Genomic DNA, 56,419 nt, shown 5'->3' with positions numbered 1-56,419 from the left:
GAGGTCGTTGTGACGATCGGGGTCGAGGTCCGTGACGTCGACCTGTTGTCTGCGGCCTATGGCCGGGTCATGGCGGCGTCGCCAACTTCAGCGGAGGACATCGAATTTCGACTGACTCCCGACGCGAAGCTGATCGCCTGGCTGGACACCGAATCCGTCAAGGATGCGCGCGTCCGTGCCCAGGGCGCGGCCGCGGCCAATAGTATAGTCCTGGGCCGTATCCTGACCATCGATCCGACGGGGAGGGCCTGCGAGGCCGATATCCTGGCGCCCGCGCCGCAGATCGATATCGATGGCGATGGGGAAGAGGTCGTGGTCACAGGCATCCGGCGCTTGAGACGGGCTGACACCGACGTTGATTCTATCACCGCCGAGGACATCGGGAGCTTTCCCGACAAGAGTGTCGGCGAAGCCCTGCAGCGGGTGAGCGGAGTGACGATCAATCGTTTCGCAGCGGAACAGATCGAAGCGAACGCCCTGAAGAACCCCTTTCTTCAGACGCCACCCCTGGTGCGCAAAACTGCAACCGCCTGTGTCGTCTTCGGCCTGAACTGACGGCTTGATCCGGCCATAGTGCGGTGCAATATGAAGCCCGGCGCCTTTCCGCGCCGGGTTTTGTTTTGAGATGCGTTATGTCGTTCGAACAGGATGAACCGTCCCCCGGCGGCCCGAAGCTGAACCTGCCTTATCAGCAGACCGTTCTGGTGCTGCAGGGCGGAGGCGCGCTGGGGTCCTACCAGGCTGGCGCCTATGAGGTGCTGCACGCGGAAGGCGTCGAGCCCGACTGGATCGCCGGCATTTCGATCGGCGCCATCAATGCTGCCATCATCGCCGGCAACGCGCCGCAGGACCGGATCGGCCGGCTGCGCGAATTCTGGGACGAGATGAGCACCGACATTCCGGGCGCCGGCATGGCGGGCATGCTGCCGGGCGACCCGACTGGTCTGTCGTTTCGCCAGTTCAGCGGGTTCCTGAGCCTTACGGCCGGAGTGAAGGCGATGTTCCGGCCGTGGTTCATGCTGCCCTGGTTCAACCGGCCGGGCACGCCCGAGGCGACCAGCTTCTATGACACCCGGCCGCTGCGCGATACCTTGCTGCGCCACGTCGATTTCGACCGCATCAACAGCGGCAAGGTCCGCCTCAGCCTGGGCGCGGTCAATGTCAGCAGCGGCAATTTCGCCTATTTCGACACCCAGGACCCCGGCCGCAGGATCGGACCAGAGCACGTCATGGCTTCGGCAGCGCTGCCACCGGGATTCCCGGCGGTGGAAATCGACGGCGAGGCCTACTGGGATGGCGGCCTGGTGTCCAACACACCCCTGTCCTACGTGCTCGACTCGGGGCTGGCCAAGGATACTCTGGTATTCCAGGTCGACCTGTTCAGCGCCCAGGGGCCCTTGCCGCAAACCCTGGACGAGGTCCAGGAACGCATCAAGGACATCACCTATTCGTCACGCACGCGGATGAATACCGATGCCTTCCTCGAAAAATACCGCCTGCGCCATGCCATCCGCGCCCTGGCTGAACACCTGCCGGAGGCCGAGCGCGAGCGGCTGTGCGGCGGGGCACTGCCGTCCGACATCTATAATGGCCGTGTCAGTCTGGTACACATCATCAACCGCGCCAACCGTCACGAGATCCAGTCCAAGGATTTCGACTTCTGGCGGCCATCGGTCCGCGACCGCTGGCGCGACGGCATGGAGGACGCCCGCGCGGCCATGCAGGCCAAGGCCTGGCGCAGTTTCTCGGACCCCGATACCGGCCTGGCGGTCTATGATTATATGCGGCCGGACAAGAGGCCTCCTGGGTAAAGGCTTCTGGCCTAGGATTTGCCAATAAGACGGCGTACAGTGTTCGAACAAAACGGACTGAGGAATCGCCGGAAATGAAACGCACATGGGTGGCATGGCTGGGGGCCTTGGCTCTGATCGGCGCCGCGCCCGTGCTGGCCCAGTCGACAGAGATGACCTTCGCCCAGACCCAGCAGGCGGCGAATCGCGGTGATGTCCGCGCCCAGTACCGTCTGGGTGTGATGTACGACAGCGGCCAGGGCGCCGCCGCCGATCAGAGCAAGGCCTTCGAGTGGTTCCAGCGCGCTGCCATGCAGGGCATGGCCGAGGCGCAGTACAATGTCGCCGTTATGTATGACGAAGGCCAGGGTGTGTCCCAAAGCTATGTCCTGGCCGCCAACTGGTACAATGCCGCGGCCGAACAGGGCGTGGTCGAGGCCCAGTACAATCTGGGTATGATGTACGCCCAGGGCCAGGGCCAGGTTCAGGATGACGCCACCGCCGCCTACTGGCTCTACAAGGCCGCCAACCAGGGCTACGCGCCGGCGCAGTACAATATCGGCCTGGCCTATCTCAACGGCGCCGGAGTCGCGCCGGACCCGCTGACGGCCTGCCACTGGTTCCTGACGGCGGCGAAACAGGGCGACAGTGACTCGCAGATGGAAATCGCCAAATGCTATGAGAATGGCCGTGGCGGGTCGCGCGACCTGGTCAAGGCCTATGCCTGGGCGCTGGTGGCGGCCCAGGCCGGCCAGGACGGCGCGGCAGCGTATCTTGAAACCCTGGGCGCCGGCGTCAACGACAACCAGAAGAATATCGCCATCAATATGGCCAGCAGTCTGGTAAACCCGGCATCATGACGGCGCCAAATATCCAGAACGCGTCGCATCAGTTCAATTTCATGCGGAATTGAACGGAATATGTGACATTCTTGTTGCGGTTGCGAGCGAAACTACCCCTGCGACCGTTCGACCACTGGCAGAAACTGACGCGCGCCGTCATATCCTCCCCGAAGTTACGGGAGTTTCGCTATGCAACGGGTGCTGGCAGGTTTGATTTTGGCTCTAGGCCTGGGTTTTGGGAGTTTGGCGGCGGGCGCGGTATCGGCGCAGCCGGTAGCGGGGCGCGACGACGCGCAGCGCACGGCCGAAACCATGGATATCGACGTCCTAACGGCGCAGGCGCAGGCTGGTGACGCCAAGGCGCAACTGCGCCTGGCCGACAACTTCTTCGCCGGCAACGGTGTCGATCAGAACTATGGCAAGGCGTTGTTGTGGTACGAAAAGGCAGCCCGCCAAGGCAATGCCGTCGCCCAGACCGAACTGGGCGTGTTGTATTGCAAAGGGCTGGGTGTCGCACTGGATTACGACAAGGCCCTGTACTGGACGCGCATGGCCGCCGACCAGAACTATGCCGGGGCGCAATACAATCTGGGCGTCGCCTATGATTACGGCCTGGGCGTGTCGCCCGACATCACGACGGCTTTCGGCTGGTATCTGAAGGCGGCGGAGCAGGGCTATGACATTGCGCAGTTCAATGTCGGCACCATGTACGAAAACGGCGAAGGCACCGAACAAAGCAACGCCCAGGCGCTGATCTGGTACAACAAGGCCGCCGGCCAGGGCTATGCTCCGGGCCAGTATAATCTGGGTGTCCTGTACCTGGACGGCAAGGGCGTCGAGGTCGATGCGGCGCGCGGCCTGATCCTGGTGGAGCAAGCGGCCAAGCAGGGCTTCGCCCTGGCTCAGGAGCGGATGGCCGGCGCCTACTATGCCGGTCTCGGCGTGCCGGTCGACAAGGTCAAGGCCTATGCCTGGGCGCTGCTGGCTGCCTATGGTGGTGATCGCGATGCCGAAAAGCTGCTGGCCCAGATGGATGCCGATGAAGACCTTAGCGAGACCCAGTATGCCGAGGCGTCGAAACTGGCCGAAAGCCTGCTGCCGCCGGCCGTTTGACGATTTTCGGTGAAAAATCGACTCAGGACGCTTGCCAAGGCCTGAGGCCGTGGCTATACACGCCACCTCCGCAAGAAGATGGGCGCTTAGCTCAGCGGGAGAGCACTACCTTGACATGGTAGGGGTCACAGGTTCAATCCCTGTAGCGCCCACCATCTTCTCAAAAGGGCCCGGTTCACGCCGGGCTTTTTTTGTGCCTGCGCCGTGTGACGGGCGTGAAAGAAACCCCTCAAATTTCCGTCGGCTTTTGCCGCTACGACCGCCGGGATAGCGGAGGCGGTATGCACAAGTTTCTCACCCTGTCTTTCCTGATTGCCGGTACCTTGGCGGGTTCCCCGGCCTGGCCACAGATGATGGGCGGCGGCGGTATGGGCGGTCCGCCTCCCGGCGGCGGACGTCCCGGGGGCGGCCAGCGGCCGGATGGTGCGCCGCCCATGCGTCCGGGGCCGCCTCAGATTGCCACGGCGCAGAAGCTGAACGGCTTGCTGAGCCTGACCGGGGAAAGCCTGAGCGTGAACGGCAAGGCCCTGGCGGCGATCAAGCCCGACCAGTCGGTTGTCCTGTTGACCCAGGCGTCCGAACTTCACCTGTCCGGGTCGAATCTGACCAGCGACCTCCCTGTAACCTCCCTGCCGGAGGCGCAATCCGCCGGCCTGGGAGCCGCGGTTCTGGTCCTGTCGCAGTCGCGGGCTGACATCTCCGGCGGCTCGGTGACCACGCGCCAGGCCGGTGTGCCGGCGGTCTATGTCGCCGATCCTGGTTCGTCAGTACAACTGACCGCGACGCGTCTGGCGACCCATAATTCCTATGCTTCCGGCGTCGTGGTGGCCGGCGGCGAGCTGACGACGCAGGATGCCGAACTGACCACGGCTTCGGACAATGCGCCGGCACTCGACCTGCGTTTTGGCGCTGTGCATCTGGCCGGCGGGCGGCTGACCGCGGCCGGTCCGCTGTCGCCGGCGATCGCCGTGGCGGGTGAGGTCGAAGCGACGGGCGTCGTCCTGGTGTCGCAACGCGAGGCCGCGATCGAGGTGAAGGGCGCCCATCGCCTGCGCCTGACCGATGCCCAACTGACCGGCGGCGCGGACGGCGTGCGTGTCGTCGCCGGCCAGACCATGCCGGCCTTGGCGCCGCGCGGTCTGCCGCAGGAGGGGATGTCAGGCGGGCCTCCGCCGGGCGGTTATGGTCCTGCCCGCCAGGACACCGGCGGGAAACGGTCGCCGATGGGCCCCAGGCGGGACGGGCCGCCGCCCCAGGCCGAACTGGCTTTTTCCGGCGGGGCGATTTCGGCCAGGCTGGCGGTGTTTAGCGTCACCGGCGCCCAGGTTGAGATTGTCCTGAACAACGTGGCCCTCGACAGCGGTTCAGGGCAATTGGCGAAGGTGACTGCGCTCAGCCTGAGCGATCAGGGTCTGACCCTGGGCCATTTGCGCATCACAGCATCTGGCCAAAGCCTGAACGGCGATATCGTCACCGATGCCGTCAGTTCGGCGGTGCTGGATCTGAAGGACTGCTCGCGCTTCAGCGGCAGGACCACGGCCAATGTCGATGTCAGTTTGGATGCCGGATCGACCTGGACCCTGACCGGCGACGGCAGGGTTGGAAAGCTGACCCTGGCCGGCGACCCGGCCGCCAGCCTGATCGGCAATGGCCACAGTCTGGCCTACGACCCGGCACGCAATCCGGATTTCGGGGGGCAGACCTATGAGCTGAAAGGCGGTGGGCAACTGCTGCCCGCGAAAGCCTATTAGGCCGCGATCAGGCGCTCGACTTCGGTTACAATTTCACGCAGGTGGACGGGTTTTTCGAGGACCTTGGCGTTGGGGGACGCCTTCTGGGCGTTCAGCGCCACGGCGGCAAAGCCGGTGATGAACATGATCTTCAAATCCGGCTGGACCAGGGCCGCCTTCTTGGCGACTTCGATACCGTCGGCGCCGGGCATGACGATGTCGGTCAGCAGCAGATCGTAGGGGCCGTGGTCCAGGGCCTCGATGGCCGAGTCGCCGTCGGCGCACGACACCACTTCGTAACCGGCCCGTTGCAGGGCGCGCGACAGGAAGCTGCGGACGGAATCTTCGTCTTCGGCGAGCAGTATCTTTTTCATGCGACCTCTATGCGTCCCCTGCGCCATGATGGAGCCCGGACCGGAGGCTACACCGGGACGGGATGGAATTCATCAAGATTGGCGGGGTTAAGTAAATTTGGGATGAAGACGTGACAGGAATGTCCTACTAGACATTTAACATGGATGAAGCGGTCCCCACCCCCTGGCACATTGTGCACACCCCGGACAAGGCTGTGGACGTGGTACGCCCGCATGTCGCGGTCGCGCCCCTGGTCTACAGCCTGCCGCACAGCGGTCGGTACTATCCCGACAGTTTCGTCGCTCAGGCGCGGCAGAAGGGTAGCGCGCTGCGCTCCAGCGAGGACGCCTATGTCGACGACATGGTCGGTCTGTCGCCCGACCTGGGCGTCTATGGTTTGGCCTGCCGCTATGCCCGTGCCTTCTGCGACGTCAACCGCTCCCCTCTGGAACTGGATGCGCGGCTGATCCGCGGTGAACTGCCCAAGGCGGCCCTGGCCCTGAGCGCGCGGGTCAAGGCGGGGTTCGGGGTCATCGCCCGGCGCTTAAGCGCCGACCAGGAGATTTACCGTTCACCGTTGGACATGGCCGAGGTCAACCGGCGGCTCGATATGATCCACGGCCCTTATCACGAAACCCTCCAGGACCTGCTGGTCGAGGCCGGTCGCCTGGGCCGGCCGGTAGTGCTGGTGGACTGGCATTCCATGCCCAGTTCGGCCCTGTCGTCTCTGACCGGGCCCAAGCCGGACATCGTGCTGGGCAACCGGCATGGCGATTCCTGCGGCGACTGGCTGGTACGCAAGGTGAGGGACGTGCTGGAGGGGGCGGGTCTGCGGGTGGGGCTGAACAAGCCGTTCGCCGGCGGCTACATCGTAGAAAGCTATGGGCGGCCACAGGCGGGTATCGAGGCTTTGCAGATAGAGATCAACCGCACCATCTATATGAACGAGGCCAGTCTGGAGCCGCATGGCGGACTGGAAAAGTTGCAGGGCGTATTCCGGACTCTGACACGGACCCTTGCCCAGACTCCGTCAAAGTAGCAACTCACCGCCAGAGTCTCTCCGCTGAAAATTATTGAAAGTCTTTGAAATCGATTACAATTTCCACGAAAAAAAAGGCCGCGCTAAACAGCGCGGCCAAGTCTACAGGGAGGAAACGCCCAGGAAGGGCATCGATGCCGAAGCACCGAACATCCTCAGAATAGGTTGCGGTGCAAAATAAAGCAAGTCAAAAAAAGAAATCATATGATCACGTATCGTTACAATTCCGGGAAAGAACAGGAATTTTTCGTGACGGTACATCAGGTCATCTTCGATTGAGAATTGTGCAACGCAGCATTTTTGTCAGAATTTTGCGCAGGCGCGGTATCGAACTCGCGCGGTGTCGTCGGATAGGGATGCTCCTCCAGCAGTTCGCGCAGGCGCCGGATTCCCCGCGCCGACTGTGAACGCGACTGGCGCCAGCCCAGCAGTATAATGGCACCGACACTGGCCAAAATCAGGGGCACGGGCCCGAACAGCCAGGCGGCTGATGCCAGCGCGAAATAGTAGCCCCGTACGCCTTGCGAAAAGCTCGACATGGCCGGTTCGACGATATTGGTAATGGCGGCGGCGAATTCACGTCCGGTACGTTCGTCCATGCGGTCGGGCAGGGAACCCAGGGCCGCGGCGGTATAGTTCATCTGGCGGGTGGCCCAGATGAAGTCGAGCAGGCCGCGCACCAGGCATATGACAATCAGGCCCAGCTTCATCTGAAACAGCAGCACGGTTGAAACGTCGAAGCCCAGGTTCTTGGCCGTAGTCAGGGGGACCTGTCCGCTGAACAGCACCCCGCCGACGGCGGCGATCAGCAGGAGGTTGGCCGAGGAAAAGTTGGCGGCGGAATTGACCGCGTGGGCCATCAGGTTGGAATCGAACAGCTTGATCTCACGTAAGGTCGCTTCGCGCATCCAGGCGGACCGTACAATACTCAGGTCCTTGACGATAAAGCCGGATTTCTTGGAAATTTTCTGAAGGAAGGGCTCGTAGCCCAGCCAGCAGAAGAAAAAGACCAGCAGGGCGAAACTATCGAGCGGATTGTCGCTGATGGCGTGGAGAAGGGCTTTCAGGGCGGACATGGTGCTCTCGTTATATGGTCGCGATTCATGCATAGGGTGAGTCGCCTGCCCGTTTGTAACGGACTGTTACGCAAAATGTGACGCCGCCCGCATTTTCATGCTTTCTTCGCTTGTGCGAAAGAAACCAAGCCCTTATGAAAGCGCAACTTTTCGCTTTCCTCCCCTGTGAGTACAATGAATATCGACAAAATTTCCGTGGGTCCGAATGCGCCCTGGGACATCCATGCCGTCATCGAGATTCCGGCTGGCGGCATGCCGGTAAAGTACGAGATGGACAAGGATTCGGGCGCCCTGTTCGTCGACCGCTTCCTCTACACCTCGATGTTCTATCCCGGTAATTACGGTTTCATCCCCCACACCCTGGCCGATGACGGCGATCCCTGCGATATCCTGGTGGTCGGCCCGACCCCGGTCTATCCCGGTGTGGTCATCCGTTCGCGTCCGATCGGCGCTCTGGTCATGGAAGACGAAGCCGGCCGCGACGAAAAAATCCTGGCCGTGCCGGTCGACAAGCTGCACCCCTACTATGCCAATGTCGCCAGCTACCGTCAGATGCCGCCGATCCTGATCGAACAGATCACCCACTTCTTCGCCCACTACAAGGACCTGGAGAAGAACAAGTCGACCAAGGTCATCGGCTGGGTCGAACCCGATGCCGCGGCGCAGCTGATCCGTGACGGCCAGGAACGCCTGGCCCAAAAGATCGGATAGGTTCGGTTCACCTTATCTTGATGGAAAACCCGGTCCCTGCGGCCGGGTTTTTTGTTGTCTTCGGCGCCGGGTAGGTCTTTATTGCGTTTTCCGGACTAGAGGCCGGACAAGAGGGTTGAGCCATGGGACTTTTCGACGATGCCTTGGGTGCGCTGCAGGGCGGTGATGCCGGTGACCTGCTGAATCAGGCGGCTGGCGCTTTCGGCAATGGCGGTCTGCAGGACGTGGTCGCCAAGTTCCAGCAGAACGGTGCGGGTGAGTTAGTCCAGTCCTGGATCAGCAGCGGCGCCAACCTGCCGGTGTCTGCCGATCAGCTCCAGGCGGTTCTTGGCTCCGACGTAGTCCAGCAGCTGGCCGGTCAGTTCGGTATCGATGCCAAGCAACTTCCGGCCATGTTGCCAGAAGTCATCAACCGTCTGACGCCGAATGGCCAGCTTCCCGATAATCTGGGTGAAGTTCTTGGCAAGGACGGTCTGGGCGGCATGATCGGCGGCTTTTTGAAAACGTGACAGGTTTTTGCAAAGCCTTAGATCTGTAAGCGCTTACATCGTGTAAAAGCCACGTACGGGCGCGATTTTTGCCATAATTGCGCCTTAATTGGGCTAACGACGGTTCGCAAGCGCTATAAAATTTCCATAAAGATGAAATAAAATTCGTTCTGATAGCGGTATCACGAGAATTTATTCAATAAATTTGAAATTTTTAACAGAATTTCGCGCGGCGGGAGCTTTTCCCCTTAATATTACAAACAGATGACAGTTTCCTGCAAAAAAGCGGTAACGGGTTATCGTCCCCCTTTGGTCACAATCCTGGCTATAATTACAGACTTACAAGACCCAGCGTAGCGTTAAAGTCTCGGGATGGCGTGTGTGTGTTTGCCGCTTTGCTGAGACGCATTGAGTTTGAGTTCGTTTTCACCCCATGCCCAAAAAGAGAATAATGGCTAATTCCTCCCCGAATGTGGCCTCTCGTCTGTATGCTTTGGCGGTCGCCCGCGACACAGCCAATCTCGTTGACGGTGATGCCGCCCTGGCGCTGGCCCGCGCCTCGACCCGTACCCTGATGGCCCTCTCGCCCCAGGCGGCGCTGCTAATGCGCAGCTTCGCCCAGGAAGAAATCGACCGGCTGTCGATGGAGTGCACGGAAGAGGCACAAGGCACGATCGCCCTGATCCAGGATGCGATCAATATGGCGTGACGCCGTATTGCCGCCCGCAATGAAAAAAGGCGCCCTGTGAAGGGCGCCTTTCTTTTTTAGTCGACCGTCTTATCCTCGGTCTCGGCGGCGGGGCCGTTCTTCTTGATGGATTCGATGGCGTTCTTGGCGGAAGCCTTGGACGAATAGCCTTCGGTCCAGAAAATCGTCTCGCTGTTATAGACGAAGTAAGCGACGAACTCGCCGGCCTTGTTCTTGCGGATCTCAAACTTGTGGGCCATGGCTGTGCTCCCTGTTGCGTGAAACGGACACATGACTTCGCGCCGTTAGGGAGCTAAGTCAAGGGCTTACCGCGCCTGTTTCAGGCCGAGATACCATAACAACCCGAGGAAGGCGCCCTTGACGAAGGGCAGGGCCACCAGGGTCAGGGCGCCGATCGAACCGATCAGGACAGGAATGGTCACCTGGGGGTTTGTCCACACGATCGGAAAGAAGAAGGCCGGGGCGACGATGACGTGGCCGATCAGCAGCATGGTCAGATAGGCCGGGCCGTCATCGGTCGGATAGAGGCTGAGCGGTGTATCACAGGACGGGCAGGTGTCGACTACCTTGAGATAGCCGCGAAACGCCGAGGCCTGGCCGCAGCACGGGCACCTGCGGCCGAGGCCGCGCAGCAGGGCTGTTCCCAGTTTGACGCCGTTGCGGGCCATGACATCCGTCCTCAATTCGTTGGTAAGGCGAATATAAGCGCGGGCGCGCAAGACTTCCATGTGTTATGCTGACGCAGGCCGGACATGCGAAATTTTCGACCGACCGACAAAAGCACTTGCCAAACCATATAAAGATATCTTTATATGGTTATATGAGTGACGCGCCCCATCCCGTGACCGATTTCGACAGTCTGCTCGACGCCTTGAAGGCGGCGGGTGAGGCGACGCGTCTGCGCCTGTTGCGGCTGCTGGCGCGCGAAGAACTGTCGGTGATGGAACTGGTCTCCATCCTTGACCAGAGCCAGCCGCGTATTTCCCGCCACCTCAAGCTTATGGCCGAAGCCGGTCTGATCGAGCGCTTTCCAGACGGCGCCTGGGTGTTCTATCGCCTGTCGTCGGCCCCGGCCATCCGGCCGCTGGTCGACACTATCCTGAAGCTGATGGGCGAGACGCATGCCGGCGACCTGCGTCAGTTGGAAGCCGTGCGCGGTGCGCGCCGGGCCTCTGCCGAAACTTATTTCGAAACCATTGCCCCGCAGTGGGATGAGATCCGCAGCCACTATGTCGATGACGCAGAGGTCGAGGCCGTCGTGCTCGACCTGGCCGGGCAACAGCCGTATCAGAATCTGGTCGACCTGGGCACGGGCTCGGGCCGCATGCTGACCTTGCTGGCCGGCCGGGCGAAGACGGCGACAGGTGTCGACCTGTCGCAGCATATGCTGAACCTGGCGCGTTCCCGCACCCATGAGGCCGGGCTTAAGTCGGTCGAGTTCCGGCACGGTGATATCAGCGATACCCGCCTGCCGGCGGGTTGCGCCGACCTGGTGATCGTCCATCAGGTTCTGCACTTCCTCAGCGACCCGCGCCAGGCGGTGGCCGAGGCGGGGCGGCTGCTGAAACCGGGCGGGCGGTTGCTGATCGTCGATTTCGCCCATCATGATCTTGAAATTATGCGGGAAAAATACAATCACCGCCGTCTCGGTGTTGCCGAAGGTGACATGGCCGCCTGGTTGGGCGCCGCCGGACTGACGCCCGCCACCATCCAGCATATGAAACCCGAAACGCCCGGCGGCCTGACCGTCACCATCTGGACTGCCTTGAAATGAGCCCCGCCCTGAATCCTAGTCTTGGCCACAAACTCGCCCCCATTGCCCGATCGCTCAGCCAGGGTGGGGGCAACCTGAAGGTCTCATTCGAATTCTTTCCGCCCAAGACGGAAGAGATGGAACAGACCCTGTGGGCCTCGATCGCGCGCCTCGCGCCGCTGGAACCCGGCTTTGTCTCGGTGACCTACGGCGCCGGCGGTTCGACGCGCGAGCGCACCCACCGCACGGTCAAGCGCATCCTCGACGAGACCGCGCTGAAACCGGCCGCGCACCTGACCTGTGTCGAGGCTTCGCGCGACGAGGTCGATGAGGTCATCCGCGAATACTGGGGTGCCGGGGTACGCCATATCGTGGCCCTGCGCGGCGATCCGCCGTCGGGCTGGGGTGACTATACCCCGCGCCCGGACGGCTACCAGAACGCCACCGAACTGACCGCGGCGATCAAGCGTATAGGCGATTTCGAGGTCAGCATCGGCGTCTATCCCGAAAAACACCCGCAATCGCCCAGCCTGGACTTCGATCTCGACGTGCTGCGCGCCAAGGTCGATGCCGGCGCCACCCGCGGCATCAGCCAGTTCTTTTTCGAGCCGGAAACCTATCTGCGCTACCGCGACGCCGTCTTCGATGCCGGAATCGACATCGAACTGACGCCTGGCATCATGCCGGTGACCAACTTCAAGGGCCTGCGCCGCATGGCGGCGGCCTGCGAAGCCCAGGTGCCGGATTGGCTGGAAGAACTGTTTGCCGGACTGGATGATGACGCGGAGACGCGGAAGTTACTGGCGTCGGCGGTAGCGGTTGAGCTATGTCTCGAGCTGGAACGCGAGGGAGTCGAGAACTTCCATTTCTACACTTTAAATCGCGCTGACCTTGTTTTTGCCATATGTCGCATACTTGGATTAAAAGCTTTAGCCTTGTGAAGGTCGACTCATTATGAAACCGGTATTTTTCTCTCTTGCTGCTCTCGGTCTGATCTTTGCTTCGCCGGCCCTGGCCGATGGGGACGCGTCGTGGAGCGCACCGCATGAACCGTATCGCATCGTCGACAACATCTGGTATGTCGGCACCGAAGGCGTTGGGGTCTACCTGATCACCACGGACGAGGGCCATTTCCTGGTCGATGCCGCGACCGAAGAGGGGGCTGCCGTCGTCGAGGACAATATCAAAAAGCTTGGCTTCGACCTGAAGGACATCAAGTACATCGTTGAGACCCATGCCCATTACGACCATGTCGGCGGGCTGGCCAAGCTGAAGGCCGATACCGGCGCGGAACTGGTGGCCAGCGTCGCCGACCGGAGCGCGCTGGAAGCCGGTAACCATGAAGGCGACAACACCAACGGGCCCGCCACCTTCCCGGCGGTCAAGGTCGACCGCATCGTCGGCGAAGGCGGCACGATCACCCTGGCCGATACGACCCTGATGGCGCGCATGACGCCTGGCCACACCAAGGGCGCCACCACCTGGACCCTGACCGCCCTCGACAGCGGCCAGCCGCGGCGCGTGGCCTTTGCCAGTTCGGTCACCGTGGCCGGCAATGTCCTGGTGGATAACGTGGCCTATCCCCATATCGTTCGCGACTATCGCATCACCTTCGATCGCCTGGACACCATTCCGGTCGATATCTTCCTCCCCAGCCATCCGGTCTTCGCCGATCTGGAAGCCAAGTATCAGAAGCAGAAGACGATCAAATATCCGGAAGACAAGGCCCAGCCCTTTGTCGATCCGACCGAGTTCCCGAAGTTTGTCGCCCAGTCCAGAGCCGATTTCGAAGCCGAACTGGCCAGGCAAGAAGCTGCAAAGAAGTAGATCATGACCACTCGAGCTGACCGTATTGCCGTCCTGAAACAGGCGGCCAAGGAACGCATCCTGATCCTGGACGGATCGTGGGGCGTGATGATCCAGCGCCGTGGCCTGGACGAGGCCGATTTCCGCGCTGACCGATTCGCGGCGCATGAAGGCCAGCTCAAGGGCAATAACGATATCCTGTGCATCACCCGGCCGGACATTATCGCCGATCTGCACCATCAGTATTTCGCCGCCGGCGCCGATATTTCCGAGACCAATACCTTCTCGGCGACGACCATTGCCCAGGACGATTACCGCCTTGGACTGCAGGACTGTATCGACATCAACCTGGAAGGGGCGCGAATTGCCCGCAAGGTTGCCGACGAATGGACGGCCAAGGAACCGCATAAGCCGCGCTTTGTCGCCGGCTCGATCGGGCCACTGAACAAGATGCTCAGCATGTCGTCCGACGTGAATGACCCGGGCGCGCGTCTGGTGACCTTCGACGAGGTCTATCAGGCCTATCGCGAGCAGGTTCAGGCGCTGTATGAAGGCGGGGTCGATCTCTACCTGATCGAAACCATCACCGACACGCTGAACTGCAAGGCGGCGATCAAGGCCATTCTCGACCTCGAAGAGGAAGGCCAGGAGACGCTGCCGATCTGGATTTCCGGCACCATCACAGACCGGTCGGGCCGGACCCTGTCGGGCCAGACGGCCGAAGCCTTCTGGAACAGCGTCAAGCACGCCAAGCCGTTTGCGGTAGGCTTCAACTGCGCCCTGGGCGCCGACCTGATGCGGCCGCATATCGCCGAAATGGCGCGCGTAGCCGACTGCCTGGTGGCGGCCTATCCCAATGCCGGCCTGCCCAACGCCATGGGTCAGTATGACGAGCAGCCGCATGAAACGGCGCATGAACTGCACGAATGGGCCAAGGACGGCATCGTCAACATCTTGGGCGGGTGCTGCGGCACGACGCCGGACCATATCCAGCATGTCGCCGATGAGGTGAAGGGCGTCACCCCGCGCCAGATTCCGGAACGTCCCAAGGCGCTGCGCCTGGCCGGGCTGGAGCCGTTTGAATTGGCATGATGCGCGGTCTTACCTGGCTTGTAGCCGCTGGACTGTCCCTGGTACACCCCGCCTTGGCGGATGGCAAGATGCTGACCTATACCGTGGGGGATATTGACTACGAACGGGAACTGACTGAGTTCGGAGGAGATCCGGTCAGGGTGCATGTCTTTGTAACCGAAGACAGGGCCGAAGTCATGGGCGATGCTGAGCCGTGTAAGCATGGGCTTTGGCGGGCGGCGGAATTATCGTCAGCCGAGGGTGTGCGGAAAGTCGTCTATGGTACGGTATCGCCGGATGGCAAGACCGGGAAAATCTTGACGGTTGACCGCGAAGGCGAAGTGCTGCGCATGAGTTTTGAAGGGTTGGACGAACCTCCATTGATTGTTGCTGCACCGGTGTGGCCGGTCATCTTCTACGACCTTGATCTGGCTGACCTGAATGCCGTTCTGGCCGGCATGCCGACTCTCGGACAGAGTTTCGACTTCGGTGTAGCCTTGGTCTGGCCAGAACTCGGCTCGGACTTGCTCCAGTCTCGGGGCACGGCGAGTGCGCGTTTCGACGGTGAGAGCAAATGGCAAGGGCGTACCGCTTATCACTATGACGTTTCCGGTGCTTTGACGGGAGAACTCTGGATCGATAAGGCCCAGGCCCATATTCTGGAGGCGAGGTTCGATCAGTCGAATTACCCGGAATTCAGGGACTTCCACCTTGTGTTGGAGACAGAGAGGCTCGATGGCGAGGAAGCTTGGCAAACCTTGAAGACGCGGAATTGGGGTAATTGCCCTGCCAAATGAGTTTGGCGTGATCCTGCCGAAATTCGGCAGCCGTTTGCTGTAGCCAAGGCTTCGCACCTGCGATAGCGTGCGGTTTCGATTGCAACAAAGGGGCTGGACATGACGACACGACGGCAGATTTTGGCGCGGTTTACAGCAGTGGCGGGCTTCGCCGGCGGTTATGCGGCGCTCCATGCGTTGGGATTGACGGGCAGCGAGGCCTGGGCCGGTATGCCCGACCTGAAACCCGGTTCCGGCACAGGTGTGCGCGTGGCGATCATCGGCGCCGGCCCCGCGGGATTGGCGGCGGCCTATGAGCTGGGCAAGGCCGGTTATCACTGCACCATCCTGGAAGCGCGCGACCGCGCCGGTGGCCGCAACTGGACGGTTCGCCGTGGTACGGAGATCGTCTACACCAACGGTACGAAACAGGTCTGCGATTTCGACGACGGCCAGTATTTCAACGCCGGTCCGGCGCGCATCCCGGCGCACCATCAGGCGACGCTCGGCTATTGCCGCGAATTCGGTGTGACCATGGAGACCGAGGTCAACTGGTCCGGTCGCGCCCGCATCCAGGCCGATCGGCTCAACGGCGGCAAGGCGATCGAGATGCGCCAGGCCATTTTCGACTATCGCGGCCATATGGCGGAACTGCTGGCCAAGGTCGGTAACCAGGGCGCTTTGGACCACGCTTTCACCGGCGACGACAAGGATCGGCTGATGGAAGGCCTGTCGACCTGGGGCCACCTGAGCGAACAGCTGACCTATCAGGGCGCCGATCCGGCGGGCTATGAGGTCGAACCGGCCGCGGGCGGGCAATCGCCCAGGCCGCGACCGCCCCTGCCGCTGAACGTGGTCGGCGATCCGTTCGTCCAGGCGGTGTCGACCTTTGCCGACGCAGCCGACTTCCAGGCGACCATGCAGCAGCCGGTCGGCGGTATGGACCGGATTCCGGCGGCTTTCGAGGCGCGGCTGGGCAATGTCATCCGCAAGGGCTGCGAGGTGAAGCGCATCCGCAAGACCAGCAAAAAGGGTAAGCAAGGCGTCGATATCTTCTATTTCGACAAGGTCACCGGCCAGGCCGATGTGCTGTCGGCGGATTATTGCATCTGTACGGTACCTTTGCCGGTGCTCGCCGGATTCGAGAGCGATTTCGCCAAGCCGGTCAAGGCGGCCATTGAGAAGAACAAGGGCATTGCCGTCGGCGGCTACAAGATCGCCTTCCAGTCGCCGCGTTTCTGGGAGGCCAATGACCATATCTATGGTGGCCTGAGCTTTACCGACCGCGATACCTTCGCGACCTGGTATCCGTCCGACCGGTTCCATTCGCCGGAAGGCGTGATCATCGCCGGCTATGCTTTCAACGGCCGCATGGGCGAGCGGAGCCTGCCGGACCAGATCGCCTATGCCCGTGAGACGGTGGACCGGCTGCATCCCGGCATGGGCGGGACGATGAAACACCCGGCCATCGTCAACTGGCACCAGATTCCCCATTCGCAGGGGTTGGCGGCCTTTCTGTCGGATACCGACCGTGCCGCCTATGACTTGCTGTCGCAGCCGGACGGTCCCATCTATTTTGCCGGTGACCATTTGAGCTTCGTCAGTTCGTGGCAGCAGGGCGCCTTCTGTTCCGCCCACCGCGTCGTCAATATGATCGCCGAGCGCCAGCGCGCGCTTACGGCCTGAGGAGACTAAGATGCTGAAATATATACCCTTGCTGGCCCTGGCGCCGATCCTGTCGGGCTGTCTGATCTACAGCGATGGCGAAGGTGAGATGAAGGTCACCCGCCTGAAAGACGTCGAGGTGGCGCCGGCCGTTGACGTCAAGCGCACCTATGCCGGGGCCTTCCCGATCGCCCAGTCGATCGTCGTGCCGCCGGGCTATTCGACGGTCTATCTGTCGGGCATGGTGCCGGGCCCCGTGGCGGGTACGACCGATCAGTTCGGCAATACCGAGGTCCAGACCGAATCGGTGCTGAAGAAGATCGAGGCGGCCCTGCAGGCGGAAGGCCTGGGCTTTGGCGATGTCGTTAATATGAAGGTCTATCTGGTCGGCGATCCGGCCCTGGGCGGCAAGATGGATTTCGGCGGCATGATGAAGAGCTATACGCGCTATTTCGGCACCGAAACCCAGCCGAACAAGCCGACCCGGACCACGGTTCAGGTGGCGGGGTTGGCCAATGCAGCGTTTCTGGTGGAAATCGAGGTCGTAGCGGTGAAGAAGGCGGAGTAGTCGGGGAAAACGCTGATTGAAGCCGTCGCGTCCTTGGCCTATGACGCCTCAAACCCTGCTTTCCGGCGCACCTATGAAACCCACCATCCTTTTCGGCGGCACCAGCCGCGAACGTCTCGTCTCCGTCGCCTCGGCACAGGCCCTGGCCAATGCCCTGCCCGAAGCCGACCTGTGGTTCTGGGACCATGACGGCACGGTCAATGTCACCTCGCCGGCGGCGCTGCACGCCCACGACCGGCCGTTCGAGCTGCCCTTCCGCGCCGACGGCATCCTGATGGGGGATATGGCCCGGGCGCTGGACCTGGCGGCGCATGAAGACCGCGTCCTGGTTCTGGGGCTTCACGGTGGCTCGGCCGAAAACGGTGAGTTCCAGGTACTGGCCGAAGCGCGCGGCGTGCCGTTTACCGGCTCTGGCTCGGCCGCGTCGCACCTGGCCTTCGACAAGACTGCTGCCAAGCGCTTTGCCGGTTTGGCCGGGGTGCATTCGCCGTCATCGGTGTCGCTTGACGAGATCGACGAAGCCTTCTCGCACTATGGCAAGCTCATCGCCAAGCCGGCCCAGGACGGCTCGTCCTTCGGCCTGATCTATGTCAATTCGTCCCAGGACCTAGCGGCGGTGCGGCGTGAAGCCAAGACCATCGCCTATGTCATCGAACCCTTCATAACCGGCCCGGAAGCCACCTGCGGCGTTCTGGAACAATCGGATGGCTCGCTGATCGCCCTGCCGCCGGTCGAGATCGTGCCGGCCGACGGCGCCTTTGATTACAAGAGCAAGTACCTGGCGGCCGCCACCCAGGAAATCTGCCCGGCCCGGTTCGCGCCCGAGATCATGGCGCAGCTCCAGGATCTGGCGATCAAGGCGCACAAGGCGATGTCGTGCCGCGGCTATTCGCGTTCGGACTTCATCATCTCGGACCACGGGCCGGTCTATCTCGAAACCAACACCTTGCCGGGCCTGACCAAGGCGTCGCTCTATCCCAAATCGCTGAAGGCGCAGGGGATCACGTTTATCGATTTCCTCACAGGCCAGATCGAACTGGCGGTAAAACGGGTGGGGCGCTGATGGGCGCCTGGTCACACGGTCCGTTCGACAATGACGATGCCGTCGACTTCATGATGGAGCTGGAAAATGCGCCGTCATGGGAAACGGTGCGCGCCATTTTCGATGCCGTGCTGGCCCATGACACCTATATCGAACTTCCCGAGGGCGCCCGGGCCTATGCCGCCGCCGCCCTGGTGACGGTCGCCACCGGCAAGAGCGACGTCTCCGCCCAGGACATCTACATGACCATCGACGCCATGGGGCCGCCGCCCGACGGCCTGGTCGCCGTGGCCAAGAAGGCCTTGCGCCAGATCACCCGCGGTGATTCCGAAATCCGTGAACTCTATCTTGACAGCGGCAGCTACACCGAATGGCTGGACACCGTTGCCGCCGTCGATGCCGCGCTTAATCCGTAAAGATCCATGACCCCCACCTTTATCAATATCGGCGAACGCACCAATGTCACCGGCTCGGCGAAGTTCCGCAAGCTGGTCGTCGAAGGCGACTATGCCGCCGCGCTGGATGTCGCCCGCCAGCAGGTCGAGGCCGGCGCCGCCATCATCGATGTCAATATGGACGAAGGCCTGCTCGATTCGGTGGTGGCCATGCGCACCTTCCTGAACCTGCTGGCCGCCGAGCCCGACATCGCCCGCGTGCCGGTAATGATCGACTCGTCGAAGTGGGAGGTCATCGAGGCCGGCCTGAAATGCGTCCAGGGCAAGGCCATCGTCAACTCGATCTCGATGAAGGAGGGCGAGGACAAGTTCCGTGCCGAAGCCACCAAATGCCTGCGCTACGGCGCCGCCGTGGTGGTCATGGCTTTCGACGAGGTCGGCCAGGCCGATACCGCCGCGCGCAAGATCGAAATCTGCAGCCGGGCCTACCGTATCCTGGTCGATGAGGTCGGTTTCCCGCCGGAAGACATCATCTTCGACCCCAACATATTTGCCGTGGCGACCGGGATCGACGAACACAATAACTATGCCGTCGACTTCATCGAAGCGACGCGGGCGATCAAGCAGGCTCTGCCCTATGCCCGCATCTCGGGCGGGGTGTCGAACGTCTCGTTTTCGTTCCGCGGCAACGAACCGGTGCGCCGCGCTATCCACAGCGTCTTCCTGTACTATGCCATCCAGGCGGGCATGGACATGGGCATCGTCAATGCCGGTGACCTGCCGGTCTATGACAATATCGACGCCGAGCTGCGCCAGGCGGTCGAGGACGTCATCCTGAACCGGCCTCAACGCCACAACATCTCCAACACCGAATACCTCGTTGAGATCGCCCCCAAATACAAAGGCGAAAAGGGCCAGGTCCAGGTTGCGAACCTGGCCTGGCGTGAAGGTTCGGTCGAGGAGCGGTTGAAACACGCACTGGTCCACGGCATTACCGAATTCATCGATGCCGATACCGAAGAAGCCCGCCAACAGGCCGTCCGGCCGCTGCACGTCATCGAAGGGCCGCTGATGTCCGGGATGAACGTGGTCGGCGACCTGTTCGGTTCGGGCAAGATGTTCCTGCCCCAGGTGGTGAAATCCGCCCGGGTGATGAAACAGTCGGTGGCTTACCTGATGCCCTATATGGAGGCCGAAAAGGAAGCCCACGTGGCGGCGGGCGGCGCCTACCAGGCGGCGGGCAAGATTCTGATGGCGACCGTCAAGGGCGACGTGCACGATATCGGCAAGAACATTGTCGGCGTCGTGCTCCAGTGCAACAATTACGAGGTGATCGACCTGGGGGTCATGGTGCCGGCCGACCGCATCCTGGCAGCGGCGCGCGAGCACAAGGTCGATATGATCGGCCTGTCGGGTTTGATCACCCCCAGCCTCGACGAGATGGTGTTTGTTGCGCGCGAAATGCAGCGCACCGGCTTCGACATTCCTTTGCTGATCGGCGGGGCGACGACCTCCAAGACCCATACGGCGGTAAAGATCGAGCCGGGCTACAGCAACAACCAGGTCGTCTATGTCCTGGACGCTTCGCGCGCCGTCGGTGTGGTGTCGAACCTGCTGGGGGAGGAACGCGACAGGTTCGTTGCCGACACCAAGGCCGACTACGACAAGGTGCGCCTGGCCTATGGCCGTAATGACAACCGCCCGCGCTCCAGTCTGACCGAGGCCCGCGAGAACAGGTTCAAAATCGACTTCACAGCCGAACCGCCGGTCAAGCCGGCCTTCATCGGGTTGAAGACTTTTTCGCCTTATGATCTTTCGGATCTGCGCGACCATATCGACTGGACGCCCTTCTTCGCCACCTGGGAACTGGCGGGTAAGTTCCCCTACATCCTGGATGACGAAGTGGTCGGCCACGCCGCCCTGCCGCTGTACCAGGACGCGCTGAAGATGCTGGACCAGATCATCACCGAGCAATGGTTCGAAGCGCGCGGGGTGGTCGGTTTCTGGCCGGCCAATGCCGTCGATGACGATATCGAAGTCTATGGCGACGAAGGCCGCACCGAGGTCATTGCCCGGCTGCACACCCTGCGCCAGCAGATGAAGAAGACGCGCGCAGACCAGAGCAACCTGGCCCTGGCGGACTTTGTCGCGCCCAAGGGTACGCCCGACTGGATCGGCGGCTTCGCCGTCACCGCCGGTCATGGCGAGATGGAAATCGCGCGCAAGTTCAAGGCTGCCGGCGACGATTACAACGCCATCCTGGCCACCGCCCTGGCCGACCGTCTGGCCGAGGCCTTTGCCGAGGCGCTGCACAAGAAGGTGCGGCGCGAACTGTGGGCCTATGCCGCCGACGAAGACCTGGGTATCGACGAGCTGATCGCGGAAAAGTACAAGGGCATACGCCCGGCACCGGGCTATCCGGCCCAACCCGATCATACCGAAAAGTGGACGTTATTCGACCTGCTGGACGCGCGGTCTCGAACGGGGATGGAACTAACCGAAAGCCTGGCCATGACTCCGCCGGCTTCGGTGTCGGGGCTGTATTTCGCCCATCCGAAGTCGCACTATTTCGGCGTGGGCAAGATCGAAAAGGACCAGGTCGAAGACTATGCCCGCCGCAAGGGCTGGGCGGTGGATGAGGCTGAGCGGTGGTTGTCTCCGATCCTGAATTACGTCCCCTGAGCCTACTGTGAGCGGCTGCAAATGCCCGTCTTGCTGCGCTCCGGTGCTCACGTACTCAAGTACGCTCCGCTCCGGTGCTCGCAAGCCAGGCATTTTCGCCGGCTCACAGCGGCTCAGTCGGCCCAGTGAGTGCAATAATCAAATTGACGAAATTTGATTATTGGCGCATTCTGTGGCCATGAACACGCGCACTGTCACCGCCCACATTCCCGTCGAACTGGCTGAGCAGGTGGACGCTTATGCGTCCAAGCTGGAACGTCCGCGTGGCTGGATCGTCAAACAGGCGTTGCAGGATTGGATCAGCCTGGAAGAGCGTCGGCACCAAATGATGTTGGAAGGATTCAAGGATATCGCGGAAGGCCGAGTCCACGATCAAGAAGAGATCGAAGCCTGGGCTGCCGGATTGGAATGAAACGCGTTCAGTGGTCGTCGGCTGCTCGACGGGATATCTTTCGCCTTTATGACTTTCTGCGCGACGTCAATCCGCGTGCCGCGGCACGTATCATCCAACGTTTGACAGAAGCTACGAGAAACCTCACGGCTTTTCCTGAACAAGGCCGCCCAGTCGATAATTATGTTTCGCAAGACGTGCGATCTTTGATCGTCGGAGACTATGAAATTCGCTACGAGGTCGAAGATCACCGAATTTATATAGTTCGCATCTGGCACGGTCGCGAAGACCGTTGACTACCTCTTTGCCAGCAGACGGGCGTCGGCGGCTTCGATGGCTTCCGGGCGGCCGAACAGGTAGCCCTGGGCCTCCTCGCAGCCTTCCAGCTTCAGCAGGTCCAGCTGGTTCTTGGTTTCCACCCCTTCGGCCAGGACCTTGATCTCCAGGCTGCGGCCCAGCGCGACGATGGCGCGGATAATGGTTCGGGCCTGTGGATTGGTCTCGCTGTCCTTCAGGAACGACCGGTCGATCTTGATCTTGTCGAAGCGGAACGCATTCAGCGTATCCAGCGACGAATAGCCGGTGCCGAAATCGTCGATGGCGATGGTCACGCCCAGAGCCTTCAACTGCCGCAGGATGTGCAGGGCGCGCGTCCGGTCGGCGATGATCATGGATTCGGTAATTTCCAACTCCAGCCGCCGCGGCGACAGACCGGTGCGGAACAGCACTTGGCGCACGAACGCCACCCAGTCGGGATCGGTCAGCTGGGCGGGCGACAGGTTGACGGCGATCTTGATATCGCCCTCCCACTTGGCTGCGTCTTCACAGGCCTGGGCCAGGACCCATTTACCGATCTCGATGATCGCGCCGCATTCCTCGGCGATCGAAATGAATTCCACCGGCGGCACCAGGCCGCGCGTCGGATGCTGCCAGCGAACCAGGGCTTCGTAACCGACTATGGTGTTGTCATTCAGTGAGCGCTGGACCTGGTACAGCAGGCGCAGTTCGTCGTTCTCGACGGCGGTCCACAGATCGCGGGCGGTGTTACGGCGAACCCGGGCGATCTCGTCCATGCTGGATTCGTAATAGCAGATCTTTTCGGCCAGGCCGGACTTGGCGCGGTACATGGCCAGGTCGGCATTGTTGAGCAGGATGTCGCGGCTGTCGCCGTCCTGCGGGAAGATAGCAACGCCCAGACTGGCGCCCGGCTTGACCTCGAAACCGTCGATGAGCATCGGCTCATGGAGCGCCACCGTCAGCCGCTCCAGGAAGGCCTCCAGATCGCGGGCGTCGTCATGGCGCATGGCGGCCACGAACTCGTCGCCGCCGACGCGGGCAATGGCTTCCTGACCGTAGACGATCGACTTCAGTCGGGCGCCCAGGATGCGCAGCACTTCGTCGCCGGTAGCGTGGCCGTTCTGGTCGTTGATTTCCTTGAAACCGTCCAGATCGATACCGATCACCGCGACCTGTTCGCCGCGGGCATTGGCGACGGCAAGATCCTTGTCCAGCAGGTCCAGGACGTGGGCGCGGTTGGGCAGGCCGGTCAGGGCGTCGTGGCGCGCCATGTAGGTAATGCGGGCTTCGTCGCGTTTGCGGGCGGTGATGTCGCGGGTAACCTTGGAAAAGCCGATGTGTTTGCCGCTGTCGTCGAACATCGGTGTGATGATCAGGTCGACCCATAAGGTGGTGCCGTCCTTGCGGACACGCTCGCCCTCAGGGTCGTGATAGCTGCCGTTGTGCAGGGCCAGTTCCAGGATATGGCGCGGTTCGCCGGCCTTCTGCTCCTGAGGCGTGTAGAAGATCGAGAAGTTGCGACCGATGATTTCCTCGGCGCTATAACCTTTGATCTCCTCCGCGGCGCGGTTCCAGTCGGTGACATTGCCGTCCGGGTCCAGCATGCAGATGGCGTAATCCTTCACACTTTCGACCATCAGCCGGTAGCGGTTTTCGTTGCTGGTACGGACCTTGTCGAGCTTCTGACCGAACAGAGCGGCCAGCAGGCTGCCCAGCAGGACGCTGAAGGCGGACACCGCGATCAGGGTCGACATGTGGGTCGGCGACAGTTGCACGCCCGAGGTGACGCGGGTGGGATCGGCAACGATGGTCACCGCGCCCATGGCGGTGAAATGCAGCGAGGCTATGGCCAGGACCAGCAGGCCGGTGGCGCCGGCGATGTGTTTGCGGCTGTTGCCGCGTGACGCGAACGCGACGGCGGCGGACGCCAGGCCCGCGCCCAATACGATGGCGGCCGTGACGAGGTCCGGCGCCCACTGGATGCGCGCGGGAACCTCCATGGCGGCCATGCCGACGAAGTGCATCGCAGCGATGCCGCCACCGGCAATGGCGCCGCCGGCCCATTCGGCACGGGAGAACGGCTTGTAAACGGCCAGCGCCAGGCCACCGCCGGTTATGGCCACGGCAATGAAGAGCGAAATGAGGGTGAGGGTGACATCGAAGCCCAGCGGAACACCGGGATTATAGGCCAGCATGGCGATAAAATGGGTGGCCCAGACGCCGAAACCGGTCGCTACGCCCGCCAGGCTCAGCCACTTGATCCGTTGCGACGCCTCGGCGCGCTGCGACCAGTGCAGCAGATGGATTGCCGCAAAACTGGAGGTCAGGCACATGATGACGGCCAGCAGAACCAGGCCGTAGTCATGCTGGTCGCGGAGGCAAAACAGGGTGCGGAACATGGATCACTCGAAAGGGGATATCGGCCGAGGATACGGCAAAAACTCATACAATCCCGTTAACTTCCCTGGGCATAACCTCTGGAAATCCTTTGCAATCCAGCCTTGCCCTGCAAAAGGGCCTGGGCCTCGCCCGATAGGGAGATGACGTCCCACTTGCGGTTGAGCGCGTCCTGTACGACCGGCAGCACTTTCGGCATCGGACTGGCATACTTGCCGACATAGTCCGGTTCCTTCGGCTGGTACTTGCCGATGTAGTCCTGCAGTTGTGGGCGATGAATCGCCGCGCCGTGGGTAAAGACAGGTCCGCTCATGGTGGCCGCTCGTGGTTGAACTCTCTCCTGGTGTAAACAGAAGTTAAGAGTACCGCGTGCGGCTGAACAAGAGGTTGTTAAGTAAGCTTAACGCTGGGTTACCGGCTTTCGGGTTTGGTCTCGGAAACCTTCGGCAGCGCCTGGGACTGGCTGGCGCGGCGGGCCAGGGTGTTGGTGGCGATCGGCGCGTCCGGATCGTCATGGTTCACCGTTTCTGCGGTCAGAACCGGCTTGGGCAGCTCGTCATAGTCGTGCGGTCCGCCCGAAGTCATGACCAGTTCGATGGCGTCTAGTTCGGAGTCCGTGGCCATTTCGGCGAACAGGTTGGGATGGCCCGACAGGCGCACGGCGGCGTGTTCGCAGTCGCCCGGCAACTGCCAGGTCGCATGGGCGCCGGCAGCCTTTTGAAGGTCCGAGGCGCGCGCGCCCTTCCAGCCGTCGTAACCGAGCAGGCGGGCCTTTTCCGCCTGGGCGTGGCCGGCGGGAGTCTCGCCCTTGCCGGAGAGGGTCAGGGCCGCCTCATAGGCGCGGAGATAGGACCGGCCGATGGTCTGAAGGGTTTCGTCGACCGGCAGGATCGGATCGACCTGTTTCGCCAAATCCATATTTCCGGAAAGTATGCCATGACACCAGGCGACCCGCTGATAGTCGTCCGTGGGGGCATCCTCGATGACCGGCGAATGGATCGAGCCGTCGGCGTTGAAGCCGGTTTCGATGACGGTATTCACCGGAGCGGTTTTGACCACCTTAGCCGCGACGGTTCTCTTGCGCTTGGGCTTGGCGTCGGCGGGCGCCACGGCGGCGCTGAGGGCGAACAGGCTGGCGGTCAGGCTGAGGATGGTCGCGGTCAAAAGGCGCAAGGACGAAAACTCCGGTTACGGTCGTAAAAATCTCTATACAGCAACCAAGGCAAAAAATCGGCGTCATTTTTTGCGAGGATGCTGTGTTACAAAAACTTTAGGACATCCTTTGCCTAAATTCGGCTATACTCACCCCTTAAGGGAGCGGTTATGTCGTTTTGGAAAAGTTTGGCGCAGAAGGCGATCCGCCACTTCGATGCCGCCGAGTGTACGGAATGTCCCAAGGGGGCGCCTGGCGCCGACCCGGCCTTCGCCACGGCGGTCACGGCGCTGGGCGCCAAGCTGGCCATGGCCGACGGACTGGCCCAGGATGTCGAGCAGGCCGCCTTTCTTAACGTCTTTCAGCCCGATGCCGGTGCGCGCCGCGATGTGCTGCGCCTGTATGACCTGGCGCGCCAGACCAGCCTGGGTTTTGAATCCTACGCCCGCCGACTGGCCAAGCGTTATCACAACTGCCCGCAGATCCTGGAGGATGTGCTGGAAGGCCTGTTCCATATCGCCGTGGCCGACGGCCATCTGAGCCATCCGGAAGAGACCTATCTCGAAACCGTCGCCGACCTGTTCGGCCTGTCGCGGACGACCTACCGCAAGGTCCGCGCCGGCTATGTTGAGCCGGACGAGCATGATCCCTACTATATTCTGGGGCTGACGCCGCAGGCGACAGACGACGAGATTCGTGTGGCGCGCCGCCGCCAGTTGACCGAATATCATCCGGATACCCTGCGCGCCCGTGGTCTGCCGGCCGATTTCGAGCCGCTGTATACGCGCAAGGCGGCCCTCATTAACCACGCTTATGACCAGATCAGCCGTGAACGGGCGCTCATGTAACTGCTGTAACGAGATCGTGAATGTTGGCAAATTGTCAGCCATGCTTAAAAAAATCTTAAAAACTGGTGTGGCAGACTTGCCAGAGGTTGACGGCGGGCAATTTCGTGCCAATCTGTACAATGCGGGACGCGATGTGTCCCTGCGTGTGAGGTGTTAGTTTCCATGTCCGACCAAGACACAAACTTTGCGGCTTTCTCGCGGACCTATCGGCCCTGGGGTCAGATGCGTCGCAAGAACCTTATCTCGCGCATCCTGTACGGCATGGTGATGACCCTGGTCGGTCTCGCCGTCCTGGCCGGGCTGGCGGTTCTGGTGGTGTTTGCCGGCATGGTCGTGGTCGCCGGTGTCGTGGCCTTTGCCCTGATGGCGGTTGCCGCCGTGTTCACGCGCAAGCCCTCCAAGGTGTTCGTCCGCGCTGAGCAACCGCGCGCCGATGGCGTCATGGAAGCGCGCAAAAAAGGCTCGACCTGGACGGTTTACTAAGTCTATGCAGGGTTTATGGCCCTGATCGAACTGCCTTCTCCCAATTTCAATGAACGCAAGACGCCGCCCGACATGGTGGTGCTGCACTATACCGGCATGCGCACGGCGCACGAGGCGCTGGACCGGCTGTGCGATCCGTTGGCTCAGGTGTCCGCGCATTACGTTGTCGATGAAGACGGCAGCGTCTACCGGCTGGTCGCCGAGGAGCGCCGGGCGTGGCATGCCGGGGTGTCGTTCTGGAAAGGCGCCACCGACATCAACGGCGTGTCGATCGGTATCGAGATCGTCAATCCCGGTCATGAGTTCGGCTATCGCGACTTTCCCGCCGCCCAGGTCGATGCGGTCATCGGGCTGCTCGACAATATCCGTACCCGTTGGGACATCCCGGATTCGCGCATTCTGGGGCATTCCGATGTCGCGCCGTCGCGCAAGGAAGATCCGGGCGAACGCTTCCCATGGCAGACCCTGGCCGACCATGGCCACGGCCTCTGGGTTGAGCCGGCGCTTCCGCCCGAAGGCGTGATGGGACCGCCCTTGACCGTGGGCGATACCGGACCGGGCGTGTTCGCCCTGCAGGGGGCGCTCAGCAAACTGGGCTACAACATCCTGCCCGGTGGCCCCTATGACGACGAAACCGCGACGATCGTGAGCGCCTTCCAGCGTCACTGGGCGCCGGACCGCATCGGCAGCGCGACGGAAGGCAAGGCGGATGCGCTCACCCGGGTGCGGCTGATGGCCCTGCTGCGGCACATAACCCTGATGGAGGCCTGAGATGTCGGACACCCCGGAAACGGAAACCAAGCTGCCCTATTTCTTTGCCGGCTTCATGGGGTTCGCCGGCACGATCATGCTGGCCCTGGGGTCGCATCCGCCGGCCCAGGGCAACCTGGCGATCGGCGGGCAGTTCCTGCTGTTCCATGCCGCAGCGGTCATGGCGGTGGCCAACCAGCGTGCATTCAGCGGGATCTATAAACGCGCTGCCCTGGCTTTGCTGCTGATCGGGCCTGTGGTGTTCGCCGCCGAGATTGCCGTCCACTCCGCCCTGGGCATGCAGGTGCCGCTGATGGCGCCGCTGGGCGGTGGCGCGACGATCCTGGGCTGGCTATGCGTGGCCATCGGCGCCATCCGGGCTGTGAAGTAGGGTGTTGATTTCCCGGCCGTTCTGGCGCACACAGGCGCCGGGCCAGATGACCGGGCGGTCGCGGAATTTCCCTACAAAGGGTGTTCCGAGGAAAGTCCGGGCTCCACGGTAATATGACGGCGGGTAACGCCCGCCAAGGGTGACCTTAGGGATAGCGCCACAGAAAGCAAACCGCCCCTCGAAGCCCGTAAGGGCGAAGTGGGGCAAGGGTGAAAGGGTGCGGTAAGAGCGCACCGCGCGGCCGGTAACGGAAGCGGCATGGCAAGCCCCGTCAGGAGCAAGACCAAATAGGAACGGCGCGCTGTCGGCAACGGCAGCAGGGCATTACCGCCCCGGACCGTTCGGGTAGGTTGCGCGAGCCGTCCGGCAACGGACGGCCAAGAGGAATGATCGCCACAACGGCAACGTTGTACAGAACCCGGCTTACAGGTCATCTGGCCCATTTTTTAGGCACGCATCCTCCGCGACGTCCTGAGCGCCAACGGCTGTACAACCGGGGCTGCTCCAATTAAGATGCCTGTCTTATCTTTTGGGGGCGTAAGTGAAATTCAATTGGTTATTTAAGCTCGCAATTTTGCCGCTGGTGTTAGCTGCGAGCGGTTGCGGAAAAGTTGGAAAAGATGGCGATCCTATGTCTGTGTCGGCCAAGGACAAAATTGCCAACGTCGTTCTAACAGAAGCTCTGGATCGGGGTAAACGAGGCCGCCTGAGTCAACCCATTCGCGTCATTAAAGACAGCAGTGCCGGGCAGGTTGAAGAGCCCTTGTTGATCTTGTCGTGGGATAATAGCACGCTCGCCGGAGTCGATTGGGACAGGATGAGTTCCGACGTTTTGTTGGACAGGGCGAATATTCAGTTCTTGAGCGCCAATGGGATGAAACCGTTCTACGACTACTGCTTCTTGGAAGACGGCAATCATGCTGAGGTCGCAACAGAATTTTGCACCAAAACCATGATTGCCGCCATGAAGCAGGCTAATTTCAAACGACCGGAAACTAGCTTGATAAATTAGGTGACCGGGCAGTTCTTCTTGGTTTGAAGGTCGCGCAGTTGCGCTTTGCGTTCTGCAGCACTCTTGAGCGCGGAATTCTTTTCAATGGTGTTGCCGATACCATAGTCACCCAAAAATCCTGCGACGGACTTCCAGTCAATCTCTGAGCCTTGTGCGACCTGAAGTTCGAAACCTTCAACCTTCGCAATTTCAATGCCAATCTGCTTGCAGTCCAGAGCTTCTGCTTCCGCCGGAACAAGGCTCTGCATGCGACCGTATCTCTTCGTTGCACAGCCTGAAACGCTAACAGCAGCAATCAAAGCAACGGCAGTGATTGCATACAACTTTCTGATCTTCATAGATAACCCCCTTATGGTTAAGGGGCGTAGTTAGAACATGAAACGCGCTTAGCCGCAAGGCACCGGCGCAAGGGGAGGTTCCTCAGTGATTCTAACTCAGTAGAATCCTATCCCACGACTGTCGGAGTCTGCCGAAGACTTATGCTTTCAGGTCTAGGGTCGCTGGCAAGCGAGGAGAAGCGGCATATCCGAGTAAGGCCTGAAATCGAAAACCCCCGGGCCGCTGGATGTGGCGTTGCGCGCCTTTGTCGACCGGGCTGTCTTGCGCGGCCGGAGCGACGAGTCGAGTGAAAATCCCAATTCCGAAATCGACGAAATCCGCTGCTCGCTGCCGTAACTTGCCGATTGTATTCGCTTTTCAGACCTACACCGCGACCCTGCGCCGGCTGATGTTACCGCCGCAACGACCGGTCTTGACGGGGCCGTAAGCGCGGCGCAGTCTCCCCGGCTCGGGAGGCGCGTATGGATGCAGTAAAAAAGGTCGGGCTCTGGGACATCGTCCTCTATGCTGTCGCGATGAATTTCGGCATCCGCTGGCTGGCCACGGGCGCCGCCACGGGACCGGTCGCCATTCCCATCTGGATCGTTGCCGCCGTTTTCTTTCTCGTGCCGCTGTCTCTGGCGACCATGGCGCTGTCGGAAAAATATCCCGGTGAAGGCGCCATCTATGCCTGGACGCGCGAGACCATGGGACCGTTTGCCGGATTCCTGTGTGGCTGGATCTACTGGGCCTGCAACCTGCCGTTCTTCGCTTCGCTGATCGTCTTTACCATCAACCTGGCTGCCGGTGTCATTGGCGGCGATGTCGCGGCGGCCTTGCGCCATCCGTTCGGTGCCCTGGCGGCAACGGCGGCGATCGTCCTCATTATCGCCTGGACTCATGCGCGCGGCATCGGCACCGGCAAGTGGATTTCCAGCGTCGGCGCCGTGGTGTCGATCGTCCTGGCCCTGTTTATTATCGGCGCCGGATTCCGCCTGGCAGGCGTTCAGGGTTCGGCCACCGATTTCGCCACCGCCGACTACCTGCCGAAGCTGGACGCCAATGCCGCCGTACTGTGGGCGACCATGGTCTTCGCCTATGGCGGGGCGGAAGGCGTCGCCCTGTTGCGCAATGAGGCCAAGGGCGGGGCGCGGACGATCGTCACCGCCCTGATCATGGTCGGGGTCGGATTGACCGTCGCCTATGTCCTGGGGACGACCGGCATGCTGATGATCCTGCCGCAGGCCGAAGCCTCGGCGCTGGGTGGGTTGCCCGACGCCCTGGGCGTGGCGGCGCAGAAGCTGGGCGTGGCCCATCTGTCGCCGTGGCTGGTCGGCGGGCTGGCGATCGTCATCCTGGGCGGTCTGAACGCCTGGTTCGGCGTGGCGGCGCGGCTGCCCTTCGCCGTCGGTATCGACAATATGCTGCCGGCCGTGATGGGCAAGCGGGACCCCAAGACCGGCGCACCCTATGTCGCCATCTGGCTGCAGGCCGTCCTGGTCATCATCATCACCGCCCTGACGCAGGTGGGTGTCGATTCGCTGAACAAGCTCTATGGCCTGATCCAGGCCATGTCCACCCTGACCTATACCTTGCCGTTCCTGTTTCTGTTCGCGGCCTGGTGGAAGGCTGACCCGCGGCCGTGGGCGCGGTGGACCGCGGTCTTCGGCTTCCTGGTGGCGCTGAGCGGTGTCCTCTGCAGCCTGGTGCCGGGGGCGGGGACGACTGTGGCCGACGTCCTGAAGCTGGCCGGGTCGGGCGCCATCCTGGTGGTGTCGGGCTGCATCCTCTATCTCGTTTATGTCCTGCGAAGGAAGGCGTCATGAGCCACGACACCGCCCCCAAGGTCAGTGCTATCGTCACCGCACCGGCCGATTGGTACGTTGATCCCGCCCAATGGCAGGCCGAACGGCGCAAGGTCTTCGCCGGCAACTGGCAGTTCCTGTGCCACGAGAGCGATGTCGAGGCGCCGCGGCAATGGCGCGCCGATGTGCTGGCCGGGTTTCCGGTGGTGGTGGTCCGCGGCGATGATGGCGAATTGCGCGGCTTCCACAATGTCTGCCGCCACCGCGCCGGGCCGCTGGTCAAGGACGAGGCTGGTGTTTGCGACGGTTATCTGACCTGCGAGTATCATGGCTGGAAATACATGCTGGACGGCCGACTGCGCATGGCGCGCGACTTCGGCGCCGCGTCTGATTTCGATCCGCGCGAGTACGGTTTGTTTCCGATCCGGCTGGCGGTGTGGCGCGGCCTGGTCTTTGCCGGGCTGAACGAGGTCCTGCCCGACCTGGACGAAGAACTGAAGCCGCTGGATGCACGGTTGGGTGTGCTGGACTGGTCGGGCTTTCGGGTGGGGTTGCGCCGGTCGCACCTGCTGGACTGTAACTGGAAGACCTATGTCGAGAACTATCTCGAGGGCTATCATGTCCCCAATGTCCATCCAGGCCTGGATGCGGAGATCCTGTCGGACCAGTACAAGGTCACGGTCGACGGCAAGGTGGCGTTGCATGAGGTGCCGCCGCTGTCGCAGGACGCCGTCTATGACGGGGTTTGGGCGTGGCTGTGGCCCAATGTGGCGATCAATGTCTATCAGCGCGGGCTGATGATCGAGCGCATGTCGCCGATCGGTCACGACAAGACGCGGCTGGACTATACCTATCTGACGCCGGGCGGGGAAACCGTGGCGGCTGAGACGCTCGCCATGTCCGATCAGGTGACGGCCGAGGACAAGTGGATCGCCGAGAAGGTTCAGGAGAATCTCAATGCCGGGGTTTATCGGACGGGGCGTTTGTCGCCCAAGCACGAGATCGCTGTGGCAGCGTTTCAGACCTGGGTCAGGGATGCGTTGGAGATTTAATACAGAACGCATGGTGATTGGCCTCTAAGAGGACCCCTCCGTCTCGACGCACTGCGGCCCATAGTGGGCCTTGCTTGCTCGCCACCTCCCCATCGAAGGGATGGGGGGAGAAGGAAGTAGAAATACGACCTGGTGTTTTTTGACTTGCTCAATGCCGGTGGTCGTGGCCTGTTCCTTCGAAAGGAGAACAGGTCATGGCTTACCGGCATTTTGCGTTTATGGCTGTGCTCTCAGGCCTTGCCCTGAGTTCCGTAGCATCGAGCGAGGTGACGCGCATCGACGTTGCCGAGCAGCGCACCTGGGTGGGCGGCAAGGCGTTTGGTGAGGTCGGGGCCTATGAGCTGATCCGCGGTACCGCCCACTACGAAGTTGATCCGAATGGCCCGTCCGGTCAGGGGATTGCCGATATCGAACTGGCGCCGCGCAATGCGCAAGGACTGGTCGAGTTTTCCGGACCCTTCCTGATGCTGCGTCCGGCCGATCCGGCCAAGGCCAATGGCGCAACCGTGGTGGAGATCGCCAATCGCGGCGGCACCCAGATGAACTACGGTTTCTTCACCGCGGATAGTTTCAAACTGCCCGATCCCGGCGATCCGCAGTTTCGCCAGACCACCATTTTCGACCTGGGCTATACGGTCGCATGGGTCGGCTGGCAGGGCGACCTGAATCCCGACCAGTTCGGCCTCAGCGTGCCGACCGGCACCGGTGAGGGGCCGGTGCGGCTGGTCTTCGACAGCAAGGAGGCGAAGGCCGGCATCAGCCTGAACGATCCCGACCACTATTGCGCCAAAGGGGAGAACGCCAGGGCGGTGGTCCGGCCGTTGCTGACTCTGAAGGACCGTGGCGAGCCGCTGGATCCCAGTTGGTTCAGTTTCAGCGCCGATGGCTGCACCCTGAAGGTCAGGAAGCCGCTCGACGCGCGCTACATGTATGAAATCATCTATGATGGTGCACCGGCTCGGGTCATGGGTGTCGGCCAGGCGGCGGTGCGCGACTTCGGCGCGCACCTGAAGGGCAGGGGCACCGCTTCGGTGCTGAACCAACGCGCCGATGCCCGGCAATTGCTGGCCTATGGCTATTCGCAGAGCGGGCGGTTCCTGCGCGACTATCTCTATCGCGGCTTTAATGCCGATGCCGGCGGGCAAAAGGTCTATGACGGCATGATCATTGCCGCCGCCGGGGCCGGGCGGGGCAGTTTCAATCACCGCTACGCCATGCCGGGCGAAGCCGGTAATTCGGTCCTGAGTGTGTTGCGTGCCGTCGACCTGTATCCGTTTGCCGAAACGTCGGCGCCGGATATCGATGGGTCCGGCATGGCCAGCGCGGTCGACCGCAGCCGCGCTCAGGGCGTGATGCCCAAGGTAATGCATACCTTCAGTTCGACGGAATACTGGGCGCGGATCGGTTCGCTGCTGACCGTTAGTCCGGATGGCCGAACCGAGTTGCCTTTGGCGACGGAGTCGCGGCTTTACTATTTCGCCGGAACGCCGCATTCGCCGGGTTTCGGTAAGCCGGAAGCGGTCAATCGCATCGCGCCGTTCCGCCGCAACTATAACGACGACATGTTCTTCAGCCTGAACGCCCTCTTGGTCGATTTGCAGGCCTGGGTGCGCGACGGGACCGAGCCGCCGCCGTCGCTATATCCGCATCCGGGCGACACCTTGGTGCCGCAGCAGCAGGTGCGGTTCCCGAAGCTGCCTGGCGTGCATTTTCCGGTTTCGCTGCCGCCGGTGTGGCAGATCGATTTCGGGCCGGACTATGCGACGAAAGGGATTATCGCGAACGAACCGCCGAAGGTGGGGATACGCTATCCCTTGCTGGTGCCGCAGGTCGATGCCGACGGCAACGAACTGGGCGGGTATCGCGGCGTCGTTACTGCCGTACCGCTGGGGACCTACACCGCGTGGACACCGCCCGAACCGGATGTGGCGGGGCTGGGCTATCTGTCGGGTTTGAGCGGAGGGTTCCTGCCGTTTGCGCGGACCAGGGCTGAACGTGAAGCCACCGGTGATCCGCGGTTATCGGTCGAAGAGCGCTACGGCGACCGGGCAGGTTATGAGGCCGCCGTGCAGGTCGCGGCCGACAAGGCCGTCGCCGAGCGCATGATGCTGCCGCAGGAGCGCGAAATTCTGGTGAAGTATCTCGGCCGGGTATGGGAGGCGATTTATCCGGAGAAGGCGCAGTAGAGGGCCGGGGGAAAGGTGGTTGTCCTTTCTTCTCACCATTTCATTTTGTGCTTGGCGAAGCGGGTAGACGATCAAGTCTTCCTGTACCCCTCCACCGCTTCGCGGTTCCCCTCCCCACCGAGTGGGGAGGAGGGCGCTTGAACAATCCATATGCGATAGCGTCATCCCGTCCAAATTTGATGACGCCTGACATTTCATCCCCAGTCACAGCGGTGAAAATTGGGATGAACCGCCACACTTTACGAATCTTTTATATAAATCAGACTTTTGCCGCAATGTTCTGCGGCTTTTGGCCTATGTGTTCTATGTATGTTCCTGTTATTGCTGTCGTTTTCACTTCAGAATCCGGTTTAAGTGTCGTTCAGAGTCATTGCGTCCCATTTAATCCCATGTTAACTCTAAAGGGTGGCGCGGCGCTTCGGAGCCGTCCAGGCTGGGACTTTACGGGGTTATAAATATTTTCAGGGAGCGGGCTGATAAGCCCGGCGTGGGCTTGTTTCTCTCGAGTCACGAGAAGCAATTGGATGGAAAACGTCGGCTATTGGTGCCGTCGGATTACCGCGCCGCCGCGCTGCAGCCGCACGACGGTGTCGAGCCCTTCGAAGGTGTCTATTGTTTCGCCGCCATCAACGCGTCCTGCCTCGAATGCGGAGGGGCTGCCTTCTTCGCCACCTATCGCGATGTCATCGATGAATACCCCAAACTGTCGCCGACCCGTGCCGCCCTGCAACGCCGTTTTTATGCCTCGATGAACCGCCTGGCCTTCGATACCGCCGGCCGCATTACCTTGCCCGAAAAGCTGTGCGATCAGTTCAACCTGTCGGGAGATGTCGTCCTGGCGGGGTTGGGTGAGTCCTTCCAGATCTGGGAGCCAAAAGCCTATGAGGCCTGGGCCGCCGAGCAGGACAAGCTGGTCGAAGACGCCTTCGCCAAGCGAGAGGCGCTGTATCAATGACCGAAGCCGCCCCCGCCCACCTGTCCGTTCTGTTGCCCGAGGTATTAACCGTACTTGGTAACCTTGAGGACAAGCTGATCGTCGACGGTACCTTCGGCGCCGGCGGTTATTCGCGCGCCTTCCTGCTGGGCGGGGCGCGCGTGGTGGCCTTCGACCGCGATGCCCGGGTGCGGCCGTTCGTCGAGGCCCTGAGCCTGGAATTCCCCGATCGTTTTCAGTGGGTCAACCGTTGCTTTTCGGAGATGGCCGAGGGGTTGGCCGAGCTGGGCCACGCGTCGTGCGACGCCATTGTGCTGGATATCGGCGTATCGTCGATGCAATTGGATGAGGCCGATCGCGGCTTTTCCTTCATGCGCGACGGGCCTTTGGACATGCGGATGAGCGTCGACGGCCGTTCCGCCGCCGACATCGTCAACGAAGACGACAAGGACGATATCGCCCACGTCATCTGGCTGTATGGCGAGGAGCACAAGTCGCGGGCCATCGCTTCGGCCATCGTCCGCCGCCGCGAAGCCCAGCCGTTCGAGCGTACGCTGGATCTGGCCGAGGTGGTCGAACGCGCCTTAGGGGGGCGTCGCGGCGCGCCGGTCCATCCGGCGACGCGGACCTTCCAGGGCCTGCGCATTGCCGTGAACGATGAACTGGGTGAACTGGAGCGTGCGCTCGAGGTCGCCGAGACCCTGCTCAAGCCCGACGGCGTGCTCGCCGTGGTTACATTTCACTCGCTTGAAGATCGTATCGTTAAGAACTTCTTTAACGACCGTTCGGGTAAGGTGGCGGGTGGTTCGCGTTACGCTCCCCAGAAAGTGGATGCGCGCAAGCCTGTTTACACCCTTATTACCCCCAAGGCGGTTCAGGCATCGGAAGCCGAGATCGCCGGCAATCCGCGTTCGCGGTCGGCCAAGCTGCGCGCGGTGCGCAGGACCCTGGCCCCTGCAGGAGTTGTGTCATGAACGCAGTCCTTCGTCTATTCGAACAACGCGTCCGCGGCATCCGCCTGATCGAGCTGGTCGGCGTCGCGCTGGCGCTGGGCATGATCTTCTGGGTCTGCCTGTCGAAGGCGCGCGAGGGCGAGGACATCCGCCGCATGAACGAGCTGGATGCCCAGATTGCCACCGAAGAGGGCGCCGTCCAGACGCTGAAGATCAAGGTGGCGCAACTGGAAAAGCCGTCGCGCCTGGAGGCTTTGGCCAAGCAGTATCTGGGGATGCAGCCGGTTTCGGCCGCCCATGAGGCCGATATCGATTCGCTGGGCGAAATTTCGCGCGCCACCTCGCGTCCGGTGACCAGCCCGGTTCCGGTGGGGCCGGACATGCCGGCCGCGCCTGTGGCAGGTGCCGCACCCGCCGAGGCGGAGCTGATCACGACAGCCAAGCCAACCGCAGGGGGCCATTGATGCGGGTCTCGCTGTTCGAAACGACACAATCGGGCTTTCAATGGGTGGCCGACCGGGTGTGGAAGGTCGAGCATGCTTTTGAGCGCGCCAATGCCGCCAACAAGAAGGCGACCTCGACGCGGATGCGCATCTTCGCCGTCCTGTGCGGCCTGAGCTTTGCCTATGCCATCCTGATGCTGTTCGCTGCGCGCGCTTCGCTATCGGGTTCGCCCGGCAATATGGCCGCATTGACCGGCGAACCCAATGCCCGGGCGCAGCTGGTCGACCGCAACGGCCAGCTTCTGGCGACCGATGTCAACGATTACAGCCTGTTCGTCGACCCGACCGACATGACCGCCGAAGACCGCGGCATGGTCCGCCAGGCGCTGACGCAGATCTTCCCCAGCCTGCCGCGCGAGGACATCGCCAAGGTGTTCGGTGGCGGCAAGCGCATGCTGCTGACCAATAATCTCAAGGCCGCCGAGCGCGAGCGCATCCTTAACTACGGCCTGCCGGGGATCAGCTTCGAAGCTCAGCTGGTGCGCGACTATCCGTTGGGCGAGACGGGCGCGGCCTATATCGGCATGACCCAGCGCGGCGGTGACGGCCTGTCCGGCGCCGAAAAGGCGTTGCAGGACGACATCAAGAAGACCTCTGTGAACAATGCGCCGGTGGCCCTGGCCATGGACCTGAGAGTCCAGGGGGCGCTGGAGAACGAACTGCGCGCCGTGGCCATGGATCAGCGCGCCGAAGATGCCATCGGCATCGTCACCAATGTCCGCACCGGCGAAATCCTGGCCATGGCGTCATGGCCGGAATTCGACCTGAATAAGCCGGGGTCCTACAGCGAGCAAGCCAAGCGCAACCACGCCGCCGTCGACCGCTACGAACTGGGCTCGATCTTCAAGGCGATCTCGGTCGGGATCGGCCTGGACACCGGCACGGCGTCGATGAACTCGGTCTATGATGCCCGTCAGCCCTTGGTGATCAGCGGCCGCAAGATCCACGACGACCACGCCGTCAACGCCATGATCGGCCTGGAAGACGTCTTCATCAAGTCGTCGAATATTGGCACGGGGCAACTGGCCCTGACCGCCGGCGCCGGCAACTTTACGCGCTACTATGAAGCCCTGGGCCTGTTCCGCTCGGCCGATACCGAACTGACCGAACCGGCCGCGCCATTGTATCCCAAGAAGTGGACGGACCTGTCCCTGGTCCAGACCGCCTTCGGCCAAGGTATGGCGATCACGCCGCTGAGCTTCGCTGAAGCCATCGGCGGACTTTTGAATGGCGGCTATCGCCGGCCGCTGACGATCAAGAAGTATGACGGCACCTCGCCGATCGCCGGTACGCGTGTCTTCTCGGCGGCGACCTCGCGGACCATGCTGGACCTGATGCGGTCGAATGTCATCAAGGGTACGGGTTCGCGCGCCAACGCGCCGGGCCTGCGGGTCGGCGGCAAGACCGGCACGGCGCAAAAGCCGGAAAACGGTCGCTACGGCAGCAACCGGATCTCGTCGTTCGCCGCGGTGTTCCCGACGGACGGACCGCTGGACGGCGACCGTTATCTGGTTCTGGTTATCTTCGACTCGCCGCAAGGTGGGCCGTCGAGCAGTGGATTGAGGACCGGCGGCTTCGTGGCCGCCCCGGTCGCCGGTCGCGTGATTGACCGGGTTGCGCCCTTCCTCGGCGTACAACGAAAAGAAGACAAGTTCACCTCCGCGCAATGGGACAAGGCTCCCGTCGCGCCGGAAGATGCCACAGGGGACGAGTAAATGAGTGCAGTACGGTTGTCGGATATCCTGCGTCGGGACCTGGATCACGATCCACTGGTCACGGGGGTGACCGCGGATAGCCGAAAGGTCGACAAGGGGACGCTGTTTTGTGCGTTGCCGGGCACGGCCATCGACGGGCGGGACTTTATCCCGCAGGCCCTGGCCAAGGGGGCTGCGGCGGTGCTGGCGCCCGACGATACGGCCGCGCTGGAGTCGTCGGACTCGCTGCTGGTCAAGGTGGCGGATGTGCGCCGGGCCTATGCCCTGGCTGCCAAAGCATTTTATGGTGCCCAGCCCAAGACCTGCGTCGCCGTCACCGGCACCAATGGCAAGACCAGCGTCGCGACCTTCTGCCGCCAGATCTTCGCCACCCTGGGCAAGAAGTCGGCCAGCATGGGGACGTTGGGCGTCGTCAAGTCGGATATCGACGGTTCCGAGACGGCCGTCACCGGCCCGGGCCTGACCACGCCGGATGCCGCCGACATGGCGCGCCACCTGGCCGAGCTGGCCGCCGATGGGGTGACGCACCTGGCTTTGGAAGCGTCGTCGCACGGTATCGACCAGCGCCGTCTGGACGGGGTGTCGCTGACCGCGGCGGGGTTCACCAACCTGACCCAGGACCATCTCGACTATCACGCCACCATGGAGGCCTATAAGGCCGCCAAGATGCGGCTGTTCGAAAGCCTGCTGCCGCGCGGCCGGACGGCGGTTCTGAATGCCGATTCCGATGCCTATAACAGCTTTGCCGCCATGTGCGTGCTGTCGGGGACCAGCGTAATGAGCGTCGGTGAGCGCGGGCGCGGCCTGGCCATGGTCGGGCGCGATCTGACCGTGGATGGGCAGATCCTGTTCATCGAGCACCAGGGCAAGAAGTACGAGACCAAGCTGCCGCTGGCCGGGTTGTTCCAGGCGTCCAACGCTCTGGTCGCCGCCGGTCTGTGCATCGCTGCCGGTGAGGACGCCGGGGCGGTCATTCATGCGCTGTCGCAGTTGAAGGGCGCGCGTGGGCGGCTGGAACGGGTCGGCGCCAAGCGTAACGCCGCCGAGATCTATGTCGACTATGCCCACACCCCGGATGGCCTGGAGACGGTGCTGAAGGCGCTGCGGCCGCATACCCAGGGCAAGCTGGTCGTGGTGTTCGGCTGCGGCGGTGACCGCGACAAGGGCAAACGCCCGCAGATGGGCGCCATTGCTTCACGGCTGGCTGATCGGGCTTTTGTGACGGATGACAATCCGCGTACCGAGGATGCTGCGACGATCCGGTCCGAAGTGCTCGGCGGGATGACGGCGGAGGCCGTCGAGATCGGCGACCGCAAGAAGGCCATTTTTGAGGCGGTGTCGGGCCTGAAGACCGGCGATGTCCTGGTGGTGGCCGGCAAGGGCCATGAGCAGGGCCAGATCGTCGGCGACAAGGTGCTGCCGTTCGACGACGTCGCGGTGGTCCAGCAGGCTTTGAAGGCGTGAGGATCGCGGTTATCGTGGGCGTTCTAGCCTGCCTGGTGGCTTGCGAAAAGGCGCCTGAACCCGCGCCGGCTCCGGCCGTCAAGGTCGAAGTGCCGGCGGTGCCGCAGGCTCAGGCGGATTTTGTCGCGGCGATCGAGGCCGCGGACGACCAGGCCGGTATCGACAAGTTCTGCGGTGATTTCGCCGGCATGGCCGGGTTTGAAGGCTGGGTCGTGACGGTGCGTGAATCTCAGGTGTCGACCCTGAACCGCTCTGTCGGAATTACCTTCAATGCCGGGGACGGTGTGAAGCTCGAACAGGTGGTTCAGGCCGACAATCCGCTGCATGGTGCCGTGGAGCGCTTGCTGATCGGCGATCAGGTGACGATCAGTGGGGCGTTCACCCACGGCAACGGCGAATGCAGCTATTCGCTGGATACGTTCGGGATACGGCTGAGCCAGGTGGGTTAAGGGCTTGTCAGCCCAGCTTCCCCTTGAACGCCATGGCCGACAGGGGCTGGCGGGTCGATGGCGCCTCGCGCGTCTGCAGCGACTCCGACAGGGTCGCCGGATCGCCCTGGTAACCGATCGCGATACCGGCCTCCAGCTTCAGGTTCTCGTTCAGGCCCAGGATCAGCGGCGCCTTCTCGAACTCCAGCCCGCCCATGCCATGCGCCACCAGGCCCATGCTGTAGGCCTGCAAGGCGAGGGACATAAAGGCCGAACCGGCGTCGAAGCTATGGCTGGCCACCGGTCGTTCGCCGTCGAACGACTTGACCGAGACGACGAAGATCAGGGCCGCCGCCCGCTTGGCCCAGCCTTCGTTGAACGGGATCAGCAGGCTCAGGAGCGTGTCGAATTCCGGTTCGCCCTTGATGCCGTAAATAAACCGCCACGGCTGCAGGTTGGAGGCCGACGGCGCCCAGCGTGCGGCCTCCAGAAGGGTGAGGATCTGTTCTTCCGTCACGGCCTCATCGGAGAAGGCGCGCGGCGACCAGCGCTGCGTAAACATGGGCAGAATGTCGTGGTTGGCTTGGCGCGTAGCGGGTTGGGTATCGGCCATGGGGAGGGCTCCGACGTTTTAAGCTGGCTATTTGGGGCGAATTCTGATTGATCCCGGAATGTCCGGATGTCAATCGTAACCATTATTGTGACAGTTCCGGCGGATTGCAAGAGGTGTTTGCGTGCTGGATACTGTTGAACGTCGATTTGCGCGCCTGGAACCTCACATTACCGCCTATGGTCCCGACACGGATGTAAAGCTTCCGGCGGTGCTGTTGTTTCATGCCTGCAACGGGGTGCGCGAACACATTCACGGCTACGCCCGCCAGGCCGAGGCGGCCGGATACCGCGCTTTCGTCATCGATTCCTTTACGCCGCGGGGCTGGGACGAGTCCGCAGCCATGAGCCTGGTTTGTTCTGGTCTGGCCCTGCATGGCTATGAACGCTCGGGCGACGTATTGGCCGCCGTCTGGGGTATCCAGCAGCGCGCCGATGTTGACGGGGACCAGATCATCCTGGCCGGCTGGAGCCATGGTGGCTGGGCGATCATGGACCTGATGACCCAGAAGCTGACCCGCGACGGTGAAGCCCGCCTGCAGGACCCGAACCCGGCGCCCCTGGCCGGCGTCAAGGGTGTGTTCCTGGTCTATCCCTACGCCAACTTCCCGGCGCGGTCGAACATCCACCACTGGTATTATACGCCGAAGACCAAGGTCGTGCTGCCGCGGCAGGATTTCCTGACCGCCCATAGCCATTCCGAAACCGTCTTCCGTCACCTGGCCGAGGAAGGTCTGCCGGTCGATATCCTGACCCTGAATGCGACCCACTGTTTCGATGAGGATAGCCCTCTTCATTTCGGTCCGTTTATGACCTATGATCGCGCTTCGCATCAGGCGACAGGGGCCGCGCTGGATGCGTTCTTAGCGGAAACGCTGAAATAGGTGGGCGGGAACGTGGACGAAGCCCTTTCATCATGAAGGACTTTTTCGATCCATGGATACACTTGAACAACGTTACGCCCTGCTGAAACCCGACATTACAGTCTACGGCCCGCAGGACGATGTTTTGCGTCCGGCGGTGGCGCTGTTTCACGGCTGCGGTGGCATGCGCGAACACGTCCACATCTATGCCCAGGCGGTGGCCGATCTTGGCGTTCGCGCCTATGTCGTCGACTCGTTCAAGCCGCGCGGTTGGGACCGCAACTTTGCCGTCTCGCTGATCTGCACCGGCGCGGTGATGCAGGGTTATGAACGCTCCGGCGACGTCCTGGCGGTGATGTGGGGGCTGAAGCAGTCGGGCGTGGTCGACATGTCCAAGGTCATCCTGTGCGGCTTCAGCCATGGCGGCTGGTCGATCATGGACCTGATGACGGAAAAGCTGGACCGGCCCGGCGCGTCCAAGCTGAAGGACCCCGATCCGGCCCTGGCCGAGGTCGCTGGCATCTTCCTCGTCTATCCCTATATCAACTTCCCGGCGCGCTCGAACCACAGGAAGTGGGTGCGGGCGCCCAAGACCTTCGCCGTCCTGGCCGAGAAAGACCACCTGACGCCCTACAAGCATTCCAGCAAGGTGTTCGACAACATCAAGGCAGGCGGCGCGGAGGTCGATGTGCTGGCACTTGAGGCCAGCCATGCCTTCGACGAAAAGGACAACAAGGGCATGGTGATGAGCTTCTCGGAAGAGGCGATGCACCGGTCTATGGACGCCCTGGTCGGGTTCGTGAAGACGACGTTCGCGATGACGGCGGAACCGGAAAAGCTGGCGATGTAATGGAGACCATGGCGGAGCGTTTCGAGCGGCTGATGCCGCATGTGCAGGTCTACGGGCCTGACGACGCGCATCCGCGGCCGGCCATCCTCATTTTCCACGGCTGCGGCGGTATTGCCGCCAATATGGCCATGTATGCGCAGGTCGCGGCGGATATCCGCGTGCGGGTCTATGTCGTTGATTCCTATGGCCCGCGCGGATGGAGCCGCAAGTTCGGCGCCAACTTCGTCTGCAAGGGTTTCAAGCTGCGCGGGTTCGAGCGCTCGGGCGATGTTCTGGCCATGCTGTGGGGACTAAGCCGGCGGTATGAGGTCGATCCCAAGCGGATCATGCTGGCCGGGTGGAGCCACGGCGCGTGGGCGATCATGGACCTGATGACCCAGGAGCTGGCGCGGCCGGGCGAGGCGCGGCTGGCCGATCCGGCGCCGCAATGGCTGGACGGGGTGCGGGGGCTGTTCCTGGCCTATCCCTATATCAACTTTATGGCGCGGTCGGTGACCCGGCCGTGGCACCATAAGCCACCGGTGTTTACGGTGCTGACCCTGAAGGACCATCTGGCCAGCTACAAGCAGTCGCTGCGGCTGGTGAAGGGGTTGCGGGCGCAGGGCGTGTCGGTCGAGACCATGACCCTGGATTCAACCCACGCCTTCGATGAAGAAGGCATCGATAAGACGAAGATCATGCGCTACGACGAGGCGGGGTTGCAGTCGACCCTGGATGCGTTTGGCGCGTTTACGAAGCAGGTGCTCCTGTAAAACTTCCCGGTTGTTTTCGTTTTAAAACTGTCGATATAGTCCGACAAATAAAACACGACAGGAAGGTATCGGCGATGAAACGGTGGCTGTTGGCGGGGTGTATCTCTGTTCTTGGGCTGGCTGCCGGCATCACCCAGGCGGCCACGCCGACCGGGCTGGACGGCAACGGCCACCTGGCGGCCGTCGAAACACCGCAGCCCGGGCGCTTCGTCCATACCCGGCTCGAGAACGGCGTGCAGTTCGACGTGAACGGCGTGACCAAGAACGTTATCTTCTACAGTCCGACCACCGTGCGCGTGAATGCCAATCTCGGCCGGAACCACTGGACCGCCCCCAGCCTGGTCGTCATCGACAAGCCCGACGCCGTCGCCTTTGACCTGAAGGAGACTGACACGACGCTGACGGTGGTTTCGCAGCAGGTGATCATCGCTATCGACAAGACGACCGGCGCCCTGACCTTCCAGGACGCGCAGGGCCGGGTCTATACCCGCGAAAAGCCCGATGCGCCGCAAAGCCTGAAGCCTGTCGAGATCTCCGGCGCGCCGACCTATGAAGCGACCAACACCTTCACGCTGAAACCCGACGAAGCCATTTACGGCTTTGGTTACATCAACCCCGAGCAGGTCAATCGCCGCAATGCTGATCTGCTGCTGGTGCAGACCAATGTCGGCATCATCATTCCTGTCATGATGTCGACCGAACGTTACGGCATCCTGTGGGACACCTATTCGGTTATGACATTCAAGGACGACGCCGGCGGCGCCAGCCTGTGGGCCGAGAGCGCGCCGGGCGGGGTCGACTATTATTTCATGGCCGGCCGCACCCTGGACGATGTCGTGGCCGGCTACCGCGACCTCACCGGCACCGCGCCGATGTATCCCAAACAGGCCTTTGGCCTGTTCATGAGTAAGGAGCGCTACAAGACCCAGGAACGGATCATCGAGGTCGCGCGCACCTTCCGCAAGGACGGATTCCCGCTCGATTACATTGTCCAGGACTGGCAGTACTGGGGATCCGACACCGACGGCAGCTGGAGCGGCATGATCTGGGACAAGGCACGCTTCCCGGACCCGGAGGGCATGACCAAGGCCATCCACGACCTCGATATGAAGCTGATGATCTCGATCTGGCCTTCGGTCGGCAATGATACCGAACTGGCGCACGAACTGGACGCCAAGAGGTTGAGATTTGAACCGCTTCACTGGATTTCGAAGAAGGCGCGCATCTATGACGCCTACAGTGCCGAGGGGCGCAGGATCTATTTCAAGCACGTCAAGCAGGGCCTGTTCGACAAGGGCGTCGACGCCTTGTGGATGGACGGCACGGAGGTCGAAGTCGGCTCCGCCGCCTGGGACGCAAAGGCCAATGTGCGCGATATCAAGGGCTTGGGCCGCAACGCCCTGGGGGATTTTTCACGCTACCTGAACCCCTACAGCCTGATGACGACCCAGGGCACCTATGACGGCCGGCGCGCCACTAGCAACAAGCGTGTTTTCACCCTGACCCGGTCCGCCTGGGCCGGCGCCCAGCGCACCGCGGCCGCGTCATGGTCGGGCGATATTTTCGCCAACTGGAAAACCTTTGGCGAACAGATCAGCGGCGGCGTCAATGTCACCATTACCGGCAACCCTTACTGGACGCAGGACACCGGCGGATTCTTCGTCACCGAATTTCCCGGGGGCGAGCAGAACCCGGCCTATCGCGAGTTGTTTGCCCGCTGGTTCCAGTTCGGCGCCTTCAACCCGATCATGCGGGTCCATGGCACCAGTATCGAGCGCGAACCCTATATTTTCAAGGAACTGGATCCGCCGGTCTACAAGTCCCTCCTCGATGCCGTTCATCTGCGTTATCGCCTGCTGCCCTATATCTACAGCACGAGTTGGCAGGTCACGGACCGCGACTATACGCTGATGCGGGCCCTGCCGATGGATTTCCCTGACGACGCGGCGACGCACGATATCAAGGACGCGTTTATGTTCGGGCCGTCCCTGCTGGTCCATCCGGTGACGCGGCCGATGTACAATATCTCAAGTCCGCCGACGGAGACCCTTCCGGCCGAGTTCCTGCAGACACCGGACGGCAAGCCCGGCCTGGCCGGTCAATATTTCGAAGGCGAAAATTTCGAAGTACCGAAAGGCAAGGTGGTCGATGCGACCCTGGACCTGCGCTGGCCGGAGCCGCCCTTGGCGGAACTGCCGCCGGGCCTGTCCGGCGTGAATCACTTTTCGGCGCGGTGGGATGGCTACATCCTGGCGCCGGAAGCGGGTGAGTACGAGATCGGTATCGAAGGCGATGACGGCTTTCGCCTGATCCTGGACGGTCGTGTCGCTGCCGAAGACTGGACCTATGGTCCACGGCGGTACCGCAGCGCCAAGGTAACCCTGACGAAGGGCCAGAAGATTCCTGTCCGGATCGAGTTCTATCAGGGGGCGTCTGACCGCAGTCTGCGCCTGTCGTGGCGGACGCCGTCGCAGGCGAAGGCGCTGGCGGCCGACACGCCGGTGCGCGACCTGACGATGAAGACCTATCTGCCGGCGGGCGGCGAATGGTACGATTTCTGGACGAATGTGCGCCTGGACGGCGGGCAGACTGTTGTGCGCGAAGCGCCGCTGGATATTGTCCCGGTGTATGTCCGCGCGGGTGCTATCCTGCCGATGGGGCCGGAGATGCAATATGCCACCGAACAGCCTGACGCGCCTTACGATATCCGTATCTATCCCGGCGCCGACGGCAGGTTTACCGTCTATGAAGACGACAATGAGACCTACGACTACGAAAAAGGCCAGTACGCGACCTACGATCTGATGTGGAACGATGCCGCGCGCACACTGACCATCGGCGCCCGAAAGGGCAGTTTCCCGGGCATGACGCAGAGCCGGACCCTGCGTCTGGTCGTGGCGACGCCAGGGCAGGGCGGTCTTGAATATCCCGAGGCAAGCCGGACTGTGGTTTACGATGGCAAGGAAATGCGGGTGGTCTTGCCGTGAAGGTCAGATACGCCGGGCCACGATGTAGGGGCGGGTGTCCTTGCCCTTGCTGGCGTGGCGGGCGATTTCGACGATCTCGAAGCCGGCCGCCATGATCACCGTCTCCAGCTGCCGCGCCGTGAAGACCGACACATTCGGCGCCTTGCCCAAGGCCTGCATGACCGGTACCGCGATCCGGATCAGGAGGTTCATGTCCCTTAGGCAGGCCGTCTTGGTGATCAGCAGGCCGCCGGGTTTCAGCAGGCTGCGGGCGTGGCGCACGGCCTCCGATGGGCTGGGCACCAGGTGCAGGATGTTGAACCCCAGCACCGCATCCAAGGAGTCCGGCGCCACGTTCACAGCGTCCAGGGTCGTCTGGGAAAACTCCAGTCCCGAGACGTAATTTTCCGCCAACTTTTCGCGGGCGATGGCGATCATTTCGCCGGACACGTCCGTCGCCAGGTATGACGCCGTGTGCGGCGCCAGTTTCAGCGCGGTGCTGCCCGTGCCGCAACCGAATTCCAGCACCCGGTCAGCGGGCCTGAGGTAGTGCTTGGTACGCTCCAGAGTGCGCTCATAGCCCGCCATGTCCTCGATCTTGTCGGTGGCGTATTTGCGCGCGATGCGGTCCCAGAAACGGGCGTCTTTGGTGGTGTCCGGCATGTGGTCTCCCCAGTCACCACCGGAGTATCATATGCAAATAAGAATAAAATTGCCGAAAACTGCACATCGCTTATACGTGTGCGTATGAACAATCCCGACTGGAACCAGCTTCGTGCCTTTTACACGACGGCTTTGCATGGCTCGCTGTCGGCGGCGGCGCGCGAGATCGGCCTGACCCAGCCGACCCTGTCGCGCCAGATCGTTGCGCTGGAGTCGGCCCTGAACCTCACCCTGTTCGAGCGGGTTGGCAAGCGGCTGGTGTTGACCGAGACCGGCCGTGGTGTGCTGGAGCATGTGCGGGCGATGGGCGAGGCGGCCATGGCCACCACCCTTTCGGCCACCGGCCATGCCGAAACCATCGAAGGCCGGGTCAGCATTTCGGCCTCGGATGCTTACGCGGCCTATGTGTTGCCCGACATCCTGGCGCGCATCCGCCGCGAGGCGCCGCAGGTGACGATCGTCGTGGTGGCGTCCAATAAACTCAGTGACTTAAGGCGGCGTGAGGCCGATATCGCCCTGCGCCATGTCCGGCCGGAAGAGCCCGACCTGATCGGCAAACAGGTCAGGACCTCGACCGCGGGGTTCTTCGCCAGCCGGGATTGGGTAGCGCAGCATGGTATGCCGCAAAAGCCGACCGATATTGCCGATGCGCTGATCGGGTTCGAGGATGTCGAACGGTTTGCCGCCTTTATGCGCGAGGCCGGGGTGCCGGTCGAAGGGCGCGATTTCCGCCTGGTGTCGGAAAACTCCGTCGTGGTGTGGGAGCTGGTGCGGCGGGGGTTGGGCGTCTGCGCCATGCTGCGCGAAATCGCCACCCGTGTGCCGGATGTGGTTGAAATTCTTCCGGATTTGAATGCTGTTGAAGTGCCGCTGTGGCTGGTCACGCACCGTGAACTGCGCACCAGCCGCCGTATCCGGGTGGTCTATGATATCCTGGCCGAGGAACTTTCGGCGCTGAGATAGATCCGGCGGACATCGATTTCCTGGGCGTGCGGCTTTCGGACCTGGCAATCGGAGATGGTAAAGCCGTTGTCCGTCAACAGGTTTTGCAGGTCGTTGAGAGATGGCGCGGACCAGAAGACCCGGTCGGTGATGCCCAGCGGGTCGTCGATCCAGCCTTCGCCGTCGCCCTCCTTGGCGACCAGAAGCAGGCGGCCGCCGGGCTTCAGCACACGGGCGAATTCGCTGACCGTGGCGGGCAGGTCGGACAGGGGCGTATAGTGCAGGGCGTAGTAGGCGATAAGACCGTCGAAAGCCTTGTCGGAAAAGGCCATTTCGGCCATGTCCATGACCGCGAAATCGAGGCCGGGTTGCTCGGTTTTGGCCAATGCCACGCATTTACTGGAAATGTCGATTCCGGTCACCGTCAAACCATGGCCGGACAGTATGCGGGACAAGGCGCCGCAAGGGCCGCAGCCGACATCGACAACACTTCGCGTTTGCTGGAAGTGTGCGGCAAAGCTTCGCAGAATCGCGAGGTCAAAGGGTTTGTCGTCAAACTCGTCGCGGAACAGGTCGAGGTACGTCTGCGCCACCGCGTCCCAGTATTCTGTTACCTTCACCCGTATCTCCTTGCGCAGGTCTGCGGCATCTGGCTAATCTCCCGCAAAATGCCCCGGGAGGAAACTATGGCAAGTCGTGTCTCCGGTAAAAGCGTAATCGCGGCGGTGTGGGCCGGTGGCCCCGACAACGACAGCTACTACGGCGGCAACAGCGCCGATACCCTGCAAGGCGGGGGTGGCGACGACCTGATCAACGGTGGTGGCGGACACGATTCCGTCGCCGGCGAGGACGGCAACGACCAGATCGAAGGCGGCACCGGCAACGATACTCTGTCGGGCGGGGCGGGTGACGACAGCTTCTACTTTACCAACGGGCACGGTAACGACCAGGTCGACGGCGGCGACGGGACGGATGTGCTCTTTGCCTGGAACACATTGGGAGCGTCGAGCTTTTCGAACGTTGAAGTGCTGACCGCCAGCTATGTGACGGCGTCGGTGGCGCAGTTCGCCATGTTCAACACCATCAATTTCAGCGGCACCCTGACCCTGACCGGTGGTGGCGCCGTCGACTTCAGCACGCGGCTGACGTCGGGGACCTATATGTTGGCGTCGAACTCCGGCAATACCATTACCGGAGGCGCCTTTGGCGACAGTATCTACGGCGGCAACGGCAATGACAGTATCAACGGTTTCGACGGCAATGACCAGCTCAACGGCTCAGGCGGTATCGACACGCTGAACGGCGGCGCCGGTAATGACACCTTTTATGCCGCCTACAGCGGCAGCGGGACGTCGGACGGCGGCGACGGGACCGATGTGGTCAACGGCTCGACCGGCCTGGGGAACACGACGTTTGTCAATATGGAGCTGCTGGTCGCCAACTATCTGACGGCAAAGGTGTCGCAGTTCAACAGTTTCGCGACGATCCAGGTTACCGGGGGGCTGACGCTCAGTGATGCCGGAACGGTCGATTTCAGCACCCGGCTGTCGGAGGGGACCGAATTTTATATCGCGAACGCCGGCAATAACCTGACCGGCAGCCTGTATGACGACCGGCTGCTTGGCGCGGGCGGAACGGATCAGCTCAGTGGCAGCGATGGCAACGACTATATCTTTGGCGGCGGTGGCAACGACACGCTCAACGGCGGTGCCGGCGCCGATACTTTTTACTACGACTATAGTGCCAGCAATGACGACGTCGTCGACGGCGGTGACGGCGCGGACGTCGTCGATGCCAGGGGAAACCTGGGGGGCGCGACCTTCGTCAATGTCGAGGTGCTGGAGGCGGAAAATCTGTCGGCCACGGCGGCCCAATACAGCAGCTTCGCCGCGATCGATCACACGGGCAGCCTGTTTGTGGACGGCACGGGCGCAGTCGATTTCAGCACACGGCTGGCCTCCGGGGCGTATCTGGTTGCGTCGAATTTCGGCGTTACGATCACGAGCAGCCTGTATGACGACACCCTGGAAGGCGGCAGTGGCGCCGATGGGCTGTTCGGACATGACGGCAATGATTCGATTTCCGGCAATGGCGGTAACGACACGCTGAACGGCGGCGCGGGCAACGACAGTTTTTACCATTGGGGTTACACGACGGGTAATGGCGCCTATGACGGCGGCGACGGCGCAGATGTCATCGAGGTCTGGGGCAGTTTCGGTACCTCGACCGTGACCGGCATAGAGACGCTTAATGCCAATTCCCTGTCGGCCACCATGGCGCAGATCAACAGCTTCACCACCATCACCGGTGACGGTTTCCTCACCCTGACAGACGCGGGCACCGTCGATTTTACGACCAAGCTCAGCAGCGGCTGGTATGTGGGCACCCAGGGCTCCGGCAGCACGGTGACCGGCGGGCTCTATGACGATATCATCTACGGCTCGGCCGGCGCCGATCTGTTCAACGGTGGCGACGGCAACGATTCCCTGTATGGCAACGGCGGCAACGACACGCTGAATGGCGGCGCCGGCGATGACCTGGTCTATTACTGGGGCGGTGACGGCAACGACTCGATCGACGGCGGCGGCGGCACGGACATCTTCCAGATTTCGTTCGGGTCCCTGGTCGATATGGCGGTCACGAATTTCGAAGTGCTGGACGGTCAGGGCTTTACGGCCACGGTCGCCCAGTACGATGGTTTCACCACCATCAAGGGGACCGGCGACTTTTACATCAGCGGTGCGGGCACGATCGACTTTACCAGCAAGCTGGACTCGGGCCGCGGGATTATCGCCTCGAATGCCGGCAATACCATCACCGGCGGCCAGTATGACGACTATGTCGTCGGTGGCGATGCGGCGGATTCCCTGCGCGGCGGTGACGGCCATGATCATCTGAATGGTGCCGGCGGTAACGACACCCTGATCGGCGGCGCCGGCAACGATAGCTTCCATATCAATTCGGGCTCCGGCGATGACGTGATCAATGGCGGCGACGGCACCGATGCCGTCATTGTGCAAAATACTATCGGTGCGGGCACGACCTTTACGGCCGTCGAAGTCCTGCAGCTGAGTGAGTATACCAGCTATGTCATGGCCAGGCCGTCGCAGTTCAATGCCTTCGCCACCATTGTCGGGGGCGAAGAACTGTATCTCACCGCCGGCGGCACCGTCGATTTCAGCAGCAAGATCTCCTCGGCTTACAGGATTGTCGGCAGCAATGCCGCCGACAGCATTACCGGCGGCGCCTTCAACGACACGGTGTTGGGCCTGGGCGGGCATGACTCGCTCAATGGCGGGGGTGGTGACGATTCCATGGCCGGTGGCACCGGTAACGACACGTATGTTATCGATTCCGCAGGCGACGTGATCGTCGAAGAGAGCGGCCAGGGGACGGATACGGTGCGGTCGTCGGTCACCTTCTCGCTGGCCGGGACGAACCTGGAGCATTTGGTGCTGACCGGAAGTGGCAATATCAGTGGCACGGGTAACGCGGGGGCCAACAGCCTGACCGGCAACGGAAGCGGCAACCTGCTGGACGGCGGCGAGGGCAGCGACACCATGACCGGCGGCGCCGGTTGGGATATCTATGTCGTCAATGCCGCGTCGGATGTGGTGGTCGAGGTGGCCGGCGAGGGCGACGACCTGGTTCAGGCTTCGGCGAGCTATATCTTGGGCGATTATGTCGAGCGGCTGACCCTGACCGGTACGGCCAATATCAACGGCACGGGCAACAGCGCGCACAATCAGATCCTGGGCAACAGCGGCAACAACGTGCTGGATGGCGCTGGCGGGACGGATTATCTGACCGGTGGGCTGGGCAATGACACCTACTATGTCGACGCGACGACGGACAAGGCGATCGAATTCGCCGGCGAGGGCACGGACCTGGTGTATGCGTCGGTCAGCTTTGTGCTGGTGGGTACGGTGGTCGAGAACCTGATCCTGACGGGGACGGCGAACCTGAACGCGACCGGCAACGGCGTGGGCAACAAGCTTGTTGGGAATTCGGGGAACAACGTGCTGGACGGCGGGGTTGGGAATGACACCCTGACCGGCGGGCTGGGGGACGATACCTATTACGTCCAGGCGACCGGCGATAAGGTGGTCGAGGCCAGCGGTGAGGGTTACGACGTGGTCTTTGCGTCAGCGACCTATACGTTGACGGGGCGCTACGCCGAGGAACTGCGGCTGACGGGCTCGGCGAATATCGACGCGTCGGGCAATGGGGTGAGCAATGTTCTGGTCGGCAATAGCGGGAGTAATGTGCTCAACGGGCTGGGCGGGAATGATAGCCTGACCGGTGGTCTGGGGGCGGATACCTTCCTGTTCGGGACGGCCAGCCGGGCGGATACGGTCACTGACTTCAACGCGGTTGAAGGGGATATGATCAATGTCAACGCCTATACCGGCGGGACGGCCAATGCAGGCCTGGTCACGCAGGTGGGGCTGAATGTGGTCATCGACTTCGGCAGCGGGAATGTGGTGACGGTGCTCAATGCGGCCCAGGCGGATGTGTTGAGCCATATGATTTGGTAGGGCCGGTGGAATTTTACCACGGAAGGCACTGACAAAAGCGGAAAGGCACGGAATTCCGGTTAGGGGATCTCCCGCGCGAAGCGCTTTCAGATTGGGCGCGACTTGACCGGATTTTGCGCGTTTCCGCTGTTCATCTGGCTTATCTGGCTTCTCTGTGGACCAAAAAAACACGGGTTCAGCGGCTCGGTCAGTGGGGGAAATTTCCTGCCGTCGTTCCGACTGAACCTCGGCAAAAGGGTTGTCCACAGATAAGCCAGATAAGTCAGATGGAAACCGTTAACGTGCTGATCCGAAAGCAGATTTTCTTACTTTGACGCGCTTTGCGCGGGCGCCCGGGTATGATCTGGTGACCCAGGCGGATGTGATGAGTCAGAGGGTTTGGTAGGTCAGCGACTGTAATCCGGCCTTGGCAGTTTGACCGGGACCGGGTTGCGCGAAATCCATTCGACAGCCAGTTCGCACAGCCGCTGCGGGCCGTCCTGCCGGCCGTTCAGTCGGGCGACGATACCACGCACTTCAGCGAGGGCGGCTTCCGGGAGTGGGCTGCCGGATGCGACGTGTCCGGCATAGCTTTGGGCCATCCTGCGGTAGTCGGCATCCCAGTTGACGCCGCCGTTGCGGTCCAGTTCGTCGACAATACGGCTGCCGATGCGCAGGACTTCTCCCTGGACCGTGGCGGCTGGACCGTTGGATGGGATCAGCATCTCCCAAAGTTCCTCATGCTGGTCCTGCCAGAGTGCGGCTTTCGCGATAATGGGTGAGGTGCCGTCGTGCATCCGGCGGCGCGGCACTGCTGGAACGTCGAATAGCCGATATAGCGTGTCGAGGGCGTTACTTGTCGCCTCGAGGAATTCCGGATTAAAATTGCTGCGATGGAATTCGAAGCTGCTGCCGATACGTGTGACGCAGGTCTTGATCTCCGGCGTAACCCGGGCACCGTGACCCAACAGAGTATCGGCCAGTTCCGCCATGGCTTCAATCTGGATGTTCTGGCACCACCGTAGCGCCCGTTCCAGCGGTGTCAGGTTCTCGCGGTCCAAGGCGTCAACGCGCGCACCGTATTTCAGCAATGTCCGGGCGCCTTCGGGTTTGTATCTGGTGGCGGCGACGTGGAGCGGCGTGCCGTGTGAGCCGGTGGCATGGTGGACATCGGCGCCCAGTTCCAGAAGGATTTCGACATAGCCTTGCCGGCTTCCGGCGCGGGCATGCAGCGGCGTATCACCGTAGGTGTCGGTCGCCATCAGGTCGGCCCCCTGGGCGACCAACCAGCGAGTCAACTCGTTCGGACAGTCGCCATAGGCCAGGGCCGTGTGTTGGGTATAGCCGCCGCGGGCGTCGAGTTCGTGCGTGTCGAACACGGCCTTGAGGACTTCGATATCGCCGGCCTTCAGCAGGTCTTCGAAGTTTTTGGGCAGTCGTTTCTTTTTGGTCTTGGCCATGTCCTCTACCCGGAAAATATTCCGCGATGTTACGCAGGCATGTCGTAACGCGTTATTTCGATGTGGTCATCCACCAGCGTCACTTCGATGACCTCGTTGACAATTTGCGAATCTGGGCCGAGCCAGTTGACGTGGTAGCCTTCATGACCGCATTCCCTGACGACCTCGACCAGCGAGGTATGCAGGCACTCATCAATCAGGCATTTCATTTGGATGCAGGGTTCAGCGGCACGCGCTTGTAGTCTTTTACGGTCAGACCTGCGTCGGAGAGCTTGGCGGGCCTCCCGACGGCCGGATGAGCGCTGACCCAGATTCGGGCCAGGTCCAGCCAGGGCGCTTTCAGGGCGGGATAGCCTTCCAGGATTTCGGCCGACGTCGCTCCCTGGTCAAGCATGCTGGCTACGAGACGCACAGGGATGCGGGTGCCCTTGAAGACCGGGGTTCCCCCAAGAATGGCTTTCGTGCTGTGGATCAGGCTTTCCGCTTCCTCCAATTGGCGCAGGCCAGCTTCGACCTGATCGCGGGCGGCGCCGACGTCGACAATCAGAAGATCGTCCGCCTTGACATGCCGGGCTGTCGGCGCCGTGGCCAGGCCTTGAAACAGGCGTTCGCGCTTGTCGGCCGACAGGGCTGAGCCGATGCCGTACCACAGTTTCAAACGTAGAATACCGTCGGCGGACAAGCGCCGTTTGGTCGTACCTGTCGGCAAGGCCTGAACGATGCGCTTGTCGATGGCGTTGTGGACGGTCTTGACCTTGACGCCGCTGATAGCGGCAGCCTGCGCAAGGCTGTAGGATTTTTCGACGTGCATTTATTATTCGCCGGTCGGAGAATAATAAATCATATTTGATAGCCGGTAAATGTCTAATACGCGTACGGCTTAGCGACAACGTGATTGGCGATGATGGCTACTACTTGCTGAAGGGGCTGGGTGGCAATGATAGCCTGAGCGGCGGAATGGGGGCGGATACCTTCCTGTTCGGGGCAGCCAGCCGGGCGGATATGGTCACCGACTTCAACGCGGTGGAAGGGGATATGATCAATGCGGCTCAGGCGGATGTGCTTAGCCATATGATTTGGTGGGGACGGTATAATTTTACTACTAAAGGGGCGGAAAGACACGGAATTTCGGTTAGGAGATCTGCCGCGCGAAGCCCTTGAACGACGGATCTGCTGTCTTCGTCTTTGAGGATTGTCCGCTGTTCTTCGCGCCTTCGCGTCTTCGCGTGAAATTTTGATCGATGTTGACGGAGGCTCGGCGGGAAGAAGAAAGGTCTCACGCGAAGACGCGAAGACGCGAAGAAGAGTTAGCCGGAGATGCCGCGTGTAACGCTGCTCATCTGGCTTATCTGACTTCTCTGTGGACCAAAAAAACACGGGTTCAGCGGCTCGGTCGTTGGGGGAAATTTCCTGCCGTCGTTTCGGCTGAACCTCGGCAAAAGGGTTGTCCACAGATAAGCCAGATAAGTCAGATGGACAGCGTTAACGTGCTGATCTGGAAGCTTTTTTCTTGCTTTGAGACGCTTCGCGCGGGGGGCCGAGTATAACTAAACGAGATGTCGTTGGGTGCATAAATCGGTTTCATATAAATCCTTTCCGATGATAGGTTCGGTCATGCAGGCGTTTATCAGGGGGCATTCATGGGGGGATTCATCATCAGGATAATTGTTTCCTGTATAAACTTACTATCTTGGACTTCTCTTTCGTTTACAGGCGTGGGAATGGCCCTAAGATACAATTCCGCAGACATATTGGTGAGGGGATTTTGGTCGGTAGTCCCCATAGTTATGGTTTTGCTTTGCATATTTGATGTTTTATTGTTTTCGCTTACGCACCGATTTCGCTATTCAGCGATGCAATTTTTGTTCTTTTTAATACTGATAATTTATGTATTATTGTATGGATGGGGCGCTTGGATCCCAAATAATTGATCATCGTCCAAAAAATGATGAACGCCAAAAATTTATTACCTCCATCTGTGGAGTTATAATCTGATTGGTTTTGTGTGAAAATTTATCAAACTATATTGATTTTAAATACAGGCCTGTGTTTCCTGCTATTTTTGGGGTATGCTATCATTTGCTTGGCGATGTGGGCGCAAGTGCAG

Annotated in this window: 55 protein-coding genes, 1 tRNA gene and 1 other RNA gene (1 of these 57 running past the window's edge); 43 read left to right on the top strand and 14 right to left on the bottom strand. The window is 61.7% G+C overall.

Going from position 1 to position 56,419, the window contains the following annotated elements; translation table 11 throughout:
• The 6 genes from ABAC460_RS25935 to ABAC460_RS25920 all read left to right on the top strand — a co-directional run.
• Positions 1-555, top strand: the 3' portion of a protein-coding gene (locus ABAC460_RS25935) for an SIMPL domain-containing protein (RefSeq protein WP_023451470.1). It extends 384 nt beyond the left edge of the window; only the last 555 of its 939 coding nucleotides appear in the window; the start codon falls outside the window, past its left edge; it ends in the stop codon at positions 553-555.
• Positions 556-632: 77 nt separating this feature from the next.
• On the top strand, positions 633-1,811 hold the full coding sequence (locus ABAC460_RS25930; RefSeq protein ID WP_023451469.1) for a patatin-like phospholipase family protein: 1,179 nt from the start codon (positions 633-635) through the stop codon (positions 1,809-1,811).
• 74 nt (positions 1,812-1,885) lie between these two features.
• Positions 1,886-2,650 carry a tetratricopeptide repeat protein gene (locus ABAC460_RS0124020; RefSeq protein WP_023451468.1) on the top strand — a complete coding sequence of 255 codons (765 nt, stop codon included), beginning with the start codon at positions 1,886-1,888 and terminating at the stop codon, positions 2,648-2,650.
• A gap of 171 nt (positions 2,651-2,821) precedes the next feature.
• Positions 2,822-3,745 (top strand): tetratricopeptide repeat protein, encoded by a 924-nt coding sequence (locus tag ABAC460_RS0124015; protein WP_023451467.1) that lies wholly within the window; start codon positions 2,822-2,824, stop codon positions 3,743-3,745.
• An 80-nt stretch (positions 3,746-3,825) separates the two neighbouring features.
• Positions 3,826-3,900, top strand: a tRNA-Val gene (locus tag ABAC460_RS25925).
• 126 nt (positions 3,901-4,026) lie between these two features.
• Positions 4,027-5,496: a hypothetical protein gene (locus ABAC460_RS25920; protein WP_023451466.1), complete on the top strand. Its 1,470-nt coding sequence runs from the start codon at positions 4,027-4,029 to the stop codon at positions 5,494-5,496.
• Here ABAC460_RS25920 and cpdR read toward each other — a convergent pair.
• Complete coding sequence (cpdR, locus tag ABAC460_RS25915; RefSeq protein WP_023451465.1) at positions 5,493-5,849, bottom strand: cell cycle two-component system response regulator CpdR; 357 nt, start codon at positions 5,847-5,849, stop codon at positions 5,493-5,495. The two genes, ABAC460_RS25920 and cpdR, sit on opposite strands and share 4 nt — an antisense overlap.
• Before the next feature lie 140 nt (positions 5,850-5,989).
• Here cpdR and ABAC460_RS25910 point away from each other — a divergent pair, with 140 nt between their 5' ends.
• Positions 5,990-6,868, top strand: coding sequence for an N-formylglutamate amidohydrolase (locus ABAC460_RS25910; protein ID WP_023451464.1), 879 nt, complete (start codon positions 5,990-5,992; stop codon positions 6,866-6,868).
• Positions 6,869-7,128: 260 nt separating this feature from the next.
• On the opposite strand, the gene ABAC460_RS25905 is transcribed toward ABAC460_RS25910, so the two are convergent.
• Positions 7,129-7,944 (bottom strand): DUF599 domain-containing protein, encoded by an 816-nt coding sequence (locus ABAC460_RS25905; protein WP_031236212.1) that lies wholly within the window; start codon positions 7,942-7,944, stop codon positions 7,129-7,131.
• Between the two features lie 174 nt (positions 7,945-8,118).
• Here ABAC460_RS25905 and ppa point away from each other — a divergent pair, with 174 nt between their 5' ends.
• The 3 genes from ppa (at position 8,119) to ABAC460_RS25890 (ending at position 9,852) form a co-directional block, all read left to right on the top strand.
• On the top strand, positions 8,119-8,655 hold the full coding sequence (ppa, locus tag ABAC460_RS25900) for an inorganic diphosphatase (protein WP_023451462.1): 537 nt from the start codon (positions 8,119-8,121) through the stop codon (positions 8,653-8,655).
• A 122-nt stretch (positions 8,656-8,777) separates the two neighbouring features.
• Complete coding sequence (locus ABAC460_RS25895) at positions 8,778-9,164, top strand: YidB family protein (protein WP_023451461.1); 387 nt, start codon at positions 8,778-8,780, stop codon at positions 9,162-9,164.
• A 430-nt stretch (positions 9,165-9,594) separates the two neighbouring features.
• The gene (locus tag ABAC460_RS25890) at positions 9,595-9,852 is read left to right on the top strand and encodes a hypothetical protein (protein WP_023451460.1); all 258 of its coding nucleotides are present in this window, start codon (positions 9,595-9,597) and stop codon (positions 9,850-9,852) included.
• 56 nt (positions 9,853-9,908) lie between these two features.
• Here ABAC460_RS25890 and ABAC460_RS25885 read toward each other — a convergent pair whose 3' ends face one another.
• Together ABAC460_RS25885 and ABAC460_RS25880 are read right to left on the bottom strand one after the other, a co-directional pair.
• Positions 9,909-10,091 carry a YegP family protein gene (locus ABAC460_RS25885; protein ID WP_023451459.1) on the bottom strand — a complete coding sequence of 61 codons (183 nt, stop codon included), beginning with the start codon at positions 10,089-10,091 and terminating at the stop codon, positions 9,909-9,911.
• Positions 10,092-10,157: 66 nt separating this feature from the next.
• Positions 10,158-10,520 carry a DUF983 domain-containing protein gene (locus ABAC460_RS25880; RefSeq protein ID WP_031236211.1) on the bottom strand — a complete coding sequence of 121 codons (363 nt, stop codon included), beginning with the start codon at positions 10,518-10,520 and terminating at the stop codon, positions 10,158-10,160.
• A gap of 152 nt (positions 10,521-10,672) precedes the next feature.
• On the opposite strand from ABAC460_RS25880, the gene ABAC460_RS25875 reads away from it, so the two are divergent.
• The 12 genes from ABAC460_RS25875 to ABAC460_RS48755 all read left to right on the top strand — a co-directional run bounded on the left by ABAC460_RS25875 (position 10,673) and on the right by ABAC460_RS48755 (position 22,297).
• Positions 10,673-11,626, top strand: a complete 954-nt coding sequence (locus tag ABAC460_RS25875) for an ArsR/SmtB family transcription factor (RefSeq protein ID WP_023451457.1) — start codon at positions 10,673-10,675, stop codon at positions 11,624-11,626.
• Positions 11,623-12,546 (top strand): methylenetetrahydrofolate reductase [NAD(P)H], encoded by a 924-nt coding sequence (gene metF / locus ABAC460_RS25870; RefSeq protein WP_052012692.1) that lies wholly within the window; start codon positions 11,623-11,625, stop codon positions 12,544-12,546. Before ABAC460_RS25875 ends, metF begins: the two co-directional genes overlap by 4 nt.
• Positions 12,547-12,559: 13 nt before the next feature.
• Complete coding sequence (gene bla / locus ABAC460_RS25865; RefSeq protein ID WP_023451455.1) at positions 12,560-13,432, top strand: subclass B3 metallo-beta-lactamase; 873 nt, start codon at positions 12,560-12,562, stop codon at positions 13,430-13,432.
• A 3-nt stretch (positions 13,433-13,435) separates the two neighbouring features.
• Positions 13,436-14,503, top strand: coding sequence for a homocysteine S-methyltransferase family protein (locus tag ABAC460_RS25860; RefSeq protein WP_023451454.1), 1,068 nt, complete (start codon positions 13,436-13,438; stop codon positions 14,501-14,503).
• Between the two features lie 68 nt (positions 14,504-14,571).
• Positions 14,572-15,279, top strand: coding sequence for a hypothetical protein (locus ABAC460_RS25855; RefSeq protein WP_155914532.1), 708 nt, complete (start codon positions 14,572-14,574; stop codon positions 15,277-15,279).
• A 99-nt stretch (positions 15,280-15,378) separates the two neighbouring features.
• Entirely contained in the window at positions 15,379-16,944 is a 1,566-nt protein-coding gene (locus ABAC460_RS25850) for a flavin monoamine oxidase family protein (protein ID WP_031236207.1), read from the top strand.
• Positions 16,945-16,954: 10 nt separating this feature from the next.
• Positions 16,955-17,491, top strand: coding sequence for a RidA family protein (locus ABAC460_RS25845; RefSeq protein WP_023451451.1), 537 nt, complete (start codon positions 16,955-16,957; stop codon positions 17,489-17,491).
• Between the two features lie 73 nt (positions 17,492-17,564).
• Positions 17,565-18,554, top strand: a complete 990-nt coding sequence (locus ABAC460_RS25840; RefSeq protein ID WP_023451450.1) for a D-alanine--D-alanine ligase family protein — start codon at positions 17,565-17,567, stop codon at positions 18,552-18,554.
• Positions 18,554-18,949: a DUF4259 domain-containing protein gene (locus ABAC460_RS25835; protein WP_023451449.1), complete on the top strand. Its 396-nt coding sequence runs from the start codon at positions 18,554-18,556 to the stop codon at positions 18,947-18,949. The genes ABAC460_RS25840 and ABAC460_RS25835 overlap by 1 nt, the downstream gene beginning before the upstream one ends.
• A gap of 6 nt (positions 18,950-18,955) precedes the next feature.
• Entirely contained in the window at positions 18,956-21,610 is a 2,655-nt protein-coding gene (metH, locus tag ABAC460_RS25830; RefSeq protein WP_023451448.1) for a methionine synthase, read from the top strand.
• A gap of 178 nt (positions 21,611-21,788) precedes the next feature.
• A complete protein-coding gene (locus ABAC460_RS25825) occupies positions 21,789-22,022 on the top strand; it encodes a CopG family ribbon-helix-helix protein (RefSeq protein ID WP_023451447.1) in 234 nt (77 codons plus the stop codon).
• Positions 22,019-22,297, top strand: coding sequence for a type II toxin-antitoxin system RelE/ParE family toxin (locus ABAC460_RS48755; RefSeq protein WP_081716391.1), 279 nt, complete (start codon positions 22,019-22,021; stop codon positions 22,295-22,297). The genes ABAC460_RS25825 and ABAC460_RS48755 overlap by 4 nt, the downstream gene beginning before the upstream one ends.
• Here ABAC460_RS48755 and ABAC460_RS25820 read toward each other — a convergent pair whose 3' ends face one another.
• From ABAC460_RS25820 to ABAC460_RS25810, 3 genes are all read right to left on the bottom strand, one after another.
• A complete protein-coding gene (locus ABAC460_RS25820) occupies positions 22,298-24,697 on the bottom strand; it encodes a bifunctional diguanylate cyclase/phosphodiesterase (RefSeq protein WP_023451446.1) in 2,400 nt (799 codons plus the stop codon).
• A gap of 56 nt (positions 24,698-24,753) precedes the next feature.
• Positions 24,754-25,008, bottom strand: a complete 255-nt coding sequence (locus ABAC460_RS25815; protein WP_023451445.1) for a hypothetical protein — start codon at positions 25,006-25,008, stop codon at positions 24,754-24,756.
• 98 nt (positions 25,009-25,106) lie between these two features.
• Complete coding sequence (locus ABAC460_RS25810; protein ID WP_023451444.1) at positions 25,107-25,868, bottom strand: hypothetical protein; 762 nt, start codon at positions 25,866-25,868, stop codon at positions 25,107-25,109.
• Between the two features lie 150 nt (positions 25,869-26,018).
• On the opposite strand from ABAC460_RS25810, the gene ABAC460_RS25805 reads away from it, so the two are divergent.
• From ABAC460_RS25805 to ABAC460_RS25785, 6 genes are all read left to right on the top strand, one after another.
• Entirely contained in the window at positions 26,019-26,696 is a 678-nt protein-coding gene (locus ABAC460_RS25805; protein WP_023451443.1) for a TerB family tellurite resistance protein, read from the top strand.
• Positions 26,697-26,858: 162 nt separating this feature from the next.
• Positions 26,859-27,179 carry a hypothetical protein gene (locus ABAC460_RS25800; RefSeq protein WP_023451442.1) on the top strand — a complete coding sequence of 107 codons (321 nt, stop codon included), beginning with the start codon at positions 26,859-26,861 and terminating at the stop codon, positions 27,177-27,179.
• 15 nt (positions 27,180-27,194) lie between these two features.
• Positions 27,195-27,950: a peptidoglycan recognition protein family protein gene (locus tag ABAC460_RS25795; protein ID WP_023451441.1), complete on the top strand. Its 756-nt coding sequence runs from the start codon at positions 27,195-27,197 to the stop codon at positions 27,948-27,950.
• 1 nt (position 27,951) lies between these two features.
• Entirely contained in the window at positions 27,952-28,320 is a 369-nt protein-coding gene (locus ABAC460_RS25790) for a DUF423 domain-containing protein (RefSeq protein ID WP_023451440.1), read from the top strand.
• Positions 28,321-28,362: 42 nt separating this feature from the next.
• Positions 28,363-28,762, top strand: an RNA gene (rnpB, locus tag ABAC460_RS48025) — RNase P RNA component class A.
• A gap of 99 nt (positions 28,763-28,861) precedes the next feature.
• Positions 28,862-29,332 carry a hypothetical protein gene (locus tag ABAC460_RS25785; RefSeq protein WP_155914531.1) on the top strand — a complete coding sequence of 157 codons (471 nt, stop codon included), beginning with the start codon at positions 28,862-28,864 and terminating at the stop codon, positions 29,330-29,332.
• Here ABAC460_RS25785 and ABAC460_RS25780 read toward each other — a convergent pair.
• Complete coding sequence (locus ABAC460_RS25780) at positions 29,329-29,670, bottom strand: hypothetical protein (protein ID WP_023451438.1); 342 nt, start codon at positions 29,668-29,670, stop codon at positions 29,329-29,331. The genes ABAC460_RS25785 and ABAC460_RS25780 overlap by 4 nt on opposite strands.
• 462 nt (positions 29,671-30,132) lie before the next feature.
• Here ABAC460_RS25780 and ABAC460_RS25775 point away from each other — a divergent pair, with 462 nt between their 5' ends.
• From ABAC460_RS25775 to ABAC460_RS25735, 9 genes are all read left to right on the top strand, one after another.
• A complete protein-coding gene (locus tag ABAC460_RS25775) occupies positions 30,133-31,476 on the top strand; it encodes an APC family permease (protein WP_023451436.1) in 1,344 nt (447 codons plus the stop codon).
• The gene (locus ABAC460_RS25770) at positions 31,473-32,507 is read left to right on the top strand and encodes an aromatic ring-hydroxylating oxygenase subunit alpha (protein ID WP_023451435.1); all 1,035 of its coding nucleotides are present in this window, start codon (positions 31,473-31,475) and stop codon (positions 32,505-32,507) included. Before ABAC460_RS25775 ends, ABAC460_RS25770 begins: the two co-directional genes overlap by 4 nt.
• Before the next feature lie 194 nt (positions 32,508-32,701).
• A complete protein-coding gene (locus ABAC460_RS25765; protein WP_023451434.1) occupies positions 32,702-34,693 on the top strand; it encodes an alpha/beta hydrolase domain-containing protein in 1,992 nt (663 codons plus the stop codon).
• Positions 34,694-35,186: 493 nt separating this feature from the next.
• A complete protein-coding gene (locus ABAC460_RS25760; RefSeq protein WP_035425776.1) occupies positions 35,187-35,648 on the top strand; it encodes a division/cell wall cluster transcriptional repressor MraZ in 462 nt (153 codons plus the stop codon).
• Positions 35,645-36,601: a 16S rRNA (cytosine(1402)-N(4))-methyltransferase RsmH gene (gene rsmH / locus ABAC460_RS25755; RefSeq protein ID WP_023451432.1), complete on the top strand. Its 957-nt coding sequence runs from the start codon at positions 35,645-35,647 to the stop codon at positions 36,599-36,601. Before ABAC460_RS25760 ends, rsmH begins: the two co-directional genes overlap by 4 nt.
• Positions 36,598-37,044 (top strand): cell division protein FtsL, encoded by a 447-nt coding sequence (gene ftsL, locus ABAC460_RS25750; RefSeq protein ID WP_023451431.1) that lies wholly within the window; start codon positions 36,598-36,600, stop codon positions 37,042-37,044. Before rsmH ends, ftsL begins: the two co-directional genes overlap by 4 nt.
• Positions 37,044-38,798: a peptidoglycan D,D-transpeptidase FtsI family protein gene (locus tag ABAC460_RS25745; RefSeq protein ID WP_023451430.1), complete on the top strand. Its 1,755-nt coding sequence runs from the start codon at positions 37,044-37,046 to the stop codon at positions 38,796-38,798. Before ftsL ends, ABAC460_RS25745 begins: the two co-directional genes overlap by 1 nt.
• Positions 38,799-40,262 carry a UDP-N-acetylmuramoyl-L-alanyl-D-glutamate--2,6-diaminopimelate ligase gene (locus tag ABAC460_RS25740; RefSeq protein WP_023451429.1) on the top strand — a complete coding sequence of 488 codons (1,464 nt, stop codon included), beginning with the start codon at positions 38,799-38,801 and terminating at the stop codon, positions 40,260-40,262.
• The gene (locus ABAC460_RS25735; protein WP_023451428.1) at positions 40,259-40,711 is read left to right on the top strand and encodes a hypothetical protein; all 453 of its coding nucleotides are present in this window, start codon (positions 40,259-40,261) and stop codon (positions 40,709-40,711) included. Before ABAC460_RS25740 ends, ABAC460_RS25735 begins: the two co-directional genes overlap by 4 nt.
• 7 nt (positions 40,712-40,718) lie before the next feature.
• Here the strand turns inward: ABAC460_RS25735 and ABAC460_RS25730 are convergent, their stop codons facing one another.
• Entirely contained in the window at positions 40,719-41,303 is a 585-nt protein-coding gene (locus tag ABAC460_RS25730; RefSeq protein WP_023451427.1) for a nitroreductase family protein, read from the bottom strand.
• Between the two features lie 121 nt (positions 41,304-41,424).
• Between ABAC460_RS25730 and ABAC460_RS25725 the strand changes: the two genes are divergently transcribed.
• The 4 genes from ABAC460_RS25725 to ABAC460_RS25710 all read left to right on the top strand — a co-directional run bounded on the left by ABAC460_RS25725 (position 41,425) and on the right by ABAC460_RS25710 (position 46,751).
• Positions 41,425-42,183: a dienelactone hydrolase family protein gene (locus ABAC460_RS25725; RefSeq protein WP_023451426.1), complete on the top strand. Its 759-nt coding sequence runs from the start codon at positions 41,425-41,427 to the stop codon at positions 42,181-42,183.
• A gap of 52 nt (positions 42,184-42,235) precedes the next feature.
• The gene (locus ABAC460_RS25720) at positions 42,236-43,012 is read left to right on the top strand and encodes a dienelactone hydrolase family protein (protein WP_023451425.1); all 777 of its coding nucleotides are present in this window, start codon (positions 42,236-42,238) and stop codon (positions 43,010-43,012) included.
• 8 nt (positions 43,013-43,020) lie between these two features.
• The gene (locus ABAC460_RS25715) at positions 43,021-43,764 is read left to right on the top strand and encodes a dienelactone hydrolase family protein (RefSeq protein ID WP_031236202.1); all 744 of its coding nucleotides are present in this window, start codon (positions 43,021-43,023) and stop codon (positions 43,762-43,764) included.
• Positions 43,765-43,838: 74 nt separating this feature from the next.
• Positions 43,839-46,751, top strand: a complete 2,913-nt coding sequence (locus ABAC460_RS25710; protein WP_023451423.1) for a glycoside hydrolase family 31 protein — start codon at positions 43,839-43,841, stop codon at positions 46,749-46,751.
• 3 nt (positions 46,752-46,754) lie between these two features.
• On the opposite strand, the gene ABAC460_RS25705 is transcribed toward ABAC460_RS25710, so the two are convergent.
• Positions 46,755-47,393, bottom strand: a complete 639-nt coding sequence (locus ABAC460_RS25705) for a class I SAM-dependent methyltransferase (protein ID WP_023451422.1) — start codon at positions 47,391-47,393, stop codon at positions 46,755-46,757.
• An 84-nt stretch (positions 47,394-47,477) separates the two neighbouring features.
• Here ABAC460_RS25705 and ABAC460_RS25700 point away from each other — a divergent pair, with 84 nt between their 5' ends.
• Positions 47,478-48,356, top strand: a complete 879-nt coding sequence (locus ABAC460_RS25700) for a LysR family transcriptional regulator (protein ID WP_023451421.1) — start codon at positions 47,478-47,480, stop codon at positions 48,354-48,356.
• Here ABAC460_RS25700 and ABAC460_RS25695 read toward each other — a convergent pair.
• Positions 48,317-48,955, bottom strand: coding sequence for a class I SAM-dependent methyltransferase (locus ABAC460_RS25695; RefSeq protein ID WP_023451420.1), 639 nt, complete (start codon positions 48,953-48,955; stop codon positions 48,317-48,319). The two genes, ABAC460_RS25700 and ABAC460_RS25695, sit on opposite strands and share 40 nt — an antisense overlap.
• A 66-nt stretch (positions 48,956-49,021) precedes the next feature.
• On the opposite strand from ABAC460_RS25695, the gene ABAC460_RS49430 reads away from it, so the two are divergent.
• Complete coding sequence (locus ABAC460_RS49430) at positions 49,022-52,873, top strand: beta strand repeat-containing protein (protein ID WP_162150285.1); 3,852 nt, start codon at positions 49,022-49,024, stop codon at positions 52,871-52,873.
• 386 nt (positions 52,874-53,259) lie between these two features.
• Here the strand turns inward: ABAC460_RS49430 and ABAC460_RS25685 are convergent, their stop codons facing one another.
• From ABAC460_RS25685 to ABAC460_RS25675, 3 genes are read right to left on the bottom strand one after another with little or no spacing between them, the layout of a single operon-like run.
• Positions 53,260-54,312: an ankyrin repeat domain-containing protein gene (locus ABAC460_RS25685; RefSeq protein ID WP_023451418.1), complete on the bottom strand. Its 1,053-nt coding sequence runs from the start codon at positions 54,310-54,312 to the stop codon at positions 53,260-53,262.
• A gap of 29 nt (positions 54,313-54,341) precedes the next feature.
• The gene (locus tag ABAC460_RS25680; RefSeq protein WP_023451417.1) at positions 54,342-54,521 is read right to left on the bottom strand and encodes a hypothetical protein; all 180 of its coding nucleotides are present in this window, start codon (positions 54,519-54,521) and stop codon (positions 54,342-54,344) included.
• A complete protein-coding gene (locus ABAC460_RS25675; RefSeq protein WP_023451416.1) occupies positions 54,518-55,123 on the bottom strand; it encodes a DUF433 domain-containing protein in 606 nt (201 codons plus the stop codon). The genes ABAC460_RS25680 and ABAC460_RS25675 overlap by 4 nt, the downstream gene beginning before the upstream one ends.
• Positions 55,124-56,419: the final 1,296 nt, after the last annotated feature.

The organism is Asticcacaulis sp. AC460, assembly GCF_000495795.1.
Lineage (GTDB): Bacteria > Pseudomonadota > Alphaproteobacteria > Caulobacterales > Caulobacteraceae > Asticcacaulis.
This window is presented reverse-complemented; position numbering and strand designations above follow the sequence as displayed.

Coding starts and splice junctions, on each gene's coding strand:
- ABAC460_RS25815 (WP_023451445.1), bottom strand. CDS start 25,008: ATGAGCGGACCTGTCTTTACCCACGGCGCGGCGATTCATCGCCCACAA.
- ppa (WP_023451462.1), top strand. CDS start 8,119: ATGAATATCGACAAAATTTCCGTGGGTCCGAATGCGCCCTGGGACATC.
- ABAC460_RS48755 (WP_081716391.1), top strand. CDS start 22,019: ATGAAACGCGTTCAGTGGTCGTCGGCTGCTCGACGGGATATCTTTCGC.
- ABAC460_RS25905 (WP_031236212.1), bottom strand. CDS start 7,944: ATGTCCGCCCTGAAAGCCCTTCTCCACGCCATCAGCGACAATCCGCTC.
- ABAC460_RS25850 (WP_031236207.1), top strand. CDS start 15,379: ATGACGACACGACGGCAGATTTTGGCGCGGTTTACAGCAGTGGCGGGC.
- ABAC460_RS0124020 (WP_023451468.1), top strand. CDS start 1,886: ATGAAACGCACATGGGTGGCATGGCTGGGGGCCTTGGCTCTGATCGGC.
- ABAC460_RS25680 (WP_023451417.1), bottom strand. CDS start 54,521: ATGAAATGCCTGATTGATGAGTGCCTGCATACCTCGCTGGTCGAGGTC.
- ABAC460_RS25705 (WP_023451422.1), bottom strand. CDS start 47,393: ATGCCGGACACCACCAAAGACGCCCGTTTCTGGGACCGCATCGCGCGC.
- ABAC460_RS25745 (WP_023451430.1), top strand. CDS start 37,044: ATGCGGGTCTCGCTGTTCGAAACGACACAATCGGGCTTTCAATGGGTG.
- ftsL (WP_023451431.1), top strand. CDS start 36,598: ATGAACGCAGTCCTTCGTCTATTCGAACAACGCGTCCGCGGCATCCGC.
- ABAC460_RS25740 (WP_023451429.1), top strand. CDS start 38,799: ATGAGTGCAGTACGGTTGTCGGATATCCTGCGTCGGGACCTGGATCAC.
- ABAC460_RS25910 (WP_023451464.1), top strand. CDS start 5,990: ATGGATGAAGCGGTCCCCACCCCCTGGCACATTGTGCACACCCCGGAC.
- ABAC460_RS25790 (WP_023451440.1), top strand. CDS start 27,952: ATGTCGGACACCCCGGAAACGGAAACCAAGCTGCCCTATTTCTTTGCC.
- ABAC460_RS25675 (WP_023451416.1), bottom strand. CDS start 55,123: ATGCACGTCGAAAAATCCTACAGCCTTGCGCAGGCTGCCGCTATCAGC.
- ABAC460_RS25930 (WP_023451469.1), top strand. CDS start 633: ATGTCGTTCGAACAGGATGAACCGTCCCCCGGCGGCCCGAAGCTGAAC.
- ABAC460_RS25845 (WP_023451451.1), top strand. CDS start 16,955: ATGCTGAAATATATACCCTTGCTGGCCCTGGCGCCGATCCTGTCGGGC.
- ABAC460_RS25820 (WP_023451446.1), bottom strand. CDS start 24,697: ATGTTCCGCACCCTGTTTTGCCTCCGCGACCAGCATGACTACGGCCTG.
- ABAC460_RS25700 (WP_023451421.1), top strand. CDS start 47,478: ATGAACAATCCCGACTGGAACCAGCTTCGTGCCTTTTACACGACGGCT.
- ABAC460_RS25895 (WP_023451461.1), top strand. CDS start 8,778: ATGGGACTTTTCGACGATGCCTTGGGTGCGCTGCAGGGCGGTGATGCC.
- ABAC460_RS25835 (WP_023451449.1), top strand. CDS start 18,554: ATGGGCGCCTGGTCACACGGTCCGTTCGACAATGACGATGCCGTCGAC.
- ABAC460_RS25855 (WP_155914532.1), top strand. CDS start 14,572: ATGCTGACCTATACCGTGGGGGATATTGACTACGAACGGGAACTGACT.
- ABAC460_RS25920 (WP_023451466.1), top strand. CDS start 4,027: ATGCACAAGTTTCTCACCCTGTCTTTCCTGATTGCCGGTACCTTGGCG.
- ABAC460_RS25780 (WP_023451438.1), bottom strand. CDS start 29,670: ATGAAGATCAGAAAGTTGTATGCAATCACTGCCGTTGCTTTGATTGCT.
- metF (WP_052012692.1), top strand. CDS start 11,623: ATGAGCCCCGCCCTGAATCCTAGTCTTGGCCACAAACTCGCCCCCATT.
- ABAC460_RS25775 (WP_023451436.1), top strand. CDS start 30,133: ATGGATGCAGTAAAAAAGGTCGGGCTCTGGGACATCGTCCTCTATGCT.
- ABAC460_RS25765 (WP_023451434.1), top strand. CDS start 32,702: ATGGCTTACCGGCATTTTGCGTTTATGGCTGTGCTCTCAGGCCTTGCC.
- ABAC460_RS25885 (WP_023451459.1), bottom strand. CDS start 10,091: ATGGCCCACAAGTTTGAGATCCGCAAGAACAAGGCCGGCGAGTTCGTC.
- ABAC460_RS25720 (WP_023451425.1), top strand. CDS start 42,236: ATGGATACACTTGAACAACGTTACGCCCTGCTGAAACCCGACATTACA.
- ABAC460_RS25715 (WP_031236202.1), top strand. CDS start 43,021: ATGGCGGAGCGTTTCGAGCGGCTGATGCCGCATGTGCAGGTCTACGGG.
- ABAC460_RS25840 (WP_023451450.1), top strand. CDS start 17,565: ATGAAACCCACCATCCTTTTCGGCGGCACCAGCCGCGAACGTCTCGTC.
- ABAC460_RS25825 (WP_023451447.1), top strand. CDS start 21,789: ATGAACACGCGCACTGTCACCGCCCACATTCCCGTCGAACTGGCTGAG.
- ABAC460_RS25860 (WP_023451454.1), top strand. CDS start 13,436: ATGACCACTCGAGCTGACCGTATTGCCGTCCTGAAACAGGCGGCCAAG.
- ABAC460_RS25890 (WP_023451460.1), top strand. CDS start 9,595: ATGGCTAATTCCTCCCCGAATGTGGCCTCTCGTCTGTATGCTTTGGCG.
- ABAC460_RS25805 (WP_023451443.1), top strand. CDS start 26,019: ATGTCGTTTTGGAAAAGTTTGGCGCAGAAGGCGATCCGCCACTTCGAT.
- bla (WP_023451455.1), top strand. CDS start 12,560: ATGAAACCGGTATTTTTCTCTCTTGCTGCTCTCGGTCTGATCTTTGCT.
- rsmH (WP_023451432.1), top strand. CDS start 35,645: ATGACCGAAGCCGCCCCCGCCCACCTGTCCGTTCTGTTGCCCGAGGTA.
- ABAC460_RS25795 (WP_023451441.1), top strand. CDS start 27,195: ATGGCCCTGATCGAACTGCCTTCTCCCAATTTCAATGAACGCAAGACG.
- ABAC460_RS25685 (WP_023451418.1), bottom strand. CDS start 54,312: ATGGCCAAGACCAAAAAGAAACGACTGCCCAAAAACTTCGAAGACCTG.
- ABAC460_RS25800 (WP_023451442.1), top strand. CDS start 26,859: ATGTCCGACCAAGACACAAACTTTGCGGCTTTCTCGCGGACCTATCGG.
- ABAC460_RS49430 (WP_162150285.1), top strand. CDS start 49,022: ATGGCAAGTCGTGTCTCCGGTAAAAGCGTAATCGCGGCGGTGTGGGCC.
- ABAC460_RS25880 (WP_031236211.1), bottom strand. CDS start 10,520: ATGGCCCGCAACGGCGTCAAACTGGGAACAGCCCTGCTGCGCGGCCTC.
- ABAC460_RS25875 (WP_023451457.1), top strand. CDS start 10,673: ATGAGTGACGCGCCCCATCCCGTGACCGATTTCGACAGTCTGCTCGAC.
- ABAC460_RS25770 (WP_023451435.1), top strand. CDS start 31,473: ATGAGCCACGACACCGCCCCCAAGGTCAGTGCTATCGTCACCGCACCG.
- ABAC460_RS0124015 (WP_023451467.1), top strand. CDS start 2,822: ATGCAACGGGTGCTGGCAGGTTTGATTTTGGCTCTAGGCCTGGGTTTT.
- metH (WP_023451448.1), top strand. CDS start 18,956: ATGACCCCCACCTTTATCAATATCGGCGAACGCACCAATGTCACCGGC.
- cpdR (WP_023451465.1), bottom strand. CDS start 5,849: ATGAAAAAGATACTGCTCGCCGAAGACGAAGATTCCGTCCGCAGCTTC.
- ABAC460_RS25730 (WP_023451427.1), bottom strand. CDS start 41,303: ATGGCCGATACCCAACCCGCTACGCGCCAAGCCAACCACGACATTCTG.
- ABAC460_RS25710 (WP_023451423.1), top strand. CDS start 43,839: ATGAAACGGTGGCTGTTGGCGGGGTGTATCTCTGTTCTTGGGCTGGCT.